Raw genomic sequence first — 57,671 nt, forward strand, 5'->3', positions numbered from 1 at the left:
CGAGCTGGCCGACTTCGGCGTGGTGGGCGACCTGTTCAAGGTCGTGCCGCAGGCCGCCGAGGAGATCCGCAAGCGCAAGTGAGCCACCCCCGGGGTGACCCGGGCGAGACGCCGAAGGGGGCCACCCGGGATCGGGTGGCCCCCTTCGCGCGAATGTCGACGGGGAGCTGATCGGCGGGCCGGGGAGCTGATCCGGCCCGCCGATCAGCCCGTCAGGGCGCCCCTCGACAGGCTGTCGCCGGAGTGGGCGGGCTGGTCGTCGTGCTGCTCGGCGGACGTCCACCACCGGGCAGGTCCGGAGGCCGACGTTTGGCGGCAACGGTAGCAGCGCGTCCCCCGTGCCGGAATCCAGCACGCCGATCGAGAGCATCCGCACGGTCGCCGGGTCGATGAGCCAGACCTCGTAGTACCCCGATACCGCCGGGGCATTCGTGGAGCACGCCCGGCTCTGGCCCGCGTGGTCATCCGGCCCGGGATGTGACGAATCGAGGTTCCTGAACGCCTGAAGTGGTGTCGGACCTGTCTCCGCACCCCCGCCCGCGCCCCGGGGTCTCCCCGCCCCGGGGCGCGGGCGACCTCCGGGGTCGGGCCGGCGCAACCCCGGTCAGTAGGCTGAACGGCGATGGCATACCTGGATCACGCGGCGACGACTCCGATGCTCGACGAGGCACTGGAGGCGTACGTGGCCGCCGCTCGCGAGGTCGGCAACGCGTCGTCACTGCACGCGGCGGGCCGGCGCGCCCGCCGCCGGGTGGAGGAGTCCCGCGAGCGGGTGGCCGCCGCGCTGGGCGCCCGCCCCTCCGAGGTGATCTTCACCGGCGGCGGGACGGAGAGCGACAACCTGGCGGTCAAGGGCATCTTCTGGGCCCGCCGGACCGCCTCCCCGGCCCGCCGCCGGGTGGTCTCCAGCGCCGTCGAGCATCACGCCGTCCTCGACGCGGTCGACTGGCTGGCCGAGCACGAGGGCGCCGAGCTGGGCTGGCTCCCGGTGGACGCCGCGGGCCGGCTCGACCCGGAGGCGCTGCGCGCCGAGCTGGCCGCCCACGGCGACGCCGTCGCCGTGGTCACCGCGATGTGGGCCAACAACGAGGTCGGCACCCTCCAGCCGGTGAGCGCGCTCGCCGCCGTCGCCGCCGAGCACGGGGTGCCGTTCCACACGGACGCGATCCAGGCGGTCGGCCAGGTGCCCGTCGACTTCGCCGCCAGCGGCGTCTCCGCGCTGACGGTCACCGGGCACAAGCTCGGCGGCCCGGCCGGGGTGGGCGCGCTGCTGCTCGCCCGCGACGTCGCGGCCACCCCGCTGCTGCACGGCGGCGGCCAGGAACGCGACGTGCGGTCCGGGACCCTCGACACCGCCGGCATCGTCGCCTTCGCGGTCGCCGTCGAGGCGGCGGTGAAGGGCCAGCAGGAGTACGCGGCCCGCGTCGCCGCCCTCCGCGACGACCTCGTGCGGCGGGTCCGGCACGCCGTGCCCGAGGTGGTCTTCAACGGCGACCCCGACGACCGGCTGCCCGGCAACGCGCACTTCTCCTTCCCCGGCTGCGAGGGCGACGCGCTGCTGCTGCTGCTCGACGCCCAGGGCATCGCCTGCTCCACCGGCTCGGCCTGCTCGGCCGGGGTGGCCCAGCCCTCCCACGTGCTGATCGCGATGGGCGCCGACGACGACCGGGCCCGCTCCTCGCTGCGTTTCACCCTCGGCCACACCAGCGGGCAGGCCGACGTCGACGCGCTCGTGGCGGCCCTGCCGGCGGCGGTGGAGCGGGCCCGCCGCGCCGCCGCCCTGCGCGCGCCCCGCTGACCGCCCCGCTGCCCCGGGCAGCCGCGCCGGGCCCGGTAGGCTCGAAGCCGGGGAAGGGAGCGTGACGCGGTGAAGGTGTTGGCGGCCATGTCCGGCGGGGTCGACTCCGCCGTGGCGGCGGCGCGGGCCGTGGAGGCCGGGCACGACGTCACCGGCGTGCACCTGGCGCTGGCCCGCAACCCGCAGACGTACCGCACCGGGGCGCGCGGATGCTGCACGCTGGAGGACTCGCGGGACGCGCGCCGCGCCGCCGACGTGCTCGGCATCCCGTTCTACGTGTGGGACATGGCCGACCGGTTCCACGCCGACGTGGTCGACGACTTCGTCGCCGAGTACGCGGCCGGCCGCACCCCCAACCCCTGCCTGCGCTGCAACGAGAAGATCAAGTTCGCGGCGGTGCTGGACCGGGCCGTGGCGCTGGGCTTCGACGCGGTGGTCACCGGCCACCACGCCCGGCTCGGCCCCGACGGGCTGCTGCGCCGCAGCGTCGACGCGGCCAAGGACCAGTCGTACGTGCTCGCGGTGCTGACCCGCGCCCAGCTCGACCGGTCGGTCTTCCCGCTCGGCGACTCGACCAAGGCCCAGGTCCGCGAGGAGGCGGCCCGGCGCGGCCTCGCCGTCGCCGACAAGCCCGACTCGCACGACATCTGCTTCATCGCCGACGGCGACACCCGGGGCTTCCTCGCCGGCCGGCTCGGCGAGGCCCCGGGCCAGGTGGTCGACGCTCTCACCGGCGCGGTCGTCGGCAGCCACACCGGCGCGTACGCGTACACGGTGGGGCAGCGCCGTGGCCTGCACCTGGACCGGCCGGCCCCCGACGGCCGCCCCCGCTACGTGCTCTCCATCACCCCGAAGACCAACACCGTCACCGTGGGCCCGGCCGAGGCGCTGGAGGTCTCCACGGTGCGCGCCGAGCGTCCCGTGTGGACGGGCGGCGAGCGCCCGGCCGGGCCGATCGAGTGCGAGGTGCAGCTGCGCGCCCACGGCGACGTGGTCCCCGCCACCGTCGAGCTGACCGGCGACACGCTGCGCGCCGAGCTGCGCCGCCCGGTGCGCGGCGTCGCCGCCGGCCAGGCCGTCGTCGCGTACCGGCCGGACCCGGCCGGCGACGTCGTGCTCGGCTCGGCGACCATCGCCGGCTGACGCGACGCCCGGCTTCGCGACCATCGCCGCGTGCCGCCGGCCGCCGACCGGTACCCTTCGCCCGTGACAGCTAGCGCGTGGCCCTGGCCCCTCGGCGCGGCGACCGGCATCGGCTCGCTGCCCGGCACCGACATCGCCGAGGCGCAGCGGATCGTCCTCGGGGAGCTGCCCGCCCTGCCCCACCTGCCCGAGCTGCCGGCGCGCGGCCCCGGCGCGGACCTGATCGGCCGCACCGGCGGCCTGCTGGTCGAGCTGCCCGTCGAGCTGTACGCGGCCCGCTGGCGGGTCGCCCCCCGACCGGGGCGGGACCTGCGCCGGGCCCGGGACCTCATGGAACGCGACCTCGACCAGCTCGCCGAGCAGGCCGAGGAGTACGCCGGCCCGGTCAAGGTGCAGGCCGCCGGCCCGTACACCCTGGCCGCCGGGATCGACCTGCCGATCGGCGGCCGGATGCTGCGCGATCCGGGCGCGGTGCGGGACCTCGCCGGTTCCCTCACCGAGGGGCTGCGCGCCCACCTCGCGGCGGTGGCCCGCCGGCTGCCCCGGGCCTCGGTGCTGCTCCAGCTCGACGAGCCGTCCCTGCCGGCCGTGCTGGCCGGGCGGGTGCCCACCGAGAGCGGCTTCGGCACGTACCGGCCGGTGCCGCAGCCCGACGCGGCGGACCTGCTGCGCACGGTGGTCGAGGCCGTCGGCGTGCCCGTCGTGGTGCACTGCTGCGCGCCGGACGTCCCGCTGGAGCTGATCCGCTCGACCGGCGCGGCCGGGGTCGCGCTGGACCTCGCCCTGGTGAAGGACCTGGACCCGCTCGGCGAGGCGATCGACGCCGGGCTCGGGCTGCTGGCCGGCGCCGCGCCGGCCACCCCGCCGCCCGGCGGTCGCGCGCCGACCTCCGCCCAGGTCGCCGACCAGGTACGTCAGCTCTGGGACCGCCTCGGCTTCCCCCGCCGCCGGCTGCCCGAGCAGGTGGTGGTCACCCCCGCCTGCGGCCTCGCCGGGGCCACGCCGCAGCACGTCCGGGCGGTGCTCGCGGCGTGCCGGGACGCGGGCCGGCGACTCGCCGAGGACTGAGGTTTCCTGTCGCACCCCGTGGGCAGGATGACGGGATGATCGGTCAACTGCGAAGCACCGTCATCGACTGCCCCGATCCCCGTGCCCTCGCCGCCTTCTACGCCGAGCTGACGGGCCTGCCGCTGGCGGAGGGTGACTCCGACGGCGACGACTGGGTGGTGCTCGGCGGCCCGGTGGGGCAGCAACCCCGGCTGGCCTTCCAGAAGGCGCCCGACCTGCGCCCGCCGACCTGGCCCGACCCGGAACGGCCGCAGCAGCTCCACCTCGACGTCACCGTCACCGACGTCGAGGCGGCCGAGCGCGCGGTGCTGGCGCTGGGCGCGCGCCGGCTCGACGGCGAGGGGGAGGGGTTCCGGGTCTACGCCGACCCGGCCGGCCACCCGTTCTGCCTCTGCTGGGACTGACCCGCCCGGCTGTGTCCCGTCGCATGGCGGGGACCGCCGGGGCGGGGCATGATCACACGGGTGATCGACTCCTCGCTCCGGCGGGCCTCCGGCTCGCTGCTCGGCCTGGCCTACGGTGACGCGCTGGGCCGCCCGACCGAGTTCCTGACCGTCGCCGAGATCCACCGCCGGTACGGCCCGTCCGGCCCCCGGGAGCTGGAGGGCGACCCGGCGCTGGTCACCGACGACACCCAGATGGCGCTGGCGGTGGGCTGGGCGCTGCACGACGCGCCCGCGCTCACCCCGGCAGCGGTCGAGCCGCTGCTGCGCGAGCGCTTCCTGGCCTGGGCGGTCAGCCCCGACAACAACCGCGCGCCGGGCATGACCTGCCTGCGGGCCTGCGCGGAGCTGTCCCAGGGCGTGCGCTGGCAGGAGGCGACCGTGGCCGGCTCGAAGGGCTGCGGGGCCAACATGCGGGTCACCCCGGTCGGGCTGCTCGCCGTCGACCTGGACACCCTGGCCGGTCTCGCCCAGCTCCAGGCGGGCCTGACCCACGGCCACCCGACCGGGCTGGCCGCGAGCGAGCTGACCGCGTATGCGGTCCGACTGCTGCGCGACGGCGCGGCGCTGGCCGAGCTGCCGGCGCTGCTCACCGACCGGGCCCGGGAGCAGCGCCGGGTCTACCGGTCGGACTGGCTCGGCGACCTGTGGCAGCGCCCCGGCGTCGACTCGCCGCAGGAGTTCATCGCCCGCGGCTGGGACGAGTGCCTGGGGGCCCTGGGCCGCCTGACCACCACCCTGACCCGTCCCGACGACGGCGACGACCCGTGCCGGCGTACCGGCGAGGGATGGGTGGCCGAGGAAGCGCTGGCGACCGCGTTGCTCTGCGCGCTGTGGCACGCCGACGACCCGGTCGGCGCGCTGGCGCGCGGCGCGACCACCGCCGGCGACTCCGACTCCATCGCGGCCCTGGCCGGCGCGTTCGTCGGCGCGGCACACGGCCTGCCGGCCTGGCCGACCGACTGGGCCACCCGCATCGAGTACGCCGACCAGCTCGCCGCCCTGGCCGCCCCCCTCGACTGACTGCTCCCGGCCGACTGCCTCTCGACCCGCCCTCCGAGCCGGCGGCGGGTCGAGGGCGGATGACTGCTGCCGGGACATGGGGAGCTGAGTCGAATACGACATCAGCGCCCTGCGAAGCAGCCCGGACCACGGGCGGCGACACGCTCGGCGGTGCGCCATCGGCCCGGTGGGGGTGTGTCGGAGCGCATCGGACACAGCGCAGCGTTCCCAGGGATACGCAGCGGCAGGACAGGCAGTGTGCCGAAGCCCGGGTGGGCGCGGCCTGGCGGGCGGGCTCGGCGGCGGGGGCCTGGCGGTGGGTGGCTCGGCGGTGGGTGGGGGTGATGTCGTTGGTGACTCAGCTCCCAAGGCACCGCAACTGCGCATGTTCCCTCGCGTGTGACGCCGGCTGCTGCGCCCAGGCCGCGGATTGTCCCACCGTCCCGATACGGTGCGGGGGTAGCGTGAACAGGGAGGTCGACGCGGTGTCCGAAGCCGGCAGCATGTCCGAGGAAGCCGTTCCACAGCAGGTGAGCCCGGCGCAGGAGGCGGCGGCGGGCCCCGAGCCGACCCCCGAGGCACGGGAGCGGCACGCCACCCTCAGCCAGGAGCTGACCGAACACCAATACCGCTACTACGTGCTGGACGCGCCCACCGTCTCCGACGCCGACTTCGACCGGCAGTTGCGCGAGCTGGAGGCCCTGGAGGCCGAGTTTCCCGCCCTGCGCACCCCCGACTCGCCGACCCAGCGGGTCGGCGGGACCTTCTCCACCGACTTCACGCCGGTCACCCACGCCGAGCGGATGCTGTCCCTCGACAACGCGTTCGCCGACGAGGAGCTGGCGGCCTGGGCCGAGCGGGTGGAGCGGGACGCGGGCGGCCCGGTGCCCTACCTCTGCGAGCTCAAGGTCGACGGGCTGGCGATCAACCTCACCTACGAGCAGGGTCGGCTGGTGCGGGCCGCCACCCGGGGCGACGGGCGCACCGGCGAGGACGTCACGGCCAACGTCCGCAGCATCCGCGACGTGCCGGCCCGGCTGACGCCGTCCGACGAGTTTGCCGACGTGCCCGAGTTCGTCGAGGTGCGCGGCGAGATCTACTTCCCGATCGCCGGTTTCGCCGACCTCAACGCGAGCCTCGTCGAGCAGGGCAAGGCGCCCTTCGCCAACCCGCGCAACGCCGCTGCGGGCAGCCTGCGGCAGAAGGACCCCCGGATCACGGCGTCCCGGCCGCTGCGGCTGGTGGTGCACGGCATCGGCGCCCGTCGTGGCTACACCCCGACGGCCCAGTCCGAGTCGTACGCGGCGCTGCGCGCCTGGGGGCTGCCGACCAGCGACCGGTGGCGGGTCGTGCCCGACCTGGCCGGCGTCGCCGAGTTCATCGCGTACTACGCCGAGCACCGGCACGACGTCGAGCACGAGATCGACGGCGTGGTGGTCAAGGTCGACCCGGTCTCCATCCAGGGCCGGCTCGGCTCGACCAGCCGGGCCCCGCGCTGGGCGATCGCCTTCAAATACCCGCCGGAGGAGGTCAACACCAAGCTGCTCGACATCGCCGTCAACGTCGGGCGCACCGGCCGGGTCACCCCGTACGCGATCCTGGAGCCGGTCCTGGTCGCCGGGTCCACGGTGGCCCAGGCCACCCTGCACAACGCGCACGAGGTCGAGCGCAAGGGGGTGCTGATCGGCGACACGGTGGTGATCCGCAAGGCCGGCGACGTGATCCCCGAGGTGCTCGGCCCGGTGGTCGACCTGCGCCCCGCCGACGCCCGCCCGTTCGTCATGCCCACCACCTGCCCGGCCTGCGGCACCGGCCTGCGGCCCGAGAAGGAGGCGGACGTCGACATCCGCTGCCCCAACAGCCGCAGCTGCCCCGCGCAGCTACGCGAGCGGGTCTTCCACCTCGCGGGCCGGGGCGCGTTCGACATCGAGGTGCTCGGCTACAAGGGCGCGGCGGCGCTGCTCGACGCGCACGTCATCACCGACGAGGGCGACCTGTTCAGCCTCGACGCCGAGCGGCTGGCCCGGTCGCCGTTCTTCGTCAACAAGGACGGCAGCCTCGGCAGCAACGCCAGCAAGCTCCTCGACAACCTCGCCGTGGCCCGGGAACGCGACCTGTGGCGGGTGCTGGTCGGGCTCTCCATCCGGCACGTCGGCCCGACCGCCGCCCAGGCCCTCGCCCGGCACTTCCGGTCGATGGCGGCGATCCAGGCCGCCAGCGAGGAGGAGCTCTCCTCGGTCGACGGCGTCGGCCCGACGATCGCGGCCAGCATCGTCGAGTGGTTCACCGTCGACTGGCACCGCGAGGTGGTCCGCAAGTGGGCCGAGGCCGGCGTACGCATGGCCGAGGATGCCGTCGACGAGGGGCCGCGCCCGCTGGAGGGGCTCACGGTTGTGGTGACCGGCACCCTGAGCGGGTTCTCCCGAGACCAGGCCGCCGAGGCGATCCAGGTGCGGGGCGGCAAGGTCACCGGCTCGGTCTCCAAGAAGACCGGCTTCGTGGTGGTGGGCGACAACCCGGGCTCCAAGGCCGACAAGGCGGCCACCCTCAAGGTGCCGGTGCTCGACGAGGACGGCTTCCGGGTCCTGCTCGACCAGGGCCCGGACGCGGCCCGGGAGGTCGCCCGGGTCGGCGAGTGACCCGGGCGGGAGCGCGGCAAGCCCCGCGACGGGCGGTCGCCGGTGCGCCTTGCCCGGACCTGGCCGCGTATACCAAGTTAGTTACGACTACGACCGATTCGCGGCTGTCATCTCTGAAAAGCGGCACCCAGGGCGTTTCATGGTGGTCACGGCGGGCGCAGGGCCCGCCGTGACCGCTGCCCGGGAGGTGCGATGGAGGCCGCCGATCCGCGAAACTCCGTCCCGCCGGGACGGGTGACGCCCTTCTTCGGCTTCGTCGCCGCCGTCGCCGCGCTGGCAGTGCTGCTCTCCGCCGGGCCGCTGGCCGCGCTGGCGGGCCGGCTCGCCGAGCTGCCGGCGGCGTTCTGGACGATGGCGGCGCTCGCCGTCGTCTGCGACGCGCGGCCGTTCGTGCCGCCCGGGCGGCGGCAGTCCTCGGCGGTCTTCCCGTCCACCTGCTTCACCTTCGCCATCCTGCTCGGCTGGGGGCTGGGCCCCGCCGTGGCCGTGCAGACCGTGGCGGTGGTCGTCTCCGGCTGGCGGATGGGGCACGCCGCGTGGCGGTCCGGCTTCAACGCCGCCCAGTACGCCTGCGCCCTCGCCGCCGCCTCGGCGGTCACCGCGCTGGGGCCGGGGAACATCTTCGCCGGCGGGCGGCTGCGCGCGGCCGACGTGGCGGCGGTGGGCGCGGCGACCGCCGTCTGGTTCGCGGTCAACTACGGCCTGGTCAGCACCGCCCTCCGGCTGCGCTTCGCGGACCGCTGGTGGCCCGGCGTGCGGTCCGGCCTGGGCTACGAGCTGATCTCCACCGGGTCGCTGCTGCTGCTCGCCCCGGTGCTGGTCGCCGCCGCCCGGGCCAGCGCCGCGCTGATCCCGCTGGTGCTGGTGCCGCTGTTCGCGGTCTACCGGATGGCCCGGCTCGCCGCCGAGCAGGAACAGCTCGGCGCGCTCGACCCGCTCACCGGCCTGCCCAACCGCAAGGCGCTGCTGGCCGAGGTCGCCGAGCAGGTCCACCTGCACGCCGAGCGGTCCGCGCGCGACGAGCCGGACGCCCACCTCGCGCTGCTGCTGATCGACCTGGACCGGTTCAAGAACGTCAACGACGCGCTCGGCCACGCCGTCGGCGACCGGCTGCTGATCGAGGTCAGCGCCCGGCTGGCCGGCGCGGTGGGCGAGCGGGACCTGCTCGCCCGCCTCGGCGGGGACGAGTTCGCCATCGTCAGCACCGGGCTGGCCGGCGTGGACGCCGCCCGCGCCACGGCCGAGCGGCTGGTCGCCGCGCTCGCCGAGCCGGTGTCGCTGGACGGGCTGCCGCTGGACGTCGGCGGCTCCATCGGCATCGCCATGTATCCCGAGCACGGCGAGGACTTCGCCACCCTGATGCGCCACGCCGACGTCGCCATGTACGACGCCAAGCACCGCAACGACACCATCGCCGTGTACGCCGCCGAATCCGACCACAACTCGGCCGAGCGGCTGGGACTCCTGGCCGACCTGCGGCGCGTACTCGAGGCGGGGCCGGCCGGGTCGGCGGAGCGCGACGCGCCGGTCGGCGCGCGCGGCGGGGACGGGGCCGCGCTGCCGGCGGCCCTGCCCGCGGCGGCGGGCGGACCGGTCGACGCGGGCCGGCCGGCGGCGGTCGGGCCGGGCCGGTGGTGGGCCCGCCGGCACCGGGAACGCGCGGAGCCGGACCACCCCGACGACCTGATCAACCGGATCGTCACCGCCGCCGACCCGATCCGCCGGCGGGCCGCCGAGCCCGCCGCCGAGCCGGGCGGGTCGGGCGTCGAGGGGCCGGTGCCGCAGGCCGGGCCGGCGCGCGGCGACGCGGACGGCGTCGGGCGGATCACCATGTACTACCAGCCCCAGGTCGCCATCGCCACCGGCGAGGTCGTCGGCGTGGAGGCGCTGCTGCGCTGGCGGCACCCGCGCCGGGGCATGGTCGACCCGGAGGAGCTGATCCGGGTCGCCGAGCAGAGCGCCGTGATGCGGCTGCTCACCCGCCGGGTCGTCGACGACGTGGTGGAGCAGCTCGCGAAGTGGGCGGGGGCCGGGATCACCCTGCGGGCCGCGCTCAACGTCAGCGTCCGGGACCTGCACACCGGCGAGATCGCCGACCAGATCGCCGACCGGCTGGCCCGCTACGGCGTCCGGCCCGACCGGCTGCAACTGGAGATCACCGAGGGCGCGCTGATGGCCGACCCCCGGCGGGTGCTGGCCACCATCTCGCGGCTGCACGCCATCGGCGTGGCCATCGCGCTTGACGACTTCGGCACCGGCTACTCGTCGATGCAGCATCTGCGTCGGCTGCCGCTGTCGGAGGTCAAGGTGGACCGGTCGTTCGTGCTCGGGATGGCCGACGACGCCGACGACGCCGCGATCGTCCGGTCGATGATCGAGCTGGCCGGGGCGCTCGGGCTGCGCGTCGTCGCCGAGGGCGTGGAGGACGAGCGGACCTGGCGGCTGCTGCACGCCGCCGGCTGCGACGTGGCGCAGGGGTGGTTCTACGCCCGACCCATGCCCGCCGGGGAGCTGACCGACTGGCTCGCCCGCTACCGGCCGCTGCGGCCGGCGGCCCGCGAGGCGGAGAGCCGGCCCCCACAGGCCCGGTGACCCCGCCGCCGCGCCGGCCGCAGGGGGAGCCGGGGACGCCCGGCCGGTGCCGGGCAATAGACTCGCTGCGGTCACCGCGCGTCATCGTCGTTCCCGGCGCACGGCAGGCCACCGCCAGATGCAGCACGACAGACAGCCAGAAGGGGGCACTGATGGCCGCCATCTCCCGCGAGGAGGTCGCGCACCTGGCGCGACTGTCGCGGCTCGCCGTCACGGAGGAGGAGCTGGACACCTTCGCCGGCCAGCTCGACACGATCCTCCAGGCGGTCGCCCAGGTCGGCGAGGTCGCCGCGGCGGACATCCCGCCGACGTCCCACTCCGTGCCGTTGACCAACGTGCTGCGCGAGGACGTGGTGGTGCCCGGCCTGACCCCGGCCGAGGCCCTGTCGGGCGCGCCCGACGCCGAGGAGCAGCGGTTCCGCGTCCCGCGGATCCTGGACGAGGATGTGGCGTCATGACCGACCTGACCAAGCTGACCGCCGTCGAGCTCGCCGGCCTCGTCGCCGACGGCCAGACCTCGGCGGTCGAGGTGACCCGGGCCCACCTGGACCGCATCGCCGCCGTCGACGACCGGGTCAACGCCTTCCTGCACGTCGACGCCGACGGCGCGCTCGCCGCCGCCCGCGCCGTCGACGAGCGCCGGGCCGCCGGCGAGGAGCTCGGCCCCCTCGCGGGCGTGCCGGTCGCCGTCAAGGACGTGCTCACCACCAGGGGCGTGCCGACCACCGTCGGGTCGAAGATCCTGGAAGGCTGGCGTCCGCCGTACGACGCGACGATCGTGCAGCGGCTGCGCGCCGCCGGCACGGTGATGCTCGGCAAGACCAACATGGACGAGTTCGCGATGGGCTCCTCCACGGAATACTCGGCGTACGGGCCGACCCGCAACCCGTGGGACACCGACCGCATTCCCGGCGGCTCCGGTGGCGGCAGCGCCGCCGCGCTCGCCGCGTACGAGGCGCCCCTGGCCATCGGCTCGGACACCGGCGGCTCGATCCGCCAGCCGGGCGCGGTCACCGGCACCGTCGGCGCGAAGCCCACCTACGGCGGCACCTCCCGCTACGGCCTGGTGGCGTTCTCCTCCTCGCTGGACACCCCCGGCCCGTGCGCGCGTACGGTGCTCGACGCGGCGCTGCTGCACGCGGCCATCGGCGGCCACGACCCGCGCGACTCCACCTCCATCCCGCAGCCGGTGCCCGACGTGGTCGCCGCCGCCCGGCTCGGCGCGACCGGCGACCTGACCGGCGTGAAGCTGGGCGTGGTCACCGAGTTCTCCGGCGAGGGCGCGGAGCCGGGCGTCGCGGCGGCGTTCCGCGACTCCGTCGACGCCCTGGCCAAGCTCGGCGCGGAGATCGTCGAGGTGTCCTGCCCCCACTTCAAGTACGCGCTGCCGGCGTACTACCTGATCGCCCCGAGCGAGTGCTCCTCCAACCTGGCCCGCTTCGACGGCGTCCGGTTCGGCCTGCGCGAGGGCGACGACGGCAACCGGTCCCTCGAAGAGGTCATGTCGCTGACCCGGGACGCCGGCTTCGGCCCCGAGGTCAAGCGCCGGATCATGCTCGGCACGTACGCCCTCTCCTCGGGCTACTACGACGCCTACTACGGGCAGGCGCAGAAGGTCCGCACCCTGATCACCCGGGACTTCACCGCCGCGTTCGAGCGGGTCGACGCGCTGATCTCGCCGACCACCCCGTTCGTGGCGTTCCCGATCGGCGCGCGCACCTCCGACCCGTACCAGATGTACCTGGCCGACCTCTACACCATCCCCACCAACCTGTACGGCGGGCCGGGCATCTCGGTGCCGTGCGGGCTCTCCGAGGGGCTGCCCGTCGGCCTCCAGGTCATGGCCCCGACGATGGCCGACGACCGGATGTACCGGGTCGCCGCCGCGCTGGAGTCCGCGGTCGGCACGTTCACCCCACCGGCACTGTGAGGCAGGAGCACCGATGAGCACGACCACCTTGCCCGCGTACGACGACGTCGTCGCCCGCTACGAGCCGGTGATCGGCCTGGAGACCCACGTCGAGCTGGGCACGAACACCAAGATGTTCTGCGGCTGCCCGACGGACTTCGGGGGCGAGCCGAACACCCGGGTCTGCCCGGTCTGCCTGGGCCTGCCCGGCTCGCTGCCGGTGGCCAACAAGGCGGCGATCGAGGCGACGATCCGGATCGGCCTCGCGCTCAACTGCTCGATCGCCTCGTGGTGCCGGTTCGCCCGGAAGAACTACTTCTACCCGGACATGCCGAAGAACTTCCAGATCAGCCAGTACGACGAGCCGCTCTGCGTCGACGGCTACCTCGACGTCGAGGTGGGCGGCGAGCTGGTGCGCATCGGCATCGAGCGGGTGCACCTGGAGGAGGACACCGGCAAGACCCTGCACGTCGGCGGGGCCACCGGCCGCATCCACGGCGCGACGGAGTCGCTTGTCGACTACAACCGGGCCGGCATCCCCCTCGTGGAGATCGTCACCAAGCCGGTCCCCGGCACCGGGGCGCTGGCCCCCGAGGTGGCCCGGGCGTACGTCACCGAGCTGCGCGACGTGATCCGCTCGCTGGGCGTCTCCGACGTGCGGATGGAGGAGGGGTCGCTGCGCTGCGACGTCAACACCTCCCTCAACCTGCCCGGGCAGGAGTGGGGCACCCGCACCGAGACCAAGAACGTCAACTCGCTGCGTTCGGTGGAGCGGGCGGTCCGCTCGGAGATGCTGCGGCAGGCGTCGGTGCTCGACGCGGGCGGCCGGATCGTGCAGGAGACCCGGCACTTCCACGAGGACACCGGCGACACCACCCCGGGCCGGTCCAAGGAGACCGCGACGGACTACCGCTACTTCCCGGAGCCGGACCTGGTGCCGCTCGCCCCGGACGCCGCCTGGGTGGCCGAGCTGAAGGCGGCCCTGCCGGAGCTGCCCCGGCTGCACCGCCGCCGCCTCCAGGAGCAGTGGGGCCTGTCCGACGCCGACATGCAGTCGGTGCTCAACGCCGGCGCGGTGGAGCTGATCGAGGCGACCGTCGCCGCCGGGGCCACCCCCGCCGCCGCCCGCAAGTGGTGGCTGGGCGAGCTGTCCCGCCGGGCCAACGAGACGGGCGTGGAGCTGGCCGACGTCGGGGCCACCCCGGCGCAGGTCGCCGAGCTCCAGGGCCTGGTCGACGCCGGCAAGCTCAACGACAAGCTGGCCCGCGCCGTCCTGGAGGGCGTGGTGGCCGGCGAGGGCTCGCCGACGGAGATCATGACCGCCCGGGGCCTGGAGGTCGTCTCCGACACCGGCGCGCTGACCGCCGCCGTGGACGAGGCGATCGCCGCCAACCCCGACATCGCCGAGAAGATCCGCAGCGGCAAGGTCGCGGCGGCGGGCGCGCTGGTCGGCGCGGTCATGAAGACCACCCGCGGCCAGGCCGACGCGAAGACCGTCCGCGAGCTGATCCTCTCCCGCCTCGGCGCCTGAGGTGTAAGGAGGGGCCCCTTGTTAACGCTTTCTGTATAGGAAGGGCCCCCTCCTAACACCCCGCACACCCCCACCCCCCCACCCCCCACACCCCCCTCGCGGGGCGTCAACGGCGACGCCCGGATGGAGCACCTCCGTGAACCAGCACGACCTCGACGTCCTCGACGAGATCCAGCGCCGGGTGCTCTGGCTCGCCACCCGCATCGTCGACGCGGCCAACCACGACCGGGACACCGGCGACGGGGTGAAGGTCGGCGGGCACCAGGCGTCCAGCGCGTCGCTGGTCACGGCCATGACCGCGCTGTGGTTCGCCCACCTCGACGCCGCCGACCGGGTCGCGGTGAAGCCGCACGCCTCGCCCGTGTTCCACGCGATCCAATACCTGCTGGGCAACCTCGACCGGTCGTACCTGACGCGGCTGCGCGCCCGGGGCGGCCTCCAGTCGTACCCGTCGCGCACGAAGGACCCCGACGGTGTCGACTTCTCCACCGGCTCCGTCGGCCTCGGCGCCGCCGCGCCGCTGTTCGCCGCCGTCACCCGCCGGTACGTCGACGCGCACTTCGGCGCGCGCCCCCGCTCCCGGTTCGTGGCCCTGATCGGCGACGCCGAGCTGGACGAGGGCAACATCTGGGAGGCCGTCGCCGACCCGGCGACCACCGGGCTGGGCAACGTGATGTGGCTGGTCGACTTCAACCGGCAGTCCCTCGACCGGGTCGTGCCCGGGGTGCGGATCAACCAGTGGCGCGGCCAGTTCGAGGCCGCGGGCTGGCACGTCGTCGAGGTCAAGTACGGCCGTCGGCTCGCGCAGGCGTACGCCCGGCCGGGCGGGGCGGCGCTGCGCGACTGGATCGACGCGATGCCCAACGAGCAGTACCAGTCGCTGTTTGGGCTGGCCGGGCCGGCGCTGCGCCAGCGGTTCTGCGACGGCGCGCCGGCCGGCATCGCCGAGCTGATCGCCGACGTCGCCGACGACGAGCTGGCCCCGCTGGTCACCGACCTGGGCGGGCACGACCTCCAGGCGATGCTCGACGCGTACGCCCAGTGCGACGCGGTCACCGACCGGCCCAGCGTCGTCTTCGCGTACACCGTGAAGGGTTGGGGGTTGCCGATCGCCGGCAACCCCCGCAACCATTCGGCGCTGCTCACGACCGCGCAGGTCGACGCGCTGCGCGCCGCCCACGGCCTGACCCCCGCCACCGAGTGGGACCGCCTCGACCCGGCGTCGCCGGCCGGCATCCGGGCCGGCGCGCGCCGGGAGGCGCTGTCCCGACCGCCGGCCGGGCGGGCGCTGCCGGTCACCGTGCCGGAAACCACGAGGGTACGCGCGAACAAGCCCGTCTCCACCCAGGAGGTCTTCGGCCGGGTGCTGGTGGAGCTGGCCCGCGACGAGGCGGTCGGCCCCTACCTGGTGACCACCGCGCCTGACGTGGCCACCTCCACGAACCTCGCCGGGTTCATCAACAAGACGGGGGTGTTCGCCCCCACCGAGCAGCGGTCCTGGACGGAGGACCGGATGCTGCGCTGGACCGAGAGCCCCGCTGGGCAGCACATCGAGCTGGGCATCTCCGAGATGAACCTGTTCCTGCTGCTCGGCCAGCTCGGCCTGTCCTGGGACCTGTCGGGGCAGCCGCTGCTGCCGGTCGGCACGGTCTACGACCCGTTCGTGCTGCGCGGCCTCGACGCCTTCCTCTACGGCACCTACTCGGGCTCCCGGTTCGTGGTCGCCGGCACCCCGTCCGGCGTCACCCTCGCTCCCGAGGGCGGCGCGCACCAGTCCACGATCACCGCGTCGGTGGGGCTGGAGCTGCCCGGGGTGACGTTCGTCGAGCCCGCGTACGCGGCCACCCTCGACTGGCTGCTCTGCGACGCCCTCGGGCAGATCGCCGCCGGGGGCGCGCCGGCCAGCACCGCCGCGCCGGCCGAGGACGGGGCGTACTACTTCCGGCTCAGCACCCGCCCCATCGACCAGGCGCCCTTCGAGGCGGCCCGGGCCCGGCTCGGCGACGCGGTGCTGCGCCGGCAGGCGGTCGCCGGGGCGTACCGGCTGGTCGACGCGCACGCGGCGCACCCGGAACTGGCCGACGCGCCGGTGGTGCAGCTCGCCGCCTCCGGCGCGGTGCTGCCGGAGGTGCTGGCCGCCGCCGCCGAACTGGCCGAGGAGGGCGTGGCCGCGCACGTCGTGGACGTGACCAGCCTGGACCGCCTCTACCGGGCCTGGCAGCGCACGCTGCGCCAGGGGGTGCGGACGGCCACCGTGCCGAGCGTGCCGGGCGCGCTGCGGTCGGCGTTCGCCGACCGGGTGCCGGTGGTGACGGTGCACGACGCGGCGTCGCACGCGATGGCCTGGCTCGGCTCGGCCGTGGGCGCCCCGGCGGTGCCGCTGGGCGTGGACGAGTTCGGCCAGTCGGGCAGCGTCCGCGAGCTGTACGAGCTGCACGATCTGTTGCCCGGCAGCATCGTCAACGCGGCCCTGGCCGCCCTCTCGCTGCGCTGACTGCGAGCCCCGCCCGTCGCGCCCGCGCCGCCCGCCCCGCCCGCCGGGGCGGTGGCCCGTCGCGCTCCGTGCTCGGTGGCGTGTCGTCGCGTTCCGTGATCGCCTCTGTCGCTCTCACCCCGCCCTGCTCTTCCTTTGCTCTGCACCCGCGGGCGCAACACTGGCGATGGCCAGCGGAAACGGTCGGCGTCCCCCGATTGATCCTTGCTGGGGTGATTGCCGAGGGTGACTGTTGCGTCAATGGGTGCAGAGCAAAGGGGTCGGCAGGGCGGGGTGGCAGGTGCGCCTCGGTTACCCATCGTCACGGCCGCCCGCAAGGGCCGGGTCAGCGGGTCGGGGTCGGGGTGACCGGCACCTGGGCGCCGGCCTTCGGGTTCTGCACCACGTGCCGCTCCAGGTTGACCTGCGCCTGGCCGGTGCCGCCGACGGTGATGTCGTCGTACGCCTGGAGCAGCTTGTCCTTGTCGAAGTAGAGCACCGTCATCGACAGCGGGGTGGGCTTCTCGCCCTCCAGGCCGCGCAGCCCCGCGCCGCCGGTGGACCCCTCCACCATCAACTGCGTCGGCATCTTGCCCGGCACCTCGGGCAGCTTGGAGACCTGCCGGGCGTGGGTGTGCCCGGCGAGCACCAGCGGGCAGGTGCCCGACAGCGGCCCCGCCGACGCCGGGTCGTGCACCAGCGCGATGTTCACCGGCTTGGGCGATTCGCGCACGGTGGCGGCGAGCTGGTCGCCGGCCCCGATCACCTGGGCGGCCACCTCGCTGGTGAGGCCGCTGCCGGCCGGGGAGGTCTCCTTGTCGGGGGTGAACCGGGGATCGCCGATGCCGGCGATGGTCAGCCCGGCGACGGTGGTGGTCGAGTTGTTCAGCACGATCGCGTTGGGCTGCTGGGCCACCGCCGCGGCCGTCTTGCCCGAGTCGTGGTTTCCCCGGATGTAGACGTACGGCTTCTTGAGCAGCCCGATCGAGCCGACGAACGACGCCTCCGGCTCGCTGCCCCAGTCGGTGATGTCGCCGGTGTCGATCACCACGTCGATGCCGAACTGCTCCACGACCGTGCGGATGAGCTGCCAGCCCGTCGGGTTGAGGTGCATGTCGGAGACGTGCAGGACCCGGGTGGTGCCGGGGGCCGGCTCGTACACCGGCAGCGCGGAGACGGTGGTGTAGAGCTGGCTGACGTTGCCCACGAGGCGCTGGAGCTGCTCGGCGTACTTGGTGTAGTCGTTGGCGATCCGCCGGGCGTCGCCGACGATCGCGGGGGCGTTGACCAGCAGCCCCTCGTACCGGGGCTCCTCGATCGCCTGCGGGCGGATGGTGGACGCGGCCAGGCCGAGGCTGCCGGCGGTGACCAGCAGCGACAGCCCGCCCGCCCAGGCGGTGCGCCGGGTGTCGCGGAACACCAGACCGGCGAGGACGAGGGTGACCAGCACCGCCGCGCCGACGGTGCGCAGCCCGAGGCGCAGCACCCCGTTGCGGACGTCGGTGACGGCGGACTGGCTGGCCCGGCTGATGCTCGCCGGGTCGTCGATCAGCGCCTCGGTGCGCCGCTGGTCGAGCGCCCCCAGGCCCACGGTGAGGTGGGTCGGCCCGTCGTGGCTGTCGAGCTGGAGCGCGCCCAGCGGCGGGATGTCGACGGTGGTGCCGCCCTCCAGCGCCGGGGTGAGGCTCAGCTCCGCGCGGAACGGCCCGATGTCGGTGTGCACCCGCCCGCCGGCGAGGGTGCCGATGACCGCCCCGGCCAGGGCGATCACGAGGACGGCGAGGACCACCCCCACCCGGCGGACCCAGCCGCGCCCGGCCTTACGGGGCGCGGCTTCGCCGGCGCTGCGCTGTTCGTTCTCCTGCCCGTCCATGCTGAGATTCTGACCTGCCCAGTGAAGGATCTTGGCAAACCCGGGATTCCGGCCCTGCTGGCGGCGGCGGGTCAGCTACGGCCCGCGCCGCCGTCGGTGAAGACGAGACGCAGGATCCGGTCGTCCTCGGGGGCCGGCTGGCCCCGCCCGTCGTGGTTGGAGGTGGTGACCCAGATCGACCCGTCGGGGGCGGCGATCGCGCCGCGCAGCCGGCCGTACCGGCGGGTGAGCAGCTCCCGGGGCTGGCCGAGCACGGCGCCGGTGTCGGTCAGCTCGACGAGCCACAGGCGCTGCCCGCGCAGGCACGCGGTGACCAGCAGCCGCTCGGCCGCCGCGAGGCCCGAGCAGGACGCGTCGGAGGTGCGCCACTGCACCAGCGGGTCGGCGTACCGCCGGTCGCCGGCCTGGCCCTCGACCCGGGGCCAGCCGTAGTTGCCGCCCTTGGTGATCTGGTTGATCTCGTCCCAGGTGTTCTGGCCGAACTCGACGGCGTACATCCGCTTGCCGGCGTCCCAGGCCAGGCCCTGCACGTTGCGGTGGCCCAGGGACCAGACCGGTGAGCCGGCGATCGGGTTGCCCGGGGCCGGCTTGCCGGCGGTGGTGATCCGCAGGATCTTGCCGCCCAGGTTCTTCTGGTCCTGCGCGGCCTCCCGGTTGCCGGCGTCGCCCGTGCTCGCGTAGAGGAAGCCGTCCGGGCCGAAGGCGAGCCCGCCGCCGTTGTGGATGCCGGCCTTGGGGATGCCGGTCAGGATCGGGGTGGGCGCCCCGTCCAGGTCCAGCTTGACGATCCGGTTGTCGTCCTCGGCGGTGTGGTAGACGAAGATCGTCTGGTCGGTCGCGTAGTCGGGGGAGACGGCGATCCCCATGAGCCCGCCCTCCCCGCCGGGCACCACGCCCGGCACGGTCCGCACGGGGGTGACCGTCAGCCCCTCGCGCCCCGACCCCGGGCCGACCTGGAGGATCCGGCCGCTGTCCCGCTCGGTGACCAGCGCGCCGCCGTCGGGCAGGAACGCGATGCCCCACGGCACCCGCAGCCCCTTGGCCAGCACCGTGGTGACCACCTGCTGGCCGGCCCCGGCGGGCGCGGAGACCGACGGGGTGGGCAGGTTGGGCGGCTCGCCGGCCGGGTCCGGCTCCGGCTCGCCGAAGCTGCACCCGGCGGCGGCCAGCAGCAACGCCGCGCAGGACGCCGCGACGACCGCCCGCAGCGGGCTCTTGCGGGGGTACGGGGCACCGGTGCTCACCCGGCCCAGCGTAGCCGCCCCGGCCGCGCCGCGACGGGGCCCGCACCGGCTATCGTCGGCGTTCGTGAAGGTTTGGATCCCGCACCCCGCCGGCCGCGCCCTCCTCGGCGAGGTGCCTGCCGGGGTGACCGTCGAGGTGGCCGAGGACCCGTCGCGGTTGCCCTCCGGGGTGGCCGACGTCCGGTTCTGGGTGCCGCCGTTCCTCTCCACCGCGAACACCACCGCCCTGCTCGGGGAGCTGCCCGACCTGCGGGTGGTGCAGCTCCTCTCGGCCGGCGCGGACGCCTGGGCGGGCCGGGTGCCGCCCGGGGTGACGCTCTGCGACGCGCGCGGCGTGCACGACGTCGGCACGGCCGAGTGGGTGGTCGCCGCGATCCTGTCCCAGGTGCGCGGCTTCCCCGCCTTCGCCCTCGCCCAGTCCCGCCGCGAGTGGGCGTACGACCGGCTCTGCCCGACCGACGAGCTGGCCGGCAAGCGGGTCCTCATCGTCGGCGCGGGCTCGATCGGCGCGGCGGTGCGGGCCCGGCTGGCCCCGTTCGAGGTGACGTTCACCCTGGTCGCCCGCACGCCCCGTCCCGCCGAGGGGGTGCACGGGGTCGACGAGCTGCCGGCGCTGCTGCCCAAGGCCGACGTGGTGGTGCTGCTGGTGCCGCTGACCGACGCGACGCGCGGCCTGGTCGACGAGAAGTTCCTCGCCGCGATGCCCGACGGCGCGCTGCTGGTCAACGCCGCGCGCGGCCCGGTGGCCCGCACGGACGCCCTGGTCGCCGAGTTGGCCACCGGCCGGCTGCGGGCCGCGCTGGACGTCACCGACCCGGAGCCGCTGCCCGCCGACCACCCGCTGTGGGAGCTGCCGAACGTGCTGCTCACCCCGCACGTCGCCGGCTCGGTGCGCGGGCTGCTGCCCCGGGCGTACCGGCTGGTGGGCGAGCAGGTCCGGCGCTTCGCCGCGGGGGAGCCGCTGGTGAACGCGGTGGCGGACGGCTACTGACCCCGGCCGCCACCGGGACGGCCTGAGGCGAAGGGGCGCTGCCCCGGCAGGCCCGCGGGCAAGGGGGTCAGGCGGCCGGGCCGGGCAGGGTCTGGCCGGTGACCGCGACGAGCCGGGGCAGCTCGCTGCCGCGCACCCCGGGCAGCACGAGCAGCTCGCCGTCGTCGAGCCGGGCGACCGCCCGGCCCCGGGCGTCGGCGCTCAGCTCGACGACCCGTGCCCAGGCGACGCGGCGCTGCCCGGCCAGCGCCCGCAGGCGCAGCTCCCGGGCGTCGGCCTCGGTGCCGGCCCGCCAGGCCCAGACCCCGACCGCCAGCGGGACGAGCAGCACGGGCGCGAAATACCACCCCGCGCTGGCCAGCGGCAGGGCCCCGATGAAGGCGATCACCGCCGCGACCAGGATCGCCTGGTTGTGGCGGAAGCGGACGGTCTCGGTACGCACCCGGAGATGATCCCACCCGGCCCGCGCGGCCCGCCGGCCGGGCGTCGGATGGCCCGTGCGCCCCAGTGACCCGAATCACGCCCACCCGGCCCGCTGCGCCCGCGTCCGGCGGTGACGATGAATCGTTCCCCCGTGTTGGGCGGGATCGCCCGCCGCGCCACGCCGCTGGCGGACCCGCCCGCTGGGTGACACCGCCGATCATCCCGGCCCGGTGACCGCAACCACCGTGCCGGGACGCACCGCCGTACCGCATCCGCCCGTGCCCCCTCACGAAGGCGACCGCCGTGCCCGTCGCGTACCCCTCAGGCGTTTTCCGCCTGCGCCCCGCCGACCTGCTGGTGCTGGCGGCGGTGGTGTTGCTCGTCCTCGCCGGGCTTGCCGGCGCGGTCCCGCCGCTGGCCGTGGTGGCGCTCGCCGGGGCCGCCGGCAGCGCGCTCGCCGGGGCCCGGCTGTCCCGGCTGGTCGTCCCGGCCCGGGGCGGTGACCCCGCCGGAGACGGCGTCGGCCGGCCCGGCCCGTGGCGTGGCCCCCGCGTGCGCCCCGCCGCCGGGCTGCTCCACGCGGCGGTGCTCGCCGTCGGGTTGACCGTCGCGGTGCTGCCGCTCACCGCCGCCGGCCTGCGCGTCGCCGTCGGCGCGGCGGGGCTGGGCCTGGCCGCCGTGCTGCACACCGTCGGGCTGCTCCTGCTGCCCGGCCGCTCCCGGCTGGCGGCGCGCGCCCGGGTGCGCCACGCGACGGACATCGTCAGCCTGGGCCTGAGTCTGCACTTCGCCGCCTGGGTGCTGCTGCCGACGGAGCAGGCCCCGCTCGCCGCCCGGATCGCGGTGGCGTCCGGCGGCTTCGGCCTCGCGGCGGTCGGCGTGGCGGCGCTGGCCGACTGGCGACGCCGCCCGGGCGCGGCGATCTGCCTCCTGGGCACCGGGGCCGCCCAGTTCGGCCTGCTCGCGCTGATCGTGCTGCTGGCCTACGGCGCGCCGGAGCGGGCGGCCCTGGCGGCCGTGCCGCCGCTGGTGGTGGGCGTGCTGCTCACCGCCGCCGGGGTGCGGCGGGTGGCCGCCGGCGACCCGAGGCGGGCGGGCGGCCCGCCGCCGGTCTGGCCCCGGGTCACCGCGCCGGCGGGCATCGCCACCCTGGCTGCCGGCGCGCACCTGGCCACGTACGGCGCGTTCACCACCGGCATGGTCCTGCTCGGGCTGGCGGTGATCCCCCCGCTGGTCGTCCGGGAGCTGATCTCCGCCACCGACAACCGCCGGTACGCCGCCCGGCTCGCCGCCCAGGAGGCGCACTTCCGCGCCCTGGTCTCCGGCGGCAACGACCTGATCCTGCTGCTGGACGGCGCGCTGCGGGTGCGCTGGCAGTCCCCGGCGGCGGCCCGGCTCTTCGCCCTCACCGACGCCGACGTGCTCGGCCGGCGCTTCGTCGAGCTGCTGCACCCGGACGACGCGGCGCGGATCGCGCGGCTGCTCGACGGGGTGCTCGCGGGCGACCGGCCGACGCTGCTGCCGGCGCGGCTGCGCGACGGGAGCGGGGCGTGGCGGGAGACCGAGTCCACGGTGAGCGACCAGCGCGGCGTGCCCGAGGTCCGCGCGCTGGTGCTGCACGTGCGCGACGTCGGCGAGCGTCGCCGGCTGGAACGCGCGGTGCACCAGCTCGCCGCGACCGACCAGCTCACCGGGCTGGCCAACCGGCGGGAGCTGCTGCGCGAGCTGCACGTCCGAGGGGGCGGGTCGGGGACGCTGCTGGTGGTCGACCTGCACGGCCTGGGCGCGGTCAACGACGGCCGCGGGCACGCGTTCGGCGACGTGGTCGTGGTCGAGGTGGCCCGCCGGCTGCGCGCGGTGGCGGGCCCGGAGGACCTGGTGGCCCGGCTGGTGGGCGACGAGTTCGCGGTGCTCACCGACGCGGGCCCCGTGCTCGCGTACGGGCTGGGCACCCGGCTGCTGGCGGCGCTGGCGGAGCCGTACCGGATGGCGGGCGACGACGAGGTCCGGTTGCAGGCGAACATCGGCCTGGCCGAGGTCCGGGGCGCGGGGCCCGACGACGTGCTGCGCCAGGCGGACCTGGCCCGCCGCCGGGCCGCCCAGCTCGGGCGGGACCGCATCGAGTGGTACGACGCGTACCTGGAGGAGCAGTTGGTGCGCCGGCTCGACCTGGAGCGGGAGCTGCCCGGCGCGGTGGCCCGGGGCGAGCTGGACCTGGTATACCAGCCGGTGCTGGGGCTGGCCGACCGGCTGCCGGTGGGCACGGAGGCGCTGCTGCGCTGGCGCAGCCCGGTGCTGGGCACGGTGCTGCCGGCCGAGCTGCTGCCGGTCGCCGAGGACCTGGGCCTGATCGGCGAGGTGGGCGGCTGGGTGCTGGACCGGGCGTGCCGCCAGCTCGCCGGCTGGTCGGCCGGCGACCGGCGGCTGTGGATGTCGGTGAACGTCACCCCGGGGGAGCTGACCGCGCCGGACTTCCTGCGGCGCACGGCGGCGGTGCTGGCCACGTACGGGGTGCCGGCGGACCGGCTGGTGGTCGAGGTGGCCGAACCCCGCCTCGGACCGGAGCTGCCGGCGGTGGTGGCCCGGCTCGCCGGGCTGCGGTCGCTGGGCGTCCGCACGGCCCTGGACGGGTTCCGGGCCGAGCACGCCTCGCTGGCCCAGCTCCGCCGGCTCCCGGTCGACCTGTTGAAGCTGGCCCCGGTGGCGTCGACCGCGCACCGGCCCGGCGCGGCCGGCGCGGCCGGGGCGGTGCGGCCACCGCTGGCCGACGTGGTGGTCGGCCTCGGCCAACGGCTCGGGCTGGAGGTCGTCGCGGCGGGGCTGGAGACCCCGGCGCAGGTGGACGCGGCGGCGCGGGCCGGCTGCCGGTACGGGCAGGGCCACGCGCTGGCCCGCCCGGCGACCGCCGAGCGGGTGGAGGCGTACTTCGAGGAGTTCCCGTCGGCGTCCCGATGACCGCTGAACCGGTTAAGGCGGCCCCGGTTCACCGCGCCCGGGGCGGCGCGGTGCTGCCCCGGGGGGTGAGGTGCGCCGTCTCGCCCTGCACGCCGCTGACCGGCTCGCCCGCGATCACCTGGAGCAGCTGCCGGGCGGCGTGCGCGCCGTACGCGGGGATGTCGCGGCCCAGCGCCGTCAGCGGCGGGTGCACGAGCTGGCACAGGGGCGAGTCGTCCCAGGCGACGATGGACAGGTCGCCGGGGACCGCCAGGCCCATCTCCTGGGCCACGGACAGGCCCGCCACCGCCATCACGTCGTTGTCGTAGATGACGGCGGTGGGGCGGTGCGGGGAGCTGAGCAGCCGCCGGGTGGCCCGCGCCCCCTCCTCGCCGGTGTAGTCCGACCAGACCGTCACCGACTCGTCGAGCCCGAGCCGCCGGCACACCTCGGTGAAGGCGTCGCTGCGGACCTCGGTGTGCAGCAGCGAGGGCAGGCCGCCGACCCGGGCGATGCGGCGGTGCCCCAGGGCGACCAGGTATTCCACGGTCTCGACCAGCGCCGTGGCGTCGTCGGACCAGACGTGGGCCAGCCCGCCGGTGTGCCCGGGGCCGCCGATCACCACGGCCGGCAGCCGCAGCTCCTCCAGCGCCGGCACCCGCCGGTCGTCGGTGCGCAGGTCGCAGACGAAGACCCCGTCGACGCGGCGCTCGGCCCACCAGCGCCGGTAGACCGCGATCTCGGCGTCGGGGTCGGCGACCACCTGGAGGGTCAGCGCGTACGAGCGGGCGGACAGCTCGGCCTCGACGCCGCTGATCAGCTCCATGAAGAACGGCTCGATGCCGAGTATCCGGGCCGGGCGGCACAGGGCGAGGCCCACCGCGTTGGCGCTGGCGCCGGAGAGCGCCCGGGCGGCGCTGCTCGGGCTGAACCCGATCTCCGCGGCGATGGCCAGGATGCGCTGGCGGGTCGCCTCGGAGACGCCGGGCTGCCCGTTCAGCGCGTACGAGACCGCGCCCTTGGAGACCCCGGCCCGCCGCGCGACGTCGGCGATGGTCGGCCGCTTCACCGGCGTGTTCCTCCACATGCTCGGCCCGCCCCCACGGCGGGCGCACGGTGCCGGGGTGGCCGGCGGCCCTCACGCTACTGCAACGGCGCGCAACGGCGGTCGGGGCCGGGGCCGGTGTGCGGGGCCGCCCCGGGAAGCCGCTTGCCCGGTTAAGCCTCCGGGCAGCGCCGAAAAGTTACGGAACAGGCACCCAGTTAACCGGCCGTTGACACTGGTGAAGCCGGCCCGTACGGTGGCGTCACTTATCCGGTTCAGTCAATGTCTCTCGATGTCCAGCGGCAACTACGTGATCTACCGGCGGGTGCTGGCCGGCGCGTTCGTCGCCACGATCCCCCTGCTGGTCATGCTGTTCGTCGGCGGGCGTCAGATCGTCCGCGAATCATGGAAGGCGCGGTGAGGTCGTGATCCGGCAATCGTTGCACGAGGGTTGGCTGCTGCGGGCCGTCGCCGGCGGCCAGGCGCCGCCGCAGGTGGCCGGCCGGTCGGTCCCGGCGACCGTGCCCGGCTGCGTGCACACCGACCTGCTCGCCGCCGGCCTGATCCCCGACCCCTACCTCGACGACAACGAGACGGCGCTGACCTGGATCGGGCGCACCGACTGGGTCTACGAGACCACCTTCGACGCGCCGGCCGGCGACGCCGACCGGGTCGACCTGGTCTGCGCCGGCCTCGACACGGTCGCCACGCTCGCCGTCAACGGCGTCGAGGTCGGCCGCGCCGAGAACATGCACCGCGGTCACCGCTTCGCCGTGGCGGCGGCGCTGCGGCCGGGGGCGAACACGCTGACCGTCCGGTTCGACTCGCCGTACCGCTACGCCGAGGCGCACCGCGACCGGCTCGGCGACCGGCCCAACGCGTACCCCGAGCCCTTCCACTTCATCCGCAAGACGGCCTGCAACTTCGGCTGGGACTGGGGGCCGACGCTCGTCACCGCCGGCATCTGGCAGGACATCGGCCTGCACGCCTGGTCCACAGCCCGGCTCGCGACGGTCCGGCCGCTGGTCACCGTCGCCGACGGCGTCGGCCGGGTCGAGGTGGTCGTCGAGATCGAGCGCGCCGCCGCCGAGCCGGTCACCGTCCGTGCGACGGTGGCCGGGCCCGGGGCCGGGGCCGAGGTCGTCGCCGAGGCCGAGGTCGTCGTCGCGGCGGGGGAGCGCACGGCCGCGCTGACCGTCGAGGTCCGCGACCCCGCGCTGTGGTGGCCCCGGGGGTACGGAGACCAGCCGCTGCACCCCCTCGACGTGACCCTGCACGCCGCCGACGGCCGGGAGCTGGACGCCTGGTCCCGCCGGATCGGCTTCCGCACGGTGCGCCTGGACACCGCACCCGACGCGCACGGCGCCGCGTTCACCCTTGTCGTCAACGACGTGCCGGTGTTTGCCCGGGGGGCCAACTGGATCCCCGACGACGCGTTCCCTCACCGGGTCACCCGGGCGCGGCTGGCGCATCGCTTCGACCAGGCCGTCGGGGCGAACATCAACCTGCTGCGCGTCTGGGGCGGCGGCCGGTACGAGTCGGAGGACTTCTACGAGCTGGCCGACTCCCTCGGGTTGCTGGTACAGCAGGACTTCCTGTTCGCCTGCGCGGCGTACCCGGAGGAGGAGCCGTTCCGCTCCGAGGTGGAGGCCGAGGCGCGCGAGCAGGTCACCCGGCTGGCCGCCCACCCGTCGCTGGTGCTGTGGACGGGCAACAACGAGAACATCTGGGCCTGGCACGACTGGGGCTGGCAGGAGCGGCTCGCCGGCCGCACCTGGGGCCGGGGCTACTACCTGGAGCTGCTGCCCCGCGTCGTCGCCGAGCTGGACCCGACCCGCCCGTACTGGCCGGGCAGCCCCTGGTCGGGCTGGTCGGACGGGCCCGACCCGGCGGAGATCCACCCGAACGACCCCGCGCACGGCAGCATGCACATCTGGGACGTGTGGAACACCGACGACTACCCGAAGTACCGCGAGCACCTGCCCCGGTTCGTCGCCGAGTTCGGCTACCAGGCGCCCCCGGCGTACGCGACGCTGCGCCGGGCCATCTCCGACGACCCGCTCGCCCCCGACTCGCCCGGCATGGCCCACCACCAGAAGGCCATCGACGGCGACGCGAAGCTCCGGCGGGGCCTGGACGCGCACCTGCCCCCGCCCGCCGACTTCGCCGAGTGGCACTACTTCACGCAGCTCAACCAGGCCCGCGCCATCCAGCTCGGGGTGGAACACTTCCGCTCGCACCGGCCGGTGTGCATGGGCGCCATCGTGTGGCAGCTCAACGACTGCTGGCCCGTCACCTCCTGGGCGGTCGTCGACGGCGACGGCCGGCGCAAACCCCTGTGGTACGCGCTGCGCCGCGCGTACGCCGACCGGCTGCTCACCGTCCAGCCCCGTGACGGCGGGCTGGCGCTGGTGGCCGTCAACGAGAGCGGCCAGCCGTGGCGGGCCCCCGCCACCGTCACCCGGGTCACGGCGGAGGGCGCGCCGAGGGCGAAGTCGGCGTACGACCTCGACGTGCCCGCGTACGGGAAGGTGGAGCTGGCGCTGCCGGCGGACCTGGCCCGGCCGGAGGAGGCTCGGCGGGAGCTGCTGGTCGCCGAGGCCGACGGCGACGCCGGGCGGGCGTTCTGGTTCTTCGCCGAGGACCGCGACGCCGACTGGCCGGCGGCGGAGTACGACGCGACGGTCGAGCAGGTCGACGGCGGCCAGCGGGTACGCGTCACCGCCCGCACGTTCCTGCGCGACCTGACCCTGTTCCCGGACCGGCTCGACCCGGCCGCCGAGGTCGACGAGGCCCTGGTGACGCTGCTGCCGGGGGAGTCGGCGACGTTCACGGTGCGGGCGCCGCGCCCGCTCGACGCTGCGGCCCTCACCGCCCGCCCGGTCCTGCGCACGGTCAACTGAGGTGCAAGGAGGGGCCCCTTGTTAACGCTTTCTGTATAGGAAGGGGCCCCTCCAATCACGCCCCCAGCCCCCCGACGTGGGCATCGCCGTCGCGATCGTGATCGCGCTGCGCGCGGTGGCCCGCAGCGCCAGGCTGGAGCAGGTGCCCCTCGACCGGGGCGAGCACAGCGCCGAGGAGCACGCCCTGCTGGCCGAGCACATCGTCGCGTACCGGCTGGACGGGCCGCTCTTCTTCGCCGCCGCGCACACCTTCCTGCTCCAGCTCTCCGACGTCGCCGACGTGCGGGTGGTCATCCTGCGGATGTCCCGCGTGTCGGCGCTGGACGCCACCGGCGCGCACGTGCTGGGCGACGCGATCCGGCGGCTGCGGGGCCGGGGGATCACCGTGCTGCTCTCCGGCATCACCCCCGGCCACGACCAGGTGCTCGCGACCCTCGGCGTGGCCGACGAACTGCGCCGCGACGGGCTGGTCTTCGCGGACACCCCGGCGGCCATCGCGTACGCGCGGGGCCTGCTGCGGGGCGGCCATGCCGGGCAGGTGACGGTATCCCGCGCCCAGGACACCGCCACCTCCCCGACATGATCAGGCGCTCAGCACCGCACCACGTACGCGGAGCTGTAGACCCACCGCAGGGTGGCGTACGAGAACCACTCCCGCTGCCAGTAGCGGAACGGGACCTGGGAGATGTAGCCCCGGTCCCAGGAGGCGCGTTGCCCGACGTACCGTTCGGCCTCGGACTCCGCCGGGAAGCGGTCGGCGCTGCTGGTGCAGGCCGCGGTGCCGAATCCGTCGCTCGTCGGGATCTCGGTGCTGGAGAGCAGCGAGTCGCCGGAGCACTTGGCCACGTAACTGCTCCGGTAGTACCACGTCGATCCGGTTGGATCCTGCACCATCCAGTAGCGGTAGGTGTAGCCGCCGGTCGACCGGTTGCCGACGCGCCACCAGGCCAGGGCGGTCGGGTTGCCGATGCCCGGAGGTTGGCTGAAGGCGTCGGCATAGCAGAGGGGGTCGGCGGCCTGCGCGGTGGGCCGGGCCGACGCGGGGGACGTCAGCGCCGTGGAGGTGATCAGGCCCAGCGCCAGACCGAGCGCCAGGATCAGGGCCGATGGCCGGCGGCGGAACGCGCGTTGGGCGTGACGGGAAGACACGGTCCACCTCCGTGTGTGGTGCGGAAGGAATGGGCGGCGATGCCGGAGCAGCCCAATAATAGTCCTCCGTCTATGCCCTGACCGTTTCTGACGGTGACGCGACAGCAGCGGCACGGGCAGGCCCGACTCGGAGCCTGCCCCGCCCACCCCCTCGCCCCGCGATCTTGCAGTTTCGGCCCCGACAAAAGGCTCATGAGGTTCACCTCGGGGGCCGAAAGTGCAAGATCGACGAGGAGGGGCGGCGGTGGGGCGGCGCTGGGCGAGAGGCCGGCGTCAGCGCGGCGAACGTGCCCCCCGGCGGGTCCGCCGGGGGCATCGGTCGACTTGGGTACGCCCCTCAGCGCGTCGTCCTGGTTGCCTGGATGAAGGTGGACCAGGAAGGGTTGCTCGGATGAAGGTGGACCGGGAGGCGGGGGGAAGGTGAGCGTGGGGCCGGTCTGGTCCATGCTGTCCCAGACGGCGACGACGCCGGCCAGGTTGTCCGCGACCTCGACGCGCTCGCCGCCGTTGCCGCCACTGCGGATGCCCTCGCGCCAGCGTGCGCCGGTCAAGTCAGCCATGGACCCGGCGGGCCAACCGTGCCTGCCCACGGTGGGCGCGGCCGTCGCATACTGCCCCGAATACCTGGAGAACGCCCTCGCCGCCGCCGTGCCCACGGAGCCGGAGCAGCCGGTGGCGGCCCCGCGCTCCCCGGCGCGCTTTCCGGCCGCGACCACACACGACCCGGTGCCGGCGCTGGAGCGCCTTGCCGCCGGGAACGCCGGGAACGCCGGGAACGCCGGGCACGTAATCACCGTCCGGTTCAGCAGGGCCGGCTGCGCCGTGCGCCGGCACGAGGGCGATCAGGTACGCCTGCTGCTCGCCGAGGCGGTCGACCTGCCCGCCGCCCTGGGTGCCCTCCGGCTCGCCTGATCAGCCCACGGCCGGCCCGCCGCGCCGCGTCTTCGGTCGAACTTGGACGGTTGCTGTTCGTCGCAAGCAGCAACTGTCCAAGATCGGAAAGCGGGCCGGGGCGTGCAGGGGGCCAGGCATGCGCCGCGGGTGTGCCGGGGCGCTGCCGGCGCGCTGGGGCGGGCCGCCGGCACAGCCACAGCGCGCGGGGCAGGCCGGGCGGCGGGGCGGTTAGGAAGGGGCCCCTGCTATCCGCCAGGCGTTAACAAGGGGCCCTTCCTTCCATCTACTCCGGCACGCGGCGGTAGGCGCCGTCGCTGGCCGAGGTAGCCATCGACGCGTACGCGCGCAGCGCCGCCGACACCGGGCGTTGCCGGTCGGCCGGCGTGTACGGCTTGGGGCGCTTCTCCTGCGCGATGCGCCGCGCCTCCAGCACGTCGTCGGGCACGTTCAGCTCGATGGACCGGCCCGGGATGTCGATGACGATCTCGTCGCCGGGCTCGACCAGGGCGATGAGGCCCCCGGAGGCCGCCTCGGGGGAGACGTGCCCGATGGACAGCCCCGAGGTGCCGCCGGAGAACCGGCCGTCGGTGAGCAGCGCGCAGGAGCGGCCCAGCCCGCGTCCCTTGAGGAACGAGGTGGGGTAGAGCATCTCCTGCATGCCGGGGCCGCCCTTCGGGCCCTCGTAGCGGATCACCACTACGTCGCCGGCCACGATCTCCTTGGCCAGGATGGCCGTGACGGCGTCGTCCTGCGACTCGTAGACCTTGGCCGGGCCGCGGAACGTCAGGCACTCGTCGGGCACGCCGGCGGTCTTCACCACGCACCCGTCCGGGGCGAGGTTGCCGTGCAGGATGGCCAGCCCGCCGTCGGCGCTGTACGCGTGCTCGCGGTCGCGCACGCAGCCGCCGGCCGCGTCGGTGTCCAGCGTCGACCAGCGGTTGGTGGTGGAGAACGGCTCGGTGGTGCGCACCCCGCCGGGGGCGGCGTGGAACAGCTCGACCGCCTCCGGGGTGGCGGAGCCGCCGCGCACGTCCCAGTCGGCGAGCCACTGCGCCAGCGAGGGGGAGTGCACGGCGTGCACGTCGCGGTGCAGCAGCCCGGCGCGGTCCAGCTCGCCGAGGATGGCGGGGATGCCGCCGGCGCGGTGCACGTCCTCCATGTGGTACTGCGGGGAGTTCGGCGCGACCTTGGCCAGGCAGGGCACCCGGCGGGAGACGGCGTCGATGTCGGCGACGGAGAAGTCCAGCTCGGCCTCCCTCGCGGCGGCGAGCAGGTGCAGGATCGTGTTGGTGGACCCGCCCATGGCCACGTCGAGGGCGATGGCGTTCTCGAACGCGGCCCGGTTGGCGATCTGCCGGGGCAGCACGGAGGCGTCGTCGCCGTCGTACCACCGCTTGGCGATCTCCACGACGGTGCGCCCGGCCTCGACGAACAGCGACCGGCGGGCGGCGTGGGTGGCCAGCGTCGAGCCGTTGCCGGGCAGGGCCAGGCCGATGGCCTCGGTGAGGCAGTTCATCGAGTTGGCGGTGAACATGCCGGAGCAGGAGCCGCAGGTCGGGCAGGCGGACCGCTCGATCTCGCCGAGCTGGTCGTCGGTGACCGCCTCGTTGGACGAGGCGATCATGGCGTCGATCAAGTCGATCTTGGAGTGGACGATGCCCTCGATCGCCACCGTCTTGCCGGCCTCCATCGGGCCGCCGGAGACGAAGACGGTGGGGATGTTCAGCCGCAGCGCGGCCAGCAGCATCCCCGGGGTGATCTTGTCGCAGTTGGAGATGCAGACCAGGGCGTCGGCGCAGTGCGCGTTGACCATGTATTCGACGGCGTCGGCGATCAGCTCGCGGCTGGGCAGCGAGTAGAGCATGCCGCCGTGGCCCATGGCGATGCCGTCGTCCACGGCGATGGTGTTGAACTCGCGGCCGACCCCGCCGGCCTCCGCGACCGCGTCGGCGACGAGGCCGCCGAGGTCCTTGAGGTGTACGTGGCCGGGGACGAACTGGGTGAAACTGTTGGCGATGGCGACGATCGGCTTGCCGAAGTCGTCGTCGGTCATCCCGGTGGCCCGCCAGAGGGCCCGGGCGCCGGCCATCGTCCGACCGTGGGTGGAGGTCCTCGACCGCAGCTCAGGCATGGGTACCAGTCTTGCACCGCCGGACGGCCCGCCGCCGGGGGCGCGGCCCGTGTCCCAACAGATGCACACCCGGCCCCCCATGGGCAGCGGGCATCCGGCACAGTTGGGAGCGTGCGCTTCCCCCCGGGCATGATCGCCGTCGTGGCGCTGAGCGGGCTCGTCGCCGCCGGCGCGACCGCCCTGTTGGTCGTCTCCGCCCGGCGGGGCGGTCGCCGGTGCGGGCGGGCCGCCGGGCTGGTCGCCGTGGCGGGGGGCTTCGCGATGGCCGGCCTCGCGGTCGGGCTGACCGTGGCGCTGACCGGCGAGCACCTGGCCGACCGGCAGGGGCAGCGCACCGGCTGGGCCACCCTGGTCTCCGCCGGGGTCGCCGCGAGCGCGCTCGCCTTCGGCGCGGGCCTGCTGCGGCTGCCCGGCGCGGGGGCGACCCGCGCGGCGACGGCCCGCCTGGTCCTCGACAGCGTGACGATGGCCACCGCGCTGTGGTTCGTGGGCTGGGTGCTCTTCTCCGAGCCGACCCGGCTGCTCGGCGCCGCCACCCCGATGGCCTGCGCGCCGATCCTGCTGGCCACCGTCAGCGTCGCGCTCACCGCCGGGCTCACCCTGATCGTGCTCCTGCGCGCCGCCCGGCCCCGCCGTCGGCTGGCCCTGCTCGGCACCGGGATCACGGGGGTGACCTCCGGCGGGCTCGGCATCGCCGGCGGGCTCTGCCAGGCCGTGCCGGGCATGGTGCTGGCCGGCGTCGCGCTGCTCGCGGCGGGGCTGTTGACCGCCGCGCTGGTCGTGCGCCGGGCCGACCCGCCGGGGCAGCTCGACGTCGACCTGATCGGCTCCGACGGCGCGTACGCCTTCGTCCCGATGGGCGCGATGGCCGCCTCCGCGATGTACCACCTGCTCCAGGGCGGCCGGTTCGACGCGCTGGGCATCGTCGCCGGCAGCCTGGAGGGCTTCGCGTTGGTGGCCCGGCAATACCTGGCCCTGCACGACGTGCGCCGTTACGCGGGCCGGCTGGCCGAGCGGGAGGCGCACTTCCGTGAGCTGGCGCACACCGACCCGCTCACCGGCCTGGCCAACCGGCGGGGGCTGCTGCGCGCCCTGCACCAGGCCACCGGCTCCGGCAACCCGTGCGTGCTGCTCGGGCTGGACCTGGACGGCTTCAAGAACGTCAACGACATGCGCGGGCACGACGTGGGCGACGAGGTGCTGGCCGAGGTGGGCCGGCGGCTGCGCGGCAACCTGCGCCCCGACGACCTGGCCGCCCGGCTCGGCGGGGACGAGTTCGCGGTGCTCGTGCCGGGCCACCCGGCCGAGGCGGGGCGGGTCGCCGAGCGGCTGCTCGGGGTGCTCGGCCGCCCGTACGACCAGCCGGGCGGGCCGGTCTTCCTGTCGGTGAGCATCGGGGTGGCCGGGCTGCCCGACGAGCCGGACACGGAGCTGCTGCTGCGCCACGCCGACCTGGCGTTGCGCTATGCCAAGCAACGCGGCAAGAACCGGATCGAGCACTACGACGGCGCGTACGACAAGCTGCTGCGCCGCCGCACGACGCTGGAGCACGAGCTGCGTGGGGCGATCGAGCGCGACGAGCTGCGGCTGGTCTTCCAGCCGGTGGCGTCGCTGCCCTCGGTGCGCCCGGTGGGGGCGGAGGCGCTGCTGCGCTGGCACCACCCGGAGCTGGGCCACGTGCGCCCGGACGAGTTCATCCCGCTGGCCGAGGAGTGCGGGATGATCGCCAAGCTCGGCGCGTGGGTGCTGCACCAGGCGTGCTACCAGCTCTCCCGCTGGCTGGCCGACGGGCACGACGTCTGGGTGTCGGTGAACGTCTCGCCCCGGGAGCTGCACGCCCCGGAGTACGTGGTCCAGGTCGCCGACGCGCTGCGGGCCCACCACGTGCCGCCGCAGCGGCTGGTGCTGGAGGTCACCGAGCACGCCGTCGCCACCGACCTCGACGAGCTGATCCGGCGGCTGACCGCGTTGCGGCGCACCGGCGTCCGGATCGCCCTCGACGACTTCGGCGCGGGATACTCGTCCCTCGGCCAGCTCCGCCGGCTGCCGATCGACATCCTCAAGATCGATCACGGGTTGGTGGCCGAGCACGAGCCGGTCCGTCCGGCCGGCGTGGACGGCCCGCCCTTCGCCCCGATGGTCGACATCGTGATGCGCCTGGGGCACCAGCTCGGGCTGGAGGTGATCGCCGAGGGGGTGACCAACCCCACCGAGCTGGCCGCCGTGGTCGCCGCCGGCTGCCGGTTCGGCCAGGGCGCGCTCTTCGGGTGGGGGGTGCCCGCCGAGCACCTGGAGGCGATGCTGGAGGCCGCGACGTCGCCCGGGGCGCGCCGGTCCCCGGTGCCGGCCCCGGCGGCCCCCGCCGCGCCGCCGGCCCCCGTGCGGCCGGCGCGCCTGCCCGCGCAGCGCGCCGACTGGGACGGGGCCGCGCAGCGGCCCGACTGGGAGGGGTCTGCGCAGCTCGCGGCGGGTGCCGGCGGCGCGTCGGGGCAGGACGCGCCGACCTCCGTTAACCAAAATGTGGGATCAGTTGACTCATCGCGTGAGATGCGGCAGGCTTGACCGCATGTCGTCGAACCGGTCTCCGCGAGTACTTACCTGAGCGCACTCTCCGTCGTCGAGAGTGCGCTGGCCCCGTGCATGTCTGCACGAGGGCCGTTTTTATTGCCATCGGACCCATCGCATCGGGGCGGGCGCCCGCCCGCGCCGCACGCTTGCAGAGCACCAGCCACTCCAGCCGAAGGCCTGAACCGCAATGACGAGACCCACGCCAGAGACACTCGCCCACTCCGCCCGCCGGGCCCGCGCCGGCACCGAGCCCGCGACCGACGCCGCGCCGGCCGGCCGCGCCGCCGCCGTCCCGGCCGCCCCGGCCGTACGGCAGCCCGAGCCGGTCCAGCTCTCCGGGGCCGGTTCCCTCGTGCGGTCCCTGGAGGCGCTCGGCGTCGACGTCGTGTTCGGCATCCCGGGCGGGGCGATCCTGCCGGCGTACGACCCGCTCTACGACTCCACGGTGCGGCACATCCTGGTCCGGCACGAGCAGGGCGCCGGCCACGCCGCCACCGGCTACGCCCAGGCCACCGGCCGGGTCGGCGTCTGCATGGCCACCTCCGGCCCGGGCGCGACGAACCTGGTCACCCCGATCGCCGACGCCTACATGGACTCGGTGCCGGTGGTGGCGATCACCGGCCAGGTCGCGCGGCCGTCGATCGGCACGGACGCCTTCCAGGAGGCGGACATCCAGGGCATCACCCTGCCGATCACCAAGCACAACTTCCTGGTGCAGACGGCCGAGGAGATCCCGCGGGTGCTCGCCGAGGCGTTCCACCTGGCCTCGACGGGCCGCCCCGGCCCGGTGCTGGTCGACATCCCCAAGGACGTCCTCCAGGCGCAGACCACCTTCTCCTGGCCGCCGACGCTGGACCTGCCCGGCTACCGGCCGACCCTGCACCCGCACGGCAAGCAGATCCGGGAGGCGGCCCGGCTGATGACCAGCGCCCGCCGGCCGGTGCTCTACGTCGGCGGCGGCGTGCTCAAGGCCGGGGCCACCGAGGGGCTGCGCCGGCTGGCGGAGCTGACCGGCATCCCGGTGGTCACCACGCTGATGGCGCTGGGGGCGTTCCCCGACTCGCACCGGCAGCACCTGGGCATGCCCGGCATGCACGGCACCGTGGCGGCCGTCTACGGCCTGCAGAAGGCCGACCTGATCGTGGCGCTGGGCGCCCGGTTCGACGACCGGGTCACCGGCAAGCTGGACTCCTTCGCCCCGGACGCGGCGGTCGTGCACGCCGACATCGACCCGGCCGAGATCGGCAAGAACCGGCACGCGGACGTGCCGATCGTCGGCGACGCCAAGCACGTGATCGAGGAGCTGATCGCGGCGGTCACCACCGAGCGGGCCGCCGGGCGGCCGGCTGACCTGGGCGACTGGTGGACCCAGCTCGACGACCTGCGCGAGCGCTACCCGCTGGGCTACGAGGAGCCGGCCGACGGCACCCTCTCCCCGCAGTACGTGATCGAGCGGCTGGGCAAGATCGCCGGCCCGGACGCCGTCTACGTGGCCGGCGTCGGCCAGCACCAGATGTGGGCGTCGCAGTTCATCTCGTACGAGAAGCCGGGCACCTGGCTCAACTCCGGCGGCCTCGGCACCATGGGCTACGCGGTCCCGGCCGCGATGGGCGCCAAGGTGGGCCGGCCGGACACGGTGGTCTGGGCGATCGACGGCGACGGCTGCTTCCAGATGACCAACCAGGAGCTGGCCACCTGCGCGCTGGAGGGCATCCCGGTCAAGATCGCCGTGATCAACAACGGCAACCTCGGCATGGTCCGGCAGTGGCAGACGCTGTTCTACAACGAGCGCTACTCCAACACCGAGCTGGGCACCCACAAGCACCGCATCCCCGACTTCGTCAAGCTCGGCGAGGCCCTCGGCTGCGTCGGCCTGCGCTGCGAGAACGCCGCCGACGTCGACAAGACCATCGAGGCGGCGATGGCGATCAACGACGCCCCCGTCGTGATCGACTTCGTGGTCGGCAAGGACGCGATGGTGTGGCCGATGGTGGCCGCCGGCACCAGCAACGACGAGATCATGTTCGCCCGCGGCGTCCGCCCGGCCTTCGACGAGGACGACATCTAACCATGACGATGCACACGCTTTCCGTGCTGGTGGAGAACAAGCCAGGCGTCCTGGCCCGGGTCTCGGGGCTGTTCTCCCGGCGCGGCTTCAACATCGACAGCCTCGCCGTCGGCGAGACCGAGAACCCGGACGTCTCGCGGATCACCATCGTGGTCAACGCGGACTCGTCCCCGCTGGAGCAGGTCACCAAGCAGCTCAACAAGCTGGTCAACGTGCTCAAGATCGTCGAGCTGGACCCGCAGGTCTCGGTCGCCCGGGAACTGCTGCTGGTCAAGGTCCGCGCCGACCGCGCGGCCCGCAGTCAGGTGCTGGAGACGGTCAACCTGTTCCGCGCCCGGGTGGTCGACGTCGCGCCCGACACGCTGACGATCGAGGCCACCGGGACCCCCGACAAGCTGGACGCGCTGCTGCGCGACCTCGAACCGTACGGAATCAAGGAGATGGTGCAGTCCGGGACGGTGGCGATCGGGCGCGGCTCGCGTTCGATCACCGCGGGCCCGGCCCTGCGGGCCGCCTGATTCCCCGCCACTACCGACCGCACAAGCCACGACGGGCCATACCCGGGCCGCCGTACGAAAGGGAAGTCAATGAGCGTTGAGGTGTACTACGACGACGATGCCGACCTCGGCCTGATCCAGGCCAAGAAGGTCGCGGTGATCGGGTACGGCAGCCAGGGCCACGCCCACGCGCTGTCGCTGCGCGACTCCGGCGTCGACGTGGTGATCGGCCTGCCGGCGGGCTCGAAGAGCCGGCCCAAGGCCGAGGAGCAGGGCCTGCGGGTGCTCACCCCGGCGGAGGCCGCGGCCGAGGCCGACGTGATCATGATCCTGGCCCCGGACACCGCGCAGCGCGGCCTCTACACCGAGGCGATCGCCCCGAACCTGGCCCCGGGCAAGGCGCTCTTCTTCGGCCACGGCTTCAACATCCGGTACGACCTGATCAAGCCCCCGGCCGACGTGGACGTGGCGATGGTCGCCCCGAAGGGCCCGGGTCACCTGGTCCGCCGCCAGTACGTCGACGGCAAGGGCGTGCCCTGCCTCGTCGCCGTCGAGCAGGATGCCAGCGGCACCGCGTTCGCCCTGGCCCTGGCGTACGCCAAGGGCATCGGCGGCACCCGCGCGGGCGCGATCAAGACCACCTTCAAGGAGGAGACGGAGACCGACCTGTTCGGCGAGCAGGCGGTCCTCTGCGGCGGCGCGGCGGCGCTGGTGCAGACCGGCTTCGAGGTGCTCACCGAGGCGGGCTACGCCCCGGAGATCGCCTACTTCGAGTGCCTGCACGAGCTGAAGCTGATCGTCGACCTGATGTACGAGGGCGGCATCGCCCGGATGCGCTACAGCGTCTCCGACACCGCCGAGTACGGCGACCTGTCCCGGGGCCCGCGCGTCGTCGACGCCCGGGTCAAGGAGGAGATGCGCAAGATCCTGTCCGAGGTGCAGTCGGGCGAGTTCGCCCGCGAGTGGATCGCCGAGGACGACAACGGCCGCCCCAACTTCGCCAAGTGGCGGGCCGAGGGCGCGGCGCACCCGATCGAGGCGACCGGCCAGAAGTTGCGGTCGATGATGAGCTGGGTCGACCGGCCGATCACCGAGACCGCCTGAGCACCGCCCGCACCGCGGCGACCCGCCCGACGCTCTCCCCGGCGTCGGGCGGGTCGCCGTGTCATTTCACCCAGCCTTAACACCCTTGACATGTCGGGTTTGTGAGGGCACTCACCCCAGCGTCCGGGGCACGCCGGGCGGCCCGCGCCCTACGATCGCGGGTAGGTGCGTAGCCGGCACCTGACGGCCATGGCACGAACCAGCGCAGGGCGCAGCGCGGCGCCCCGTCGCCCCGGCCGACCGCCATACGACCTCTACGAGGACCAATGAATCCTGTCGTACTGATCGCCGAAGAACTCGCCCCCGCCGCCATCGAGGTGCTCGCCCACGACTTCGACGTCCGTCACGTCGACGGCACCGACCGCCCGGCCCTGCTCTCCGCGCTCTCCGAGGCCGACGCGGTGATCGTGCGCAGCGCCACGCAGATCGACGCCGAGGCGATCGCCGCCGCCCCGCGGCTGAAGGTGGTCGCCCGGGCCGGCGTGGGCCTGGACAACGTCGAGGTGCCGGCCGCCACCGCGCGGGGCGTCATGGTCGTCAACGCCCCCACCTCCAACATCGTCTCCGCCGCCGAGCAGGCCGTCGCGCTGCTGCTCGCCGTGGCCCGCAACACCGCCAGCGCCAGCGCCGCGCTCAAGGCCGGCGAGTGGAAGCGGTCCAAGTACACCGGCGTCGAGGTGCAGGGCAAGACCGTCGGCGTCGTCGGCCTCGGCCGCATCGGGGTGCTCTTCGCGTCCCGGATGGCCGCGTTCGGCACCCGGCTGATCGCGTACGACCCCTACATCCAGCCGGCCCGCGCCGCCCAGCTCGGCGTGCGCCTGGTCGGGCTGGAGGAGCTGCTGCGGGAGAGCGACTTCATCTCGATCCACCTGCCGAAGACCCCGGAGACCGTGGGCCTGATCGGCGAGAAGGAGCTGGCGATCGTCAAGCCGGGCGTGCGGATCGTCAACGCCGCCCGGGGCGGGCTGGTCGACGAGCAGGCCCTGGCCGACGCGATCGCCGAGGGCCGCGTCGGCGGCGCGGGCGTCGACGTGTACGCCAAGGAGCCGTGCACCTCCTCGCCGCTGTTCGCCTTCGACAACGTGGTGGCCACCCCGCACCTGGGCGCGTCCACCGCCGAGGCGCAGGACAAGGCCGGCCTCGCCGTGGCCAAGAGCGTGAAGCTGGCCCTGCAGGGCGAGTTCGTGCCGGACGCGGTCAACGTCCAGGCCGGCGGCGTCGTCGCCGAGGACATCCGCCCGCTGCTGCCGCTGGCCGAGAAGCTGGGCCGGGCGTTCACCGCCGTGGCCGGCGGGGTGGCCGCCAGCGTCACCGTCGAGGTGCGCGGCGCGGCCGTCGCCCACGACGTGTCGGTGCTCAAGCTCGCCGCGACCAAGGGGCTGTTCAGCTCGGTGGTCGAGGAGCAGGTCACCTACGTCAACGCGCCGCACCTGGCCGCCGAGCGGGGTGTCGAGGTCAACCTGGCCAGCCAGGCCGAGACGACCGACCACCCGACGCTGGTGACGGTCCGCGGCGCGCTGCCCGACGGCCGCACGGTCAGCGTCTCCGGCACGGTCGCCGCGGCGGGTGCCCGCGACGTGCTGAAGCTGACCGAGGTGGACGGCTTCGACGTGGAGATCGGCGCGGAGGGCATCCTGCTCTTCCTGCGCTACGTGGACCGCCCGGGCGTGGTCGGCACCGTCGGCACGCTGCTCGGCGAGGCCGGCATCAACATCGCCGCGATGCAGGTGGCCCGCCGGGAGGCCGGCGGCGAGACCCTGATGACCCTCACGGTCGACCAGGCCCTCGGCGCCGACCTGCTCACCTCGGCGGCGGACTCGATCGGCGCGACCTCGGCCAGCGCCGCCGACCTGCGCGACGAGTAGCCGACCGTCCATCCTGGACCGCCCGGCGCGGTCCAACTGGGACGACCGCGGGGCCCGGCCGATTCGGCCGGGCCCCGCGTCGTGTCGGATCAGATCGTGTCGTGTCTGGTCGGGTCGGTTCGGCGGACGAAAGCGGGCGGGTCAGCGCCGGGTGCGGGCGGGCGGCGGATAGACCGAACCGTCCTGGTAGTCGAAGAGCATCAGGTTGTACTCGCCGGCCAGCCGCTCGATGTCGAGCAGCACCTGGTCCTCGCAGGCGGGGTTGAGGTTCATCTCGATGTGGTCGTTCGCCGCGTGCAGCGGCGCGACCTCCCACGGTGACCCCGGCCCGGCCGGCCGGTCGGGATAGCTGGCCGTGATCGCCCGGTAGAAGGCGACGACCCGCGGGTCCGGGTAACGTTCGCCGTGCTGCCCCTGCCGGCACCGTTGCACCGCTGCCCGCACGTCCGCGGGCGTGGCCCCGTCCGGGAGGGCCCACACGCTCAGATCGAAACTCACGGCGGACAGCGTGCCATCTTGTGGCCGGGAAGTCACCGCGACCCCACCGCAGGTCAACCGCGAATCTTCCGACCGTCCCCCGGAGACGGTCCGCTGTGGAGACTCTTGCGTCGAGTTGCGTCGATTCGCTAGCGTACTCGTGCGGTCACTGGCTGAGTTCGGTCGTCGGCCCGTCTTCGGGTGGCGTGGTCTGACCTCGGGCCCGGCCGGTCCCGCACCCCTCGATTGCGCGAGCCACGCGCACTCGTCGCTGATCGGCCCCCACGGTCGTTGCCGAGACCGTGGGGGCCGATCGCCGACCACCCGGCGGCCGGGATGCGAAGGCCGGCCGGCGCGGGTGGCGTGTGCTCAGGGCCGGCGGTGGGCGAACAGCGCCCGGTAGTCCGATCCGTTGCGGAACCAGGCCAGCCCCGCCGGGCCGGCGGCGTAGAGCGCGGTGGCGTAGGCGTCGGCCACGGCCAGGTCCGGGCCGATCACGGTGGCCGCGTCGAGCTGGTCGGCCGGCTCCCCGGTGTGCGGGTCGACCACGTGGCCCCGCCGGCCGGACACCCCGGAGGTCCCCACCGCCCCGGCCGTCATCTCCAGCGCCAGCGGGGCGCGGCGGGGGTCGGTCGGGTGGTGCACCGCCACCCGCCACGGGCCGCCGTGCGGGGCGTGACCGCGTACGACGAGGTCGGCGCCGGTGAGCACGGCGTAGTCGTGGATGCCGGCGGCGCGCAGCCGGGCCGCTGCCCGCTCCACCGCCCAGCCGCCGAGCAGGCCGCCCGGGTCGAAGCCGCCGGGCACCGCCCACGCGTCGAACCAGCCGTCGGTGGCCGCCCGCATCGCGGCGCACCGGTCGACCAGGTCGGCCAGCGGCGCGTACGACTCGGGGCTGATCTCTCCCCGGCGCAGCCGGGAGACCAGGCTGTCGGGGCGGGTCGGGCCGTAGGTGAGGTCGACGGCGCGCAGCTCGGCGACGGCGTCGGCCAGCGCCTCGCCGACCCCGCGCCGGCCCAGCCAGCTCGGGGCGTTGAGCAGCAGCGAGTATTCGGCGGTGCCGGTCCGGACGGTGTGCTGCACGGCGATCCGGTCGACGGCGGCGCCGCCGAGGGTGTCGAGGCGGTGGCTGCGGGCGCCCAGCCGCAGGTCGGGGCGGCGGCTGGCGAAGGCGGACTGGTCGACCCAGCGGGTGCGCGGCTGCTCGTCGACCCACCGCTGCCGGGGTTGCTCGTCGATGCGCATCGCTGCCGCTCCTTCGCTGACGGCCCCGCAGCACCGCGGCGACCACCCGTCCGGGCCCCCGTGACCCGTTCGCCACCGACCCTAGGCAGGGAAGTTGACCGCACCATGAATCTCACCTGGGAGCCTGCTGTGCATTCCGCTTTCCCGAATTGTGGAAGGCTCGTACCGGGAGGCGGGACGGGGTCGTACCGTTGGGCGGAGACGACGAGGCGAGGGAGCTGAGGACGTGGCACGCATCGCGGTGGTGGCCGGTGACGGGATCGGACCCGAGGTGGTCGCGCAGGCCCTCAAGGTCGTCGACGCCGTGCTCCCCGGCGTGGAGACCACCGACTACGACCTCGGCGCGGCCCGCTACCACCGCACCGGCGAGGTGCTGCCGGACTCGGTCCTGGCCGAGCTGGCCGGGCACGACGCGATCCTGCTCGGGGCCGTCGGCGACCCGACCGTCCCGCCGGGCGTGCTGGAGCGGGGCCTGCTGCTCAAGCTCCGCTTCGCCTTCGACCAGTACGTCAACCTGCGCCCCTCGCGGCTGTGGCCCGGCGTGGCCGGCCCGCTGGCCAGCGTCAAGCCCGGCGAGGTCGACCTGGTCGTGGTCCGCGAGGGCACCGAGGGGCTCTACGCGGGGGCCGGCGGCTCGCTGCACCGGGACACCCCGGCCGAGGTGGCCACCGAGGAGAGCCTGAACACCCGGCACGGCGTCGAGCGGGTCATCCGCGACGCGTTCGCCCGGGCGTCGCGCCGCGAGCGGCGCAAGGTGACCCTGGTGCACAAGACCAACGTGCTGACCCACGCCGGGTCGCTGTGGGCCCGCGCCTTCGAGGCCGTGGCCGCCGAGCACCCCGACGTCGCCACGGAATACCAGCACGTCGACGCCGCCGCGATGTTCCTGGTCACCCAGCCCCAGCGCTACGACGTGGTGGTCACCGACAACCTCTTCGGCGACATCCTCACCGACATCGCCGCCGCCGTCACCGGCGGGATCGGGCTGGCCGCCAGCGGCTGCATCAACCCGTCCGGGGCGTACCCGTCGATGTTCGAGCCGGTGCACGGCTCCGCGCCGGACATCGCCGGCCAGGGCGTCGCCGACCCGGTCGCCGCCGTGCTCTCCGCCGCCCTGCTGCTCGACCAGCTCGGGCACGCCGAGGCCGCCGCCCGGGTCACCGCCGCCGTCGGCACGGAGCTGGCCAACCGCACGGCCGGCGTACCGCTGCGCACCGCCGAGGTAGGCGACCGGCTCGCCGGCTACGCGGTGGCCTGAACCACCGGGGCCGTCGAGAGCACCCGGTGATCGGCCGGCACCGCCGGCACCCTGTCGGAGGCCACCGCCCGTCGGTTGGCGCTACCCGCTGAACGAGCGTTCGGGGTAGGTTTCTGGCAGCACTTTTCTCCGGCGTGCGGTCCCGCGCGCCGTCGTTCCCCAGGGAGGCACGCGCGATGAGCGGTGGTGACATGCTCGACTTCGAGATCCGTCCGAATCCCACGCCGGTATCCGCCGTCGAACGGGCGGCCCTGCTCGCGGCCCCGGGGTTCGGCCGCGTCTTCACCGACCACATGGTCACGATCCGGTACGCCGAGGGCAAGGGCTGGTACGACGCCCGGGTCGAGGCGCGCGGGCCGATCCCGATGGACCCGGCCTCCGCGGTGCTGCACTACGCGCAGGAGATCTTCGAGGGGCTGAAGGCGTACCGGCTCGCCGACGGGTCGATCACCATGTTCCGGCCCGAGGCCAACGCCGCCCGGTTCGTCGACTCGGCCCGCCGGATGGCGATGCCGGAGCTGCCGCCGGAGCTGTTCGTCGAGTCGCTGCGTCGGCTCGTCGACATCGACCGGGACTGGATCCCCGAGGGCGACGGGAGCAGCCTCTACCTGCGCCCGTTCATGATCGCCAGCGAGGTCTTCCTCGGCGTCCGGCCGTCCAACGAATACCTCTACGTGGTGATCGCCTCCCCGGCCGGGTCGTACTTCTCGGGCGGGGTCAAGCCGGTCACGGTCTGGGTCTCGCCGGACTACACCCGCGCCGCCCCCGGCGGCACCGGCGCGGCCAAGTGCGGCGGCAACTACGCCGCCTCGCTGGCCGCCCAGGCCGAGGCGATCGAGGCTGGCTGCGACCAGGTCGTCTTCCTCGACGCGGTGGAGCGCCGCTTTGTCGACGAGCTGGGCGGGATGAACGTGTTCTTCGTCTACGACGACGACACCCTGGTCACCCCGCCGCTGACCGGCACCATCCTGCCCGGCATCACCCGGGACGCGCTGCTCACCCTGGCCGCCGAGGCCGGCCACCGGGTCGAGGAGCGGCCGGTCAGCTTCGCCGACTGGCAGGCCGACGCGGCCAGCGGCCGGCTGCGCGAGGCGTTCGCCTGCGGCACGGCGGCGGTGATCACGCCGATCGGCCGGGTCAAGTACCCCGACGGCGAGTTCGCCGTCGCCGACGGCGGGCAGGGCCCGGTGACCACGGCGTTGCAGCAGCGGCTGGTCGACATCCAGCGCGGCCGGGCCGCCGACCCGCACGGCTGGGTGACCCGCCTGTAGATGCAAGGAAGGGCCCCTTCTTAACGCCTGGCGTAGAGGAGGGGCCCCTTCTTAACTCCGCTGGGCGGCTGGGCCGGCTGGGGGCGGGGGCGGCTGGGGGCCGGGCAGCCGGGCAGCCGGCGGCCGGGTGGTTCGGCCCCTACTCCAGCAGGTGCGCGCGGAGCGCGGCGAGTTGGGCGTCGGTGACGCCGGCGTGCCGCAGGTAGCCCTCCGCCGACCCGTGCCCCTCCCGCAGCTCGGCCAGGAACAGCGTCATCGCCTCGGCCGGCGAGGCCAGGTAGTACGCGGGCGGTTCCCCGGCGTCCGGCAGGGTGGCGGCCACCCAGGCGCTGAACCGCTGCGACGCCTCGGTGCTCAGCGCGTAGTCGGCGGCGATGTCGGCGTCGCTCACGCCCAGCGCCGACAGGGTCAGCGCGCAGACGATGCCGGTGCGGTCCTTGCCGGCCACGCAGTGCACGACGACCGGCTCGGCGGCGCTGTCGGCGATCAGCCCGACCGCCTCGGCGAGCCCGGCCGCGCCGGTGCCGGCGAGGTCGGCGTACCGGTCGGCGAGGAAGCGGGCGAGGCTGGACCCGGGCGCGTACTGGGCCTCCGCCCACTCGGCGTGCTCGGGGTGGATGTGCCGGTAGGCGAGCCCGGGCAGCTCCGGCACCCGGCCGTCCCGGGCCACCTCGGCGGGGCGGCGCAGGTCGATCACGGTGCGCACGCCGAGGGCGACGAACGCGTCCCGGTCGGCGCCGTCGAGGCGGTGCGGGGAGTCGGAGCGGTAGAGCCGCCCCCAGCGCACCGTGCGCCCGTCGCCGGCCGGGTAGCCGCCGACGTCGCGGAAGTTGAACAGGGCGGTGAAGGGGATCCTGCGCTTGTCCTCGGTCGCGTCCACGCTGACACGGTAACGGCCGGTGAGGCGGAACCCCACCGGCCGTTACGGCGGACGCCGGCCGTCACCGTGAGCGCCGGCCGTCACCGCGAGCGCCGGCCGTCACCGCGAGCGCCGGCCGTCACCGTGAGCGCCGGCCGTTGCGGCGCGAGGTGGCTCAGCGCGCGGTGCCCGGGGGCAGGTTGCCGTAGGTCTCGTCGTAGTAGCCGCCGAGCCGGTCGCGGAACGCCGGGTCGCCGTGGCTGTCCTCGTCGTACTCGGGGGCGGCCTTGATCTGGTCGCGCTCCCGGTCGACGTACACGGTGCGGGCGTCGTGGTCGACGTGGTTGACCGTGCCGGCGGGCAGCATGACCTTCCTGCCGAAGATCCACGGGCCGGTGTCGACCACCAGGTAGCTGCCGCCGACCTCGTGGCTCGCGCTGTCGATCTTGCCGATGCCGCCGTCGGTGGCCTCGACGTGGTAGCCGACGAGGTCGGCGTCGGCGACCGAGGGCCGGTCGCGGTAGCTCCACGGGTCGAACGTCCCGGCGGGGGCGCCGCCGGCGATCGCGCCCTGGTCGCCGTGCCGCATCGGGTCGGGCGTGCCGGTGGCGGCGTGCGGGTCGAGCCTGTCCATGGGGTGCTCCTGCCCCGACCGTCGTGGTCGTCTCGGAGGGTCGCCTCGGAGGGGTCGTCCTCGGCGGAATCGTGTCCGAACGACCACCTACCCGGGCCCCGGGCCGCCTACACGCGGACACCCGCCGGGCCGCGGGGGTGCGGCGTCGGCGGATGTCCCGGGTGTACGGCTCAGGCGAGCGCGGCCTGCGCGTCGAGGGCCACGGCGGCGGCGTGCACGACGGCGGCGATGCGCAGCCCCTCGTGCACCTGCTCCCGGGTGAACCCGGCGGCGCGCAGGGTCTTCTCGTGCGACTCCAGGCAGACGCCGCAGCCGGTGATGGCCGAGACGGCGAGGCACCACAGCTCGAAGTCGCCCTTCTCCACGCCCGGCCGCGCGATGATCTGCATCCGCAGCCGGGCCGGCATCGACGCGTAGTTCTCGTCGCCGATGAGGTGCTTGGCCCGGTAGTAGACGTTGTTCATCGCCATGATCGTCGCGGCGCCCTTGGCCGCCTCGACCGCCTCGGCGGTGAGGTGGCCGGCCGCCTCGGCGGCGATCTCCCGCAGCACGACCGGGTTGCGGGCGGCGACGGCGCAGGCCAGCGCGGTGCCCCACGCCTGTTCCGGCTTGAGGGTGGAGGCGCCGACGGTGGAGCCCAGGTTGAGCTTGATGTCCTTGGCGTACTCGGGCAGGGCCGCCTTGATCGCGTCGAGGCCCATCGTCAGGCCCCGGCCCCGGCCAGCAGCTTGGTGGCGTCGAGGGTGTCGCCGCCCTTGTTCCAGTTGCACGGGCACAGCTCGTCGGTCTGGAGGGCGTCGAGCACGCGCAGCACCTCGGAGACGTTGCGGCCGACGGAGCCGGCGGTCACCATGGCGAACTGGATCTCGTTGTCGGGGTCGACGATGAAGGTGGCCCGCTGGGCCACGCCGTCCGCGCCGAGCACGCCGCAGGCGTCGGTCAGCTCGCGCTTGATGTCGCTGAGCATCGGGAACGGCAGCTCACGCAGGTCGGGGTGGTCCTTGCGCCAGGCGTAGTGGACGAACTCGTTGTCCACCGACACGCCGAGCACCTGGGCGTCCCGGTCGGCGAACTCGCCGTTGAGCCGGCCGAACTCGGCGATCTCGGTCGGGCAGATGAACGTGAAGTCCTTCGGCCAGAAGAAGACCACCCGCCACTTGCCCTCGTACGACTTGTGGTTGATCGACTCGAACGCCCGGTCGGCGTCCAGCGAGACGCAGGCGGTCAGCTCGTACTCGGGGAAGCGGTCACCGACAGTGAGCACGGGGTCCTCCTTGACAGCGGCACGGGGCCGGTAACTGGATCGGTTCCAGATACTGCCGCAGCGGTGTTTCGGCTCGGTAGCGGCCGGATGACTTGTGAAGTCGATCACCGACGGCGCGTTCCGCCCCGCGCGGACCCGCCCTGCGGTATGCAACCCTGCGTGACCGTCCCGGCATGTGGATTGTTCCTCCCGAAACCCGGGTGCGGGTGGCAGAGTGGCGACCGTGACCAGCACCGTCGTCATTATTGGCAGCTAGCGCGCCCGGCAACCGACTCGCCGAGCGCGCAGACCTCCCGCATCCGCGGGGGGTCTTTTTGTTGGTCCCCCTCCGCCACCCCACCCGTCCCGCCCGCGCCCGAAAGGACTCCCATGACGTTCCAGCTGTACGACACGACGCTGCGCGACGGCGCCCAACGCGAGGGGCTCACCTACTCGGTGGTCGACAAGCTCGCCGTGGCCCGCCTGCTCGACGAGTTCGGCGTGGGCTTCATCGAGGGCGGCTGGCCGGGCGCGGTGCCCAAGGACACCGAGTTCTTCCGCCGGGCCCGCACCGAACTCGACCTGAAACACGCCCTGCTCGTGGCGTTCGGGGCCACCCGCAAGGCCGGCGTCGCCGTCGCCGACGACCCGCAGGTGCAGGCGCTGCTGGACGCGCAGACCCCGGCCGTCGCGCTGGTCGCCAAGGCCGACCTGCGGCACGTCGAACGGGCGCTGCGCACCACCGCGCAGGAGAACCTGGCGATGATCCGGGACACGGTGCGGCACCTCGTCGCGCAGGGGCGGCGGGTCTTCGTCGACGGCGAGCACTTCTTCGACGGCTACCGGCACGACCCCGCGTACGGCGCGGAGGTCGTGCAGACCGCGCTGGCCGCCGGGGCCGAGGTGATGGTGCTCTGCGACACCAACGGCGGCATGCTGCCCTCCCACGTCACCGCCGCGATCGCCGACCTGACCGCCCGCACCGGGATCGACCCCGCCCGCCTGGGCATGCACGCCCAGAACGACACCGCCTGCGCGGTGGCCAACACCATCGCCGCCGTCGAGGCCGGCGTCCGGCACGTGCAGGGCACCGCCAACGGGTACGGCGAGCGCCCCGGCAACGCCGACATCTTCGCCGTCGCCGCCAACCTCCAGCTCAAGCTCGGGCTGCCGGTCCTACCGGAGGGCTGCCTGGAGCAGATGGTGCGGGTCTCCCACGCCATCGCCGAGATCGCCAACATCGCCCCCGACACCCACCAGGCGTACGCCGGGGCCGCCGCCTTCGCCCACAAGGCGGGGCTGCACGCGAGCGCGATCAAGGTGGATCCGCTGCTCTACAACCACGTCGACCCGACCGTGGTGGGCAACGACATGCGGATCCTCGTCACCGAGATGGCCGGCCGGGCCAGCGTCGAGCTGAAGAGCCGCGAGCTGGGCCTGGACCTGGCCGGCCATCCGGAGACCCTGTCCCGGGTGACCAGGCGGGTCAAGGAGCTGGAGGCCGGCGGCTGGTCCTTCGAGGCCGCCGACGCCTCCTTCGAGCTGCTGGTCCGCTCCGAGCTGCCCGACGCCGCCCCGGCCCGGCCGTTCGCCCTGGAGTCGTACCGGGTGCTGGTCGAGCACCGGGAGGACGGCTCGGTGGTCTCCGAGGCCACCGTCAAGATCCGGGTACGCGGCGAGCGGCTGATCGCCACGGCCGAGGGCAACGGCCCGGTCAACGCGCTCGACGAGGCGCTGCGCGTCGGCCTGTCCCGGCACTACCCGGAGCTGCGCGACTTCGAGCTGGCCGACTACAAGGTGCGCATCCTGGAGGGCAGCCACGGCACCGGCGCGGTGACCCGGGTGCTGGTGGAGACCGCCGACGGGGCGGGCCGCGACTGGACCACCGTCGGCGTGCACCCCAACGTCGTCGAGGCGTCCTGGCACGCCCTCGTCGACGCCCTCACCTACGGCCTGGACCGCGCCCGCGTGTAGGGAGGCTCAGGCGGCGGGCAGCCGCAGCTCGGCGAGGACCGCGCGGTGGTCGCTGCCCGGCACCGCGCGCACCGACACGGACCGGACGGCGATCCGCCGGTCCACCAGCACGTGGTCGATCGTCACCGGCGGGATCGGGTCGCCGTCGTACGGGCCCCAGGTGCCGACGAGCCCGCTGCCGGTGGCGTCGGCCGCGTCGACGTACCCGGTGGCGAGCAGGTCGCGCAGCGGGGCGTGGTCGAGGGTGGCGTTGAAGTCCCCGGCGAGGACCGACAGCCCCGCGTCGGGGGTGGCCGGCGGCTGCGCCGCCAGGTCGGCGCGCCAGAACCCGACCTGGTCCAGCGCGTACGGGGCCGACGGGTGGACCGACTCGACCCGCACCGGCGGCCCGCCGGGCGGGGTGAGCGTCCCGTACGCCTGGGTGAAGCCCCAGCCGCCGCGGTGCTGCCGGATGCCGCCCCCGGCGATGGGGAAGCGGGCGTAGAGCCCTGAGCCGACGGTGCCGACCTGCGGGTTGAGCTGCCGGTGCGGCAGCAGCCCGGCCAGGCCGAGCCGGTCCAGCTCGGCCGCCGCGCCCGGGGTGAACTCCTGCACGGCCAGCACGTCAACCCGCAGGTCGCGCACCAGGCCGACCACGGTGCCGGCGTCGGCGGCGCCGGCCAGCAGGTTGGCGGTGAGCACCCGCAGCGTCGGCCCGCCGGCCGGCGGCTGTGCCGACGGCACCGCCCGGGGCGCGACCACGGCGACCAGGGCCACCGCGACCAGGGCCGCGACCGCCGCCTCCCAGCGCCGCCGCAGGGCGAGCGCGAGCAGCAGCGGCACGGGCGTCCAGGCCGCGACGTACGGGGTGAAGGCGACCGCCTGCACCAACGGCCCCCGTTCGAGGCCGGGCAGGCGCACCGCCGCCCACACCAGCCCGGGGGCCACGGCGAGCCAGCACAGCCAGGCCCGGACCCGCGCGGCGCGGCCGGTCGGTCGGGTCGGGGCGTCGGTGTGGGTGAGCACGTCGACACCGTAGCGGCAGCGCCCGACCGGGACCGCCGCCCGGGCCCGGCCGGCCGGGATCGTGAATTGTCCGGGCTTCATGTTTCGCAATTTCGGAGGCCCGCTGAAATAGTCTGAAACGCCGCCCCGCGCCATTGACCCCGCGCTTTTGCCGGTGCTACTTTCCACCTGGTTCCAGCCCCGATGCACACGGCTGTAATGGCTGCTCAAGGCGGGTGTGGGTGCTTCTCAATCCGGCTTGGTGGTGGTCGCTGCGGCGATATTTCGCGGTGCTGGCAGGCTCGGATAAAGCCGGCTCGTTGTCTCGCGGGCCGGTCGTGTCGACACGGTCAACAAAAGGGGGACCTGTCATGGCAAGAATCATTTCCCGTAGGGCGGTCGCGGTCACGTTCGGCGTGCTGGTGCTGACGCTGGCCGGCGGCGGGATCGCCGCTGCCCAGACCAGCACCGTGGCCAAGCCCGCGGCCCAGTCCGGGCAGCCGGCCGGGCGCGCCGTCGCGCCGTCCGGACAGCCGCAGCCGACGGCGGCCGAGGCGGCGGCGGCCAAGGCGGCGCTGAAGGAGGGGATGAGCCCGTCCTACGTCAACGGCTCGACGTCCTTCGCCGTCGTCAGCAGCGCCGGTTCCCTGCTCCGCCTGCGGGACGCCGTCTCCGCGACCAGGTACGGCCCCGGCCAGTACCAGGTCATCTTCAACCGCAGCCTGACCCAGGCCGCCTTCGTGGCCACTCTCGGCACCACGGCCGACTGCTGCATCCCGCTGTCCGGCGAGATCTCGGTCGCGCCGCGGCTGGCCACCCCGAACGGGGTGTTCGTGCAGACGTACGACTCCACCGGCGCGCCGTTGGACCGGCCGTTCCACCTGGCCGTGTTCACTCCCTGACCCGTACGCCAGAGCGAGGGCGCCGGTCCCGGGGGTGGGGACGGCGCCCTCGCGCCGTCCGCGACCCTGCGGCCTTCGGCGGCTATTGAGGGTGCTCGTCCCGGTTCAGCCCGGTAAGGTGCTCGAATTCCGACGTTTGCCCGGCTGCCGGCACGGGAAGCAAGCACCGTGACGGACATCTCGGACACCCTGGCCAGCCTGCCCACCGCGGTCGATCCCGATCCGAGCGGCGTCGAGCTGGAACAGACCCTCTTCGAGGTCAAACGCGTGATCGTCGGGCAGGATCGGCTCGTCGAGCGCCTGCTCACCGCCCTCGTCGCCGGCGGCCACTGCCTCCTGGAGGGGGTGCCCGGCGTGGCGAAGACCCTCGCCGCGCAGACCCTCGCGACCGTGGTCGGCGGGACGTTCTCCCGGATCCAGTTCACCCCGGACCTGGTCCCCTCCGACATCGTCGGCACCCGCATCTACCGGGCGTCGAAGGAGAGCTTCGACGTCGAACTCGGCCCGATCATGGCCAACCTCGTGCTTGCCGACGAGATCAACCGGGCCCCGGCGAAGGTGCAGTCCGCGCTGCTGGAGGCGATGGCCGAGCGGCAGGTCTCCATCGGCGGGCGCGCCTGGCCGGTCCCCGCACCGTTCCTGGTGCTGGCCACCCAGAACCCGATCGAGTCCGAGGGGGTCTACCAGCTCCCCGAGGCGCAGCGGGATCGGTTCCTCATGAAGATCGTCGTCGACTACCCCGGGGACGCCGACGAGCTGGCCATCCTCTACCGGATGAGCACCGACCGCCCCACCCCGCGCCGGGTCCTCGACCCCGACCGGCTGCGGGCGCTCCAGCGGCGGGCCGGCGACGTGTTCGTGCACCACGCCGTCGCCGAGTACGTCGTCCGGCTGATCCTGGCCACCCGGGACCCGGGCCGGTTCGGGCTGCCCGAGATCGCGCCGCTGCTGGCGTACGGGGCGAGCCCCCGGGCCACCCTCGGCCTGGTCGCCGCCGCCCGCGCCCAGGCGCTGCTGCGGGGCCGCGACCACGTGTTGCCCGAGGACGTCCGGGAGCTGGCGGTGGACGTCCTGGCCCACCGGCTGGTGCTCTCCTTCGACGCGGTCGCCGACGGGGTCGCCGCCGAGGCGGTGGTCCACCGGCTGGTCGAGGCCGTGCCCCCGCCCCGGGTCGCCACCCACCACACCGGCTACGCCACCGACCTGGCGGCGGCGTGAGGGGCCCGGCCGCCCCGCCCGCCGGCGCCGCCCGGGAAACGCGGGCCGCCGGGGGAGCGCGGGCCGCCGGGGGAGCCGGACGGGTGCCGCCGGACCCGACGCTGGCCGACCTCGCGCCGGACCGGCGGCTGCGCCGGCTGGAGCTGACCGTCACCCGCCGCCTCGACGGGCTGCTGCACGGCGAGCACCGGGGCCTGCTGCCCGGGCCCGGCAGCGAGGTCGCCGGCAGCCGCGAGTACCGGCCCGGCGAGGACGAGGTGCGCCGGATGGACTGGGCGGTCACCGCCCGGACCACCGTCCCGCACGTCCGCGAGGTCGACGCCGACCGGGAACTGACCACCTGGCTGCTGGTCGACGCCAGCCCCAGCATGGAGTTCGGCACCGCCGAGCTGGACAAGCGCGAGCTGGCGGTGGCCGCCGTGGCGGCGGTCGGCTTCCTCACGGCGGGCTCCGGCAACCGGCTCGGCGCGCAGCTGCTCGGCGCGCACGGGCTGCGCCGGTTCCCCGCCCGGGGCGGGCGTACCCACCTGCTCGGGCTGCTCCGGGCCCTGCTGGCCGCGCCGCGCGCCGCCGGGACCGACCCGGCCGCCGGCCCGCCCGCCGCGCCCGGCCTCGCCGACGGGCTGACCGCCGTGGGGCGGGCCGCCACCCGGCGCGGCCTGGTCGTCGTGGTCTCCGACCTCCTCGACGGGCTGCCGGACGACCCGGCCGACCCGCCGCCCTGGGAGGCGGCGCTGCGCCGCCTCGCCGTCCGCCACCAGGTGCTCGCCGTGGAGGTGACCGACCCGCGCGAGCTGGAACTGCCGGACGTCGGCCTGATCACCCTGGTCGACCCGGAGACCGGCCGCCGACGGGAGGTCTTCACCGGCGACCGCCGGCTGCGCGAGCGGTACGCCGAGGCGGCCCGCGCCCAGCGCGAGCAGGTCCGCCAGGTGCTGCGCCGGTGCGGGGCGGCCCACCTGCCGCTGCGCACCGACCGGGACTGGTGCGCCGACATCGTCCGGCACGTGCACGCCCAGCGCCGGCTCGCCCTGGCTCCGGCGGCCAGCGGCGGCGTCGGCCCGACGCCCCGGCCCGGCGCGCTGTCGGGAGGTGCCGCGTGACCTGGCAGTCGCCCCTGCGGCTCTGGCTGCTGCTCGGGGTCGCCGCGCTCGCCGTCGGCTACCTGCTCGCCCAGCGCCGGCACAGCCGGTACGCGGTCCGCTTCACCAACCTGCGGCTGCTCGACCGGGTGGCCCCGCACCGCCCCGCCTGGCGGCGGCACGTGCCGGCGGGCCTGTTCCTGGCCATGCTGGCGCTGCTGGTGGTGGGCTTCGCCCGGCCCAGCGCCGAGGTGCGGGTGCCCCGGGAACGGGCCACCGTCATGGTGGCGGTCGACGTGTCCACCTCGATGCTCGCCTCCGACGTGGAACCGGACCGGCTCAGCGCCGCCAAGGACGCCGCGCGGCGCTTCGTCGACGGCCTGCCCGACGAGTTCAACGTCGGGCTGGTCGCGTTCGCCGGCAGCGCCGCCGTGCTGGTGCCGCCCGGCACGGACCGGGAGGCCCTGCACGACGGCATCGGACGCCTCGCCGAGGGCAGCACCGGCGTGCAGGGCACCGCCATCGGGGAGGCGATCAACACCTCCCTCGGCGCGGTGAAGGCGCTGGACAGCCAGGCCGCGAAGGACCTGCCGCCGGCCCGGATCATCCTGCTCTCCGACGGCGCGAACACCTCCGGCATGGATCCGATGGAGGCCGCCGCCGAGGCCGTCGACGCGAAGGTGCCGGTGCACACCATCTCGTTCGGCACCCCGTCCGGGTTCGTCGACCGGGGCGGGCGGCCCATCCAGGTGCCGGTGGACGGGCAGACCCTGAAGGCGGTCGCGGACTCCACCGGCGGCGGTTTCCACGAGGCGACCACCCGCGAGGAGCTGCGGGCGGTGTACGACGACATCGGCACCTCCGTCGGCTACCGCACGCAGCGGCAGGACGTCTCCGCCCGGTTCATCGGCCTGGGACTGGTGCTGGCCATGGGCGCCGCGGCGGGATCGATGCGGTGGTTCTCCCGGCTGCCCTGACCGCGGCGGCCCCGACCGGCCGGCCCGATCCGGCCGGACCTCCCCGAGTGACGTCGACGTGAGGAGCAGCGGATGGCAGCACAGACCGGACTGGGCGAGCCGCGCGGGCCGTGGTTCGTCTCGCCCGAGCTCGACCCCGACGGGCGCGGCCGGCGGGACGTACCCGGTGGGGGCGGGTCCGACCGGCGGCGTAGCTGGCAGGGCCGGCTGCTGGCCGCCGCCGGGGTGGTGGCGCTGTCCACCCTGTCCGGCGCGGCGGCGGGCGCCTGGGTCGCCGACCCGGGCGACGCGCCGGGCCCGGAGGCGGCGTCGGCCGCGCCGGTGCCGGCGGAGCTGGTGACCGCCGCCGAGCGCACCGTGCCGGGGGTGGTGTCGGTGCTCGTCGGCGGGGCCACCGGAAGCTCGGCGACCGGGTCCGGGTTCGCCATCGACGACCAGCAGCACCTGATCACCAACGACCACATCCTCGCCAAGGGGGGCGGCGGGGCGGTGACGGTGGAGCTGCCGGACGGCCGGCGGTTCGCCGCCGAGGTCGTCGGCCGGGAGCCGGGCAGCGACCTGGCCGTGCTGCGGGTGCCGCCGGACGCCGGCCTGGCCCCGCTGCCGCTGGCCAAGCCGGGCGTCACCCGGGTCGGTGAGCCGGTGCTCGCGGTCGGCTCCCCGCTCGGGCTGGCCGGGACCGTCACCGCGGGCATCGTCAGCGCGCTCGACCGTCAGGTACGCCTCGGCGCGAACCGGCACCGCGCCGTGCAGACCGACGCGTCCATCAACCCGGGCAACTCCGGCGGCCCGCTGGTCAACGCCCGGGGCGAGGTGGTCGGGGTGAACACCGCCATCGCCACCATCGACGGCAGCGGCTCGATCGGCATCGGCTTCGCCATCCCGATCGAGCAGGTGCAGCAGAGCGCCGACGCGATCATCGGAAAGGGTGGCTGACCCGGGCCGGGCCGGCGTCGAGCCCCACGGCCCGGCGCGACGCCCGGGTGGGGCGCTAGCCTGCTGACGTGGACGACGGACTGCGGGTGACCGACCGGCTGGTCGTGCCGGCCGCCGAGCTGCGGGAACGCTTCTCCCGCTCGTCGGGCCCGGGCGGGCAGGGCGTCAACACCACCGACTCGCGGGTGGAGCTGAGCTTCGACGTCGCCGGCTCGCCGAGCCTGCCCGAGCCGCTGCGCGCCCGGGCCCTGGACCGCCTGGCCGGCCGGCTCGTCGACGGGGTGCTCACCATCGCCGCCAGCGAGCACCGGGCCCAGCTCGCCAACCGGGAGGCGGCCCGGGAGCGGATGGCGGCCCTGCTGCGCGAGGCGGTCGCCCCGCCACCCCCGCCACGCCGCCCGACCCGCCCGTCGCGGGGCGCGAAGGAACGCCGTCTGGCCGACAAGAAGCGCCAGGCGCAGCGCAAGCGCGACCGCCGCGTCGACGGCGACTGACCACGCCGCGCGCCGCGCCGCGCGGCCCGTGCTGCGGCGGCTCGGGGCGGGACGCGGGAGACGGTTGAGCCGGACACCGGGGTCTGCTGGAATGGCTCCGGGAGCAACAGGGCCGTCACCGACCGCGTACGACGCCACGTGACAGGAGTCCCTCCGCCATGCCCCGAAAGCCCTTCCTCTCCGCCGTCCTCGCCGCCCTGGCGGCCGTGCCGCTGACGCTGCTGCTCGGGCTCGTCGCCGCGCCGCCCGCCCTGCCGGCCGCCGCCGACCCGGTGCGCGTCATGCCGCTCGGCGACTCCATCACCGGCTCGCCCGGCTGCTGGCGCGCCATCCTCTGGAACCGGCTCCAGTCCACCGGCCACACCGACGTCGACTTCGTCGGCACCCTCGGCCCGCAGGGCTGCGGCCAGCCGTACGACGGCGACAACGAGGGCCACGGCGGGTACCTGGTGACGAACGTCGCCAACCAGAACCTGCTGCCCGGCTGGCTCTCCGCCACCGACCCGGACGTCGTGCTCATGCACTTCGGCACCAACGACGTGTGGAGCAACATCGCCCCGGCGACCATCCTGGCCGCGTACTCCAAGCTGGTCGACCAGATGCGGGCCAGCAACCCGGCGATGCGGGTGATCGTCGCGAAGATCATCCCGATGGCCCCCGCGAGCTGCGCCGAGTGCGGGCAGCGGGTGGTGGCGCTCAACGGCGCGATCGACGGCTGGGCGGCGGGCAAGACCACCGCGCAGTCGCCGATCGTGGTCGTCGACCAGTGGACGGGCTTCAGCACCGCCGCCGACACCTACGACGGGGTGCACCCGAACGCCGCCGGCGACCAGAAGATGTCGGACCGCTGGTATCCGGCGGTGGTCGCGGCGCTGACCGGCGTCACCCCCACGGTCACGCCCAGCGCGACCCCCACGGCCACGCCGCCGCCCACCCCTTCCGTCACGCCGACGCTGTCGCCGCCGGTCACGCCGACCTCGAACCCCGGCGGCGGGTGCACGGCCCACTACCGGATCGTCGGGCAGTGGCAGGGCGGCTTCCAGGGCGAGGTGACCGTGCGCAACACGGGCACGGTCGCGCTGGGCGGGTGGACGGTCCGGTTCGGCTACCCCGACGGCCAGCGGATCATCCAGGCGTGGAACGCCGAGGTGACGCAGAGCGGAACCGCGGTGACCGCGCGGAACGTGAGCTGGAACGGCGCGCTCGCCCCCGGCGCCGAGGCGGCCTTCGGGTTCCTGGCCAGCGCCGGCTCCAGCAACCCGGTGCCGCAGGCGAGCTGCGCCACGCCCTGAGCCCGGGCGGGCCGGGCGCTCGGGGTGGTGACCACCCTGCCGCCGCCCACCCTCCGTTTTCGTCCCTTTGCTCTGCACCCACGGGTGCAGCGGTCACCGACGGTGACCGCTGCGTATCGGGGTGCAGAGCAAAGGGCGGAGAAAGGGTGGGTTGGCCGGGTCGATGCGGGTGGGCCGACGCGCGGTCGCCGGCCCGGCGTCAGCGGGGGCGGTGGTGCGCCTGCCGCGGCAGCAGCCAGTGGTTGAAGTCCCAGCTGAAGATCGAGGTGCAGGTCATCCGCTGGACGCCCGGCTTGAATCCCCACAGGTCGAGCCGGCCGAGGCCGTGGGCGGCCAGCTCCGCCGCCGCCGGGTCGGTCGTCGCCAGGTCCGTGTCGTCGAGGACCACCAGGCCGGACGGGGCCAGATACTTCGGCGCGACCCGGGCGCAGACGGTGCGGGACGCCCCGTCGATCACCACCACGTCCCACGGGGCCCCGTCGGCGACCGCCGACACGTACGGGGAATCCGCCGAACCGTCCCACCAGCCGTCGGCGCA

Annotated in this window: 46 protein-coding genes and 1 pseudogene (1 of these 47 running past the window's edge); 32 read left to right on the plus strand and 15 right to left on the minus strand. The window is 74.8% G+C overall.

What is annotated here, in order from left to right:
- Window positions 1-622: 622 nt before the first annotated feature.
- From ACFYWL_RS26055 to ACFYWL_RS26105, 11 genes are all read left to right on the plus strand, one after another.
- Entirely contained in the window at window positions 623-1,798 is a 1,176-nt protein-coding gene (locus ACFYWL_RS26055) for a cysteine desulfurase family protein (RefSeq protein WP_386977646.1), read from the plus strand.
- A gap of 69 nt (window positions 1,799-1,867) precedes the next feature.
- On the plus strand, window positions 1,868-2,941 hold the full coding sequence (gene mnmA, locus ACFYWL_RS26060) for a tRNA 2-thiouridine(34) synthase MnmA (protein ID WP_386977649.1): 1,074 nt from the start codon (window positions 1,868-1,870) through the stop codon (window positions 2,939-2,941).
- Between the two features lie 63 nt (window positions 2,942-3,004).
- A complete protein-coding gene (locus tag ACFYWL_RS26065) occupies window positions 3,005-4,009 on the plus strand; it encodes a methionine synthase (protein WP_386977652.1) in 1,005 nt (334 codons plus the stop codon).
- A gap of 35 nt (window positions 4,010-4,044) precedes the next feature.
- On the plus strand, window positions 4,045-4,413 hold the full coding sequence (locus tag ACFYWL_RS26070) for a VOC family protein (protein WP_386977655.1): 369 nt from the start codon (window positions 4,045-4,047) through the stop codon (window positions 4,411-4,413).
- Between the two features lie 48 nt (window positions 4,414-4,461).
- Window positions 4,462-5,475, plus strand: a complete 1,014-nt coding sequence (locus tag ACFYWL_RS26075) for an ADP-ribosylglycohydrolase family protein (RefSeq protein ID WP_386977659.1) — start codon at window positions 4,462-4,464, stop codon at window positions 5,473-5,475.
- Between the two features lie 482 nt (window positions 5,476-5,957).
- On the plus strand, window positions 5,958-8,093 hold the full coding sequence (gene ligA, locus ACFYWL_RS26080) for an NAD-dependent DNA ligase LigA (RefSeq protein ID WP_386977863.1): 2,136 nt from the start codon (window positions 5,958-5,960) through the stop codon (window positions 8,091-8,093).
- A gap of 192 nt (window positions 8,094-8,285) precedes the next feature.
- Window positions 8,286-10,685 (plus strand): putative bifunctional diguanylate cyclase/phosphodiesterase, encoded by a 2,400-nt coding sequence (locus ACFYWL_RS26085; RefSeq protein ID WP_386977662.1) that lies wholly within the window; start codon window positions 8,286-8,288, stop codon window positions 10,683-10,685.
- A 152-nt stretch (window positions 10,686-10,837) separates the two neighbouring features.
- Window positions 10,838-11,143, plus strand: coding sequence for an Asp-tRNA(Asn)/Glu-tRNA(Gln) amidotransferase subunit GatC (gene gatC, locus ACFYWL_RS26090; protein WP_007075103.1), 306 nt, complete (start codon window positions 10,838-10,840; stop codon window positions 11,141-11,143).
- Window positions 11,140-12,615 (plus strand): Asp-tRNA(Asn)/Glu-tRNA(Gln) amidotransferase subunit GatA, encoded by a 1,476-nt coding sequence (gene gatA, locus ACFYWL_RS26095; RefSeq protein WP_386977666.1) that lies wholly within the window; start codon window positions 11,140-11,142, stop codon window positions 12,613-12,615. The genes gatC and gatA overlap by 4 nt, the downstream gene beginning before the upstream one ends.
- A 13-nt stretch (window positions 12,616-12,628) precedes the next feature.
- Complete coding sequence (gene gatB, locus ACFYWL_RS26100) at window positions 12,629-14,125, plus strand: Asp-tRNA(Asn)/Glu-tRNA(Gln) amidotransferase subunit GatB (RefSeq protein ID WP_386977669.1); 1,497 nt, start codon at window positions 12,629-12,631, stop codon at window positions 14,123-14,125.
- Between the two features lie 136 nt (window positions 14,126-14,261).
- Entirely contained in the window at window positions 14,262-16,619 is a 2,358-nt protein-coding gene (locus ACFYWL_RS26105) for a pyruvate dehydrogenase (RefSeq protein ID WP_386977672.1), read from the plus strand.
- Between the two features lie 325 nt (window positions 16,620-16,944).
- Here ACFYWL_RS26105 and ACFYWL_RS26110 read toward each other — a convergent pair whose 3' ends face one another.
- Window positions 16,945-18,471 carry a metallophosphoesterase gene (locus ACFYWL_RS26110; protein WP_386977675.1) on the minus strand — a complete coding sequence of 509 codons (1,527 nt, stop codon included), beginning with the start codon at window positions 18,469-18,471 and terminating at the stop codon, window positions 16,945-16,947.
- Between the two features lie 71 nt (window positions 18,472-18,542).
- Complete coding sequence (locus tag ACFYWL_RS26115) at window positions 18,543-19,715, minus strand: PQQ-dependent sugar dehydrogenase (protein ID WP_386977678.1); 1,173 nt, start codon at window positions 19,713-19,715, stop codon at window positions 18,543-18,545.
- A gap of 64 nt (window positions 19,716-19,779) precedes the next feature.
- On the opposite strand from ACFYWL_RS26115, the gene ACFYWL_RS26120 reads away from it, so the two are divergent.
- The gene (locus ACFYWL_RS26120; RefSeq protein WP_386977681.1) at window positions 19,780-20,706 is read left to right on the plus strand and encodes a 2-hydroxyacid dehydrogenase; all 927 of its coding nucleotides are present in this window, start codon (window positions 19,780-19,782) and stop codon (window positions 20,704-20,706) included.
- 67 nt (window positions 20,707-20,773) lie between these two features.
- Here ACFYWL_RS26120 and ACFYWL_RS26125 read toward each other — a convergent pair whose 3' ends face one another.
- On the minus strand, window positions 20,774-21,148 hold the full coding sequence (locus tag ACFYWL_RS26125; RefSeq protein WP_386977684.1) for a PH domain-containing protein: 375 nt from the start codon (window positions 21,146-21,148) through the stop codon (window positions 20,774-20,776).
- Between the two features lie 284 nt (window positions 21,149-21,432).
- On the opposite strand from ACFYWL_RS26125, the gene ACFYWL_RS26130 reads away from it, so the two are divergent.
- On the plus strand, window positions 21,433-24,084 hold the full coding sequence (locus ACFYWL_RS26130) for a putative bifunctional diguanylate cyclase/phosphodiesterase (RefSeq protein WP_386977687.1): 2,652 nt from the start codon (window positions 21,433-21,435) through the stop codon (window positions 24,082-24,084).
- A 28-nt stretch (window positions 24,085-24,112) separates the two neighbouring features.
- Here the strand turns inward: ACFYWL_RS26130 and ACFYWL_RS26135 are convergent, their stop codons facing one another.
- Window positions 24,113-25,132 (minus strand): LacI family DNA-binding transcriptional regulator, encoded by a 1,020-nt coding sequence (locus ACFYWL_RS26135; RefSeq protein WP_386977690.1) that lies wholly within the window; start codon window positions 25,130-25,132, stop codon window positions 24,113-24,115.
- 268 nt (window positions 25,133-25,400) lie between these two features.
- Between ACFYWL_RS26135 and ACFYWL_RS26140 the strand changes: the two genes are divergently transcribed.
- The 3 genes from ACFYWL_RS26140 (at window position 25,401) to ACFYWL_RS26150 (ending at window position 28,594) form a co-directional block, all read left to right on the plus strand.
- Complete coding sequence (locus ACFYWL_RS26140) at window positions 25,401-25,529, plus strand: hypothetical protein (protein ID WP_386977693.1); 129 nt, start codon at window positions 25,401-25,403, stop codon at window positions 25,527-25,529.
- Between the two features lie 4 nt (window positions 25,530-25,533).
- Window positions 25,534-28,011 (plus strand): glycoside hydrolase family 2 protein, encoded by a 2,478-nt coding sequence (locus tag ACFYWL_RS26145; protein ID WP_386977696.1) that lies wholly within the window; start codon window positions 25,534-25,536, stop codon window positions 28,009-28,011.
- A gap of 76 nt (window positions 28,012-28,087) precedes the next feature.
- Entirely contained in the window at window positions 28,088-28,594 is a 507-nt protein-coding gene (locus tag ACFYWL_RS26150) for an STAS domain-containing protein (RefSeq protein WP_386977699.1), read from the plus strand.
- An 8-nt stretch (window positions 28,595-28,602) separates the two neighbouring features.
- Here ACFYWL_RS26150 and ACFYWL_RS26155 read toward each other — a convergent pair whose 3' ends face one another.
- Window positions 28,603-29,160 (minus strand): hypothetical protein, encoded by a 558-nt coding sequence (locus ACFYWL_RS26155; RefSeq protein ID WP_386977702.1) that lies wholly within the window; start codon window positions 29,158-29,160, stop codon window positions 28,603-28,605.
- Between the two features lie 410 nt (window positions 29,161-29,570).
- A pseudogene (locus tag ACFYWL_RS26160) lies at window positions 29,571-29,720 on the minus strand (DUF397 domain-containing protein); the annotation flags it as partial.
- 31 nt (window positions 29,721-29,751) lie between these two features.
- Here ACFYWL_RS26160 and ACFYWL_RS26165 point away from each other — a divergent pair.
- Window positions 29,752-30,072 (plus strand): hypothetical protein, encoded by a 321-nt coding sequence (locus ACFYWL_RS26165; RefSeq protein WP_386977705.1) that lies wholly within the window; start codon window positions 29,752-29,754, stop codon window positions 30,070-30,072.
- 265 nt (window positions 30,073-30,337) lie between these two features.
- Here ACFYWL_RS26165 and ilvD read toward each other — a convergent pair whose 3' ends face one another.
- The gene (ilvD, locus tag ACFYWL_RS26170) at window positions 30,338-32,185 is read right to left on the minus strand and encodes a dihydroxy-acid dehydratase (RefSeq protein ID WP_386977708.1); all 1,848 of its coding nucleotides are present in this window, start codon (window positions 32,183-32,185) and stop codon (window positions 30,338-30,340) included.
- Window positions 32,186-32,296: 111 nt separating this feature from the next.
- Here ilvD and ACFYWL_RS26175 point away from each other — a divergent pair, with 111 nt between their 5' ends.
- From ACFYWL_RS26175 to serA, 5 genes are all read left to right on the plus strand, one after another.
- Window positions 32,297-34,747: a putative bifunctional diguanylate cyclase/phosphodiesterase gene (locus tag ACFYWL_RS26175; protein ID WP_386977711.1), complete on the plus strand. Its 2,451-nt coding sequence runs from the start codon at window positions 32,297-32,299 to the stop codon at window positions 34,745-34,747.
- A 193-nt stretch (window positions 34,748-34,940) separates the two neighbouring features.
- The gene (locus ACFYWL_RS26180; protein WP_386977714.1) at window positions 34,941-36,821 is read left to right on the plus strand and encodes an acetolactate synthase large subunit; all 1,881 of its coding nucleotides are present in this window, start codon (window positions 34,941-34,943) and stop codon (window positions 36,819-36,821) included.
- Window positions 36,822-36,823: 2 nt separating this feature from the next.
- The gene (gene ilvN, locus ACFYWL_RS26185) at window positions 36,824-37,339 is read left to right on the plus strand and encodes an acetolactate synthase small subunit (protein ID WP_386977717.1); all 516 of its coding nucleotides are present in this window, start codon (window positions 36,824-36,826) and stop codon (window positions 37,337-37,339) included.
- A gap of 69 nt (window positions 37,340-37,408) precedes the next feature.
- The gene (ilvC, locus tag ACFYWL_RS26190; RefSeq protein ID WP_043962264.1) at window positions 37,409-38,422 is read left to right on the plus strand and encodes a ketol-acid reductoisomerase; all 1,014 of its coding nucleotides are present in this window, start codon (window positions 37,409-37,411) and stop codon (window positions 38,420-38,422) included.
- A gap of 266 nt (window positions 38,423-38,688) precedes the next feature.
- Window positions 38,689-40,287, plus strand: a complete 1,599-nt coding sequence (gene serA, locus ACFYWL_RS26195) for a phosphoglycerate dehydrogenase (RefSeq protein WP_043962265.1) — start codon at window positions 38,689-38,691, stop codon at window positions 40,285-40,287.
- A 141-nt stretch (window positions 40,288-40,428) separates the two neighbouring features.
- On the opposite strand, the gene ACFYWL_RS26200 is transcribed toward serA, so the two are convergent.
- Together ACFYWL_RS26200 and ACFYWL_RS26205 are read right to left on the minus strand one after the other, a co-directional pair.
- On the minus strand, window positions 40,429-40,785 hold the full coding sequence (locus ACFYWL_RS26200; protein ID WP_386977722.1) for a hypothetical protein: 357 nt from the start codon (window positions 40,783-40,785) through the stop codon (window positions 40,429-40,431).
- Window positions 40,786-41,133: 348 nt separating this feature from the next.
- Window positions 41,134-42,009: an FAD:protein FMN transferase gene (locus tag ACFYWL_RS26205; RefSeq protein WP_386977725.1), complete on the minus strand. Its 876-nt coding sequence runs from the start codon at window positions 42,007-42,009 to the stop codon at window positions 41,134-41,136.
- Window positions 42,010-42,235: 226 nt separating this feature from the next.
- On the opposite strand from ACFYWL_RS26205, the gene ACFYWL_RS26210 reads away from it, so the two are divergent.
- Both ACFYWL_RS26210 and ACFYWL_RS26215 read left to right on the plus strand, forming a co-directional pair.
- A complete protein-coding gene (locus ACFYWL_RS26210) occupies window positions 42,236-43,267 on the plus strand; it encodes a 3-isopropylmalate dehydrogenase (RefSeq protein ID WP_386977728.1) in 1,032 nt (343 codons plus the stop codon).
- A 176-nt stretch (window positions 43,268-43,443) separates the two neighbouring features.
- The gene (locus ACFYWL_RS26215) at window positions 43,444-44,538 is read left to right on the plus strand and encodes a branched-chain amino acid aminotransferase (protein ID WP_386977731.1); all 1,095 of its coding nucleotides are present in this window, start codon (window positions 43,444-43,446) and stop codon (window positions 44,536-44,538) included.
- A gap of 139 nt (window positions 44,539-44,677) precedes the next feature.
- Here the strand turns inward: ACFYWL_RS26215 and ACFYWL_RS26220 are convergent, their stop codons facing one another.
- The 4 genes from ACFYWL_RS26220 to ACFYWL_RS26235 form a co-directional block, all read right to left on the minus strand.
- Window positions 44,678-45,418, minus strand: a complete 741-nt coding sequence (locus ACFYWL_RS26220) for a tyrosine-protein phosphatase (protein WP_386977734.1) — start codon at window positions 45,416-45,418, stop codon at window positions 44,678-44,680.
- Between the two features lie 154 nt (window positions 45,419-45,572).
- Window positions 45,573-46,031, minus strand: coding sequence for a PRC-barrel domain containing protein (locus ACFYWL_RS26225; protein ID WP_386977737.1), 459 nt, complete (start codon window positions 46,029-46,031; stop codon window positions 45,573-45,575).
- Window positions 46,032-46,201: 170 nt separating this feature from the next.
- Window positions 46,202-46,732, minus strand: coding sequence for a carboxymuconolactone decarboxylase family protein (locus ACFYWL_RS26230; protein ID WP_178063759.1), 531 nt, complete (start codon window positions 46,730-46,732; stop codon window positions 46,202-46,204).
- Window positions 46,733-46,734: 2 nt separating this feature from the next.
- A complete protein-coding gene (locus ACFYWL_RS26235; RefSeq protein ID WP_043962272.1) occupies window positions 46,735-47,295 on the minus strand; it encodes a peroxiredoxin in 561 nt (186 codons plus the stop codon).
- A gap of 369 nt (window positions 47,296-47,664) precedes the next feature.
- Between ACFYWL_RS26235 and cimA the strand changes: the two genes are divergently transcribed.
- Complete coding sequence (gene cimA / locus ACFYWL_RS26240) at window positions 47,665-49,248, plus strand: citramalate synthase (RefSeq protein WP_386977741.1); 1,584 nt, start codon at window positions 47,665-47,667, stop codon at window positions 49,246-49,248.
- A gap of 6 nt (window positions 49,249-49,254) precedes the next feature.
- Here the strand turns inward: cimA and ACFYWL_RS26245 are convergent, their stop codons facing one another.
- Complete coding sequence (locus ACFYWL_RS26245; RefSeq protein ID WP_386977744.1) at window positions 49,255-50,334, minus strand: endonuclease/exonuclease/phosphatase family protein; 1,080 nt, start codon at window positions 50,332-50,334, stop codon at window positions 49,255-49,257.
- Between the two features lie 269 nt (window positions 50,335-50,603).
- Between ACFYWL_RS26245 and ACFYWL_RS26250 the strand changes: the two genes are divergently transcribed.
- From ACFYWL_RS26250 to ACFYWL_RS26280, 7 genes are all read left to right on the plus strand, one after another.
- The gene (locus ACFYWL_RS26250) at window positions 50,604-51,134 is read left to right on the plus strand and encodes a hypothetical protein (protein ID WP_386977748.1); all 531 of its coding nucleotides are present in this window, start codon (window positions 50,604-50,606) and stop codon (window positions 51,132-51,134) included.
- A gap of 168 nt (window positions 51,135-51,302) precedes the next feature.
- Window positions 51,303-52,352, plus strand: coding sequence for an AAA family ATPase (locus ACFYWL_RS26255; protein WP_386977751.1), 1,050 nt, complete (start codon window positions 51,303-51,305; stop codon window positions 52,350-52,352).
- An 83-nt stretch (window positions 52,353-52,435) separates the two neighbouring features.
- Window positions 52,436-53,455, plus strand: a complete 1,020-nt coding sequence (locus ACFYWL_RS26260; protein ID WP_386977754.1) for a DUF58 domain-containing protein — start codon at window positions 52,436-52,438, stop codon at window positions 53,453-53,455.
- The gene (locus tag ACFYWL_RS26265) at window positions 53,452-54,411 is read left to right on the plus strand and encodes a VWA domain-containing protein (protein ID WP_386977757.1); all 960 of its coding nucleotides are present in this window, start codon (window positions 53,452-53,454) and stop codon (window positions 54,409-54,411) included. The genes ACFYWL_RS26260 and ACFYWL_RS26265 overlap by 4 nt, the downstream gene beginning before the upstream one ends.
- A 72-nt stretch (window positions 54,412-54,483) precedes the next feature.
- A complete protein-coding gene (locus ACFYWL_RS26270; RefSeq protein WP_386977761.1) occupies window positions 54,484-55,347 on the plus strand; it encodes a S1C family serine protease in 864 nt (287 codons plus the stop codon).
- Window positions 55,348-55,415: 68 nt separating this feature from the next.
- The gene (arfB, locus tag ACFYWL_RS26275; protein WP_043962281.1) at window positions 55,416-55,841 is read left to right on the plus strand and encodes an alternative ribosome rescue aminoacyl-tRNA hydrolase ArfB; all 426 of its coding nucleotides are present in this window, start codon (window positions 55,416-55,418) and stop codon (window positions 55,839-55,841) included.
- 158 nt (window positions 55,842-55,999) lie between these two features.
- Window positions 56,000-57,133 (plus strand): cellulose binding domain-containing protein, encoded by a 1,134-nt coding sequence (locus tag ACFYWL_RS26280; RefSeq protein WP_386977765.1) that lies wholly within the window; start codon window positions 56,000-56,002, stop codon window positions 57,131-57,133.
- A 199-nt stretch (window positions 57,134-57,332) separates the two neighbouring features.
- Here the strand turns inward: ACFYWL_RS26280 and ACFYWL_RS26285 are convergent, their stop codons facing one another.
- Window positions 57,333-57,671: the 3' end of a hypothetical protein gene (locus tag ACFYWL_RS26285; protein WP_386977768.1), read on the minus strand. 378 nt of this gene lie beyond the right edge of the window; the window shows 339 of its 717 coding nt (coding positions 379-717); its start codon lies beyond the right edge, outside the window; the stop codon is at window positions 57,333-57,335.

The organism is Micromonospora sp. NPDC002575 (genome assembly GCF_042889525.1).
GTDB classification, from domain to species: domain Bacteria; phylum Actinomycetota; class Actinomycetes; order Mycobacteriales; family Micromonosporaceae; genus Micromonospora; species Micromonospora carbonacea.

Bases quoted from the DNA above. Each gene is read 5' to 3' on its own strand.
- ACFYWL_RS26085 (WP_386977662.1), top strand. From the start codon at position 8,286: ATGGAGGCCGCCGATCCGCGAAACTCCGTCCCGCCGGGACGGGTGACG.
- ACFYWL_RS26075 (WP_386977659.1), top strand. From the start codon at position 4,462: ATGATCACACGGGTGATCGACTCCTCGCTCCGGCGGGCCTCCGGCTCG.
- ACFYWL_RS26215 (WP_386977731.1), top strand. From the start codon at position 43,444: ATGAGCGGTGGTGACATGCTCGACTTCGAGATCCGTCCGAATCCCACG.
- ilvN (WP_386977717.1), top strand. From the start codon at position 36,824: ATGACGATGCACACGCTTTCCGTGCTGGTGGAGAACAAGCCAGGCGTC.
- ACFYWL_RS26055 (WP_386977646.1), top strand. From the start codon at position 623: ATGGCATACCTGGATCACGCGGCGACGACTCCGATGCTCGACGAGGCA.
- ACFYWL_RS26270 (WP_386977761.1), top strand. From the start codon at position 54,484: ATGGCAGCACAGACCGGACTGGGCGAGCCGCGCGGGCCGTGGTTCGTC.
- ACFYWL_RS26230 (WP_178063759.1), bottom strand. From the start codon at position 46,732: ATGGGCCTCGACGCGATCAAGGCGGCCCTGCCCGAGTACGCCAAGGAC.
- gatC (WP_007075103.1), top strand. From the start codon at position 10,838: ATGGCCGCCATCTCCCGCGAGGAGGTCGCGCACCTGGCGCGACTGTCG.
- ACFYWL_RS26110 (WP_386977675.1), bottom strand. From the start codon at position 18,471: ATGGACGGGCAGGAGAACGAACAGCGCAGCGCCGGCGAAGCCGCGCCC.
- ACFYWL_RS26140 (WP_386977693.1), top strand. From the start codon at position 25,401: ATGTCCAGCGGCAACTACGTGATCTACCGGCGGGTGCTGGCCGGCGCG.
- ilvD (WP_386977708.1), bottom strand. From the start codon at position 32,185: ATGCCTGAGCTGCGGTCGAGGACCTCCACCCACGGTCGGACGATGGCC.
- ACFYWL_RS26225 (WP_386977737.1), bottom strand. From the start codon at position 46,031: ATGGACAGGCTCGACCCGCACGCCGCCACCGGCACGCCCGACCCGATG.
- ACFYWL_RS26250 (WP_386977748.1), top strand. From the start codon at position 50,604: ATGGCAAGAATCATTTCCCGTAGGGCGGTCGCGGTCACGTTCGGCGTG.
- ACFYWL_RS26070 (WP_386977655.1), top strand. From the start codon at position 4,045: ATGATCGGTCAACTGCGAAGCACCGTCATCGACTGCCCCGATCCCCGT.
- gatA (WP_386977666.1), top strand. From the start codon at position 11,140: ATGACCGACCTGACCAAGCTGACCGCCGTCGAGCTCGCCGGCCTCGTC.
- gatB (WP_386977669.1), top strand. From the start codon at position 12,629: ATGAGCACGACCACCTTGCCCGCGTACGACGACGTCGTCGCCCGCTAC.
- ACFYWL_RS26280 (WP_386977765.1), top strand. From the start codon at position 56,000: ATGCCCCGAAAGCCCTTCCTCTCCGCCGTCCTCGCCGCCCTGGCGGCC.
- ACFYWL_RS26205 (WP_386977725.1), bottom strand. From the start codon at position 42,009: ATGCGCATCGACGAGCAACCCCGGCAGCGGTGGGTCGACGAGCAGCCG.
- ACFYWL_RS26180 (WP_386977714.1), top strand. From the start codon at position 34,941: ATGACGAGACCCACGCCAGAGACACTCGCCCACTCCGCCCGCCGGGCC.
- cimA (WP_386977741.1), top strand. From the start codon at position 47,665: ATGACGTTCCAGCTGTACGACACGACGCTGCGCGACGGCGCCCAACGC.
- ACFYWL_RS26245 (WP_386977744.1), bottom strand. From the start codon at position 50,334: ATGAAGCCCGGACAATTCACGATCCCGGCCGGCCGGGCCCGGGCGGCG.
- ligA (WP_386977863.1), top strand. From the start codon at position 5,958: ATGTCCGAGGAAGCCGTTCCACAGCAGGTGAGCCCGGCGCAGGAGGCG.
- ilvC (WP_043962264.1), top strand. From the start codon at position 37,409: ATGAGCGTTGAGGTGTACTACGACGACGATGCCGACCTCGGCCTGATC.
- serA (WP_043962265.1), top strand. From the start codon at position 38,689: ATGAATCCTGTCGTACTGATCGCCGAAGAACTCGCCCCCGCCGCCATC.